Consider the following 54,497-nt stretch of genomic DNA (forward strand, 5'->3'; position numbering starts at 1 on the left):
GCCGGCGCCCTCGCGGCGCAGGCCCTCCAGCAGGGCCCGGTCCTCCGATGCGTCGTACGGGGCCAGGGGCGGGGCCTGGTTGGTGACGTCGTGGGTGGCGTACTGCGACTGCGGCTGCGCGGATATCGAGACCATGGAGTCATGTTGCACTCTCCGTGCGGCTGTAGCAATGATGCAACAAGAAGTCTCCGTACAGTGTGTGCCCATGCGCATGAACGTGTCAGCCGAGCCGGGCGGAGCCGCGTTGCGGCCGCTGTCCGCGCGGTCGGTCGTGCTGAGCCTGCTCCTGGGCGCGCACCCGCCCGAGATGCCGGTGAAGGACCTGGTCGGACTGGTGGAACCGTTCGGCGTGGGCGGCTCCACCCTGCGGGCCGCGCTCAGCCGGATGGTGGCGGCGGGCGACCTAAGGCGCACGGACGCCGTCTACCGGCTCAGCGACCGGCTGCTGGCCCGCCAGCGCCGCCAAGACGAGGCGCTGCGCCCCGGCACGCGCGCGTGGCACGGCGACTGGGAGATGCTGGTGATCACGGCGACGGGCCGCGGTCCCGCTGAGCGGGCCGAGCTGCGCACCCGCCTGACCGACCTGCGCCTGGCCGAGCTCCGCGAGGGCGTGTGGCTGCGCCCCGCCAACCTCGGCAGGCCGCTGCCCGTGGGCCTCACGCGCGTGACGCTGTCGTACACCGCGCGCCCCGACGGCGACCCGCACGACCTGGCCGCCCGGCTGTGGCCGCTGGATGTGTGGGCCGCCACCGCGCGCACCCTGCTCGCCCACGCGGCCGCGGCCCGCCGGCCGGCCGACCGCCTCACCGCCTTCGCGGCGGCCGTGCGCCACCTGCTCACCGATCCCGTCCTGCCGGCCGGCCTGCTGCCCGCCGACTGGCCGGGGGAGGCCCTGCGCACCGCTTACGCGGACTACCAGGAAGAGCTGTCCGCCTCTCTGGGGCCGCGGGGTCGCGTGCGATAGTTCCGCTTCCGCAGGTGCGGGGGCCGCCGCCCCGGCGGGACGGCGGCCCTTCACGCCCGTCGGGCGCTCACTTGTAGGTGATGTCCGAGGACGAGTACTTGCAGTACGTGCCGTCGGCGCCCGAGCCGTTCGTCGACGGCTCCTTGCCCGTGTTGTTGCCGATGTACTTCTGGCACGGGACGATCTTCTTGCTGCTGTCGCCGACGATGGTGATGTTCCTCAGGGTCGCGCTGTCGCCGTAGTTGGTGTTGATGCCGACGAGCTTGCCGCCCTTGTACGTCGCCTCGACGGAATCGAGGTTGATCGTGCGCTTGTACTGCGTCTTGCAGTTGCCGCACGAGCGGGCGAAGGTGCCGAAGTTCCGCACGGCGAAGTTCGAGACGTTCAGCGTCCCGGCGCCGTTGAACTGGAACACCTTGTCGCCGGCCTCCTTCGCCCCGCCGCCGCTGACGGAGTAGACGTTGGAGGACGACGAGCCGAGGAACGTGGCCGCGTCCTCGCCGACGTCCTCCCACCAGACGTTCTGCAGGGTGCAACTGCCCAGGCAGTGGATGCCGTCCGCGGCGGGTGAGCCGATGATGACGTTCTTGACCACCGCGCCGGGAGCGAGTTCCAGGATGGGCCCCTGGTCCTCGTCCTGGCTGCCGGTACCCAGGTCCCCGGAGCCGTACAGGCGCTTCATCCCGTAGTCCTTGGTCCCGGAGACCGAGATGGTGGACGTCACCGCCTGACTGCCGTTGGCCGAGGGCCAGGTCGCGGCGTCCGCGGTCCCCCCATTGGTCATGATCATGCCAATCGAGAGGCCGAGGGCGGCGAGTCCGCCCAGTGGTGCGCGGCCCGATCCCGCTCGCGTGAGTGCCGTTGAGGTCATGTTTCGAATGCCTTCCTCCGAGTGGGGGGTCAGATCTTTCCGGCGCCGGCGCCGGCCGTCACCGAGGCGACGACACCGGACGCGGGCTCGGCGGTGTAGCCGTACGGCGGGCTGGTGAAGGTGCCGGTCCGGGAGATCTCGGTCGCGGCTCCGCCGAGGTCGTTGCCGCGCAGGTTGGCGTAACCGTCCACGTCGCTGTCCCGGCTGGTGGTGACGGCGACCCCGGTGTCGCGGAAGACGTTGTTCTCGACCAGCATCTGTGCGCCCATCCGCGAGTGCACGGCGGTCTCGGCGCCGACGACGTAGTTGTCATAGAAGTGCCCGGTGCCGAAACGCAGGCTCGGAATGCGGGAGTTGACGTTGTCGAACCAGTTGTGGTGGTACGTCACCCGCAGGTGCCCGGTGTCCTCGCTCGCGTTGCTGTCACTGTGGCCGACGAGCGAGCCCTTGTAGTGGTCCTTGAAGGTGTTCCAGGAGACGGTCACGTAGTCGGACCCGTGGGTGATGTCGACGAGGCCGTCGTAGTAGTCCTTGCCGTGGTCACGGTCCGAGGAGAGGGTGTTGTGGTCGATCCACACCTTCGTCGAGGCCTGCACCGTGATCGCGTCGGTCTTGACGGCCTTGCTGAGGCTGAGGTTGCGGACGACGACGTTGGTGACCTTCTTCAGGCGCAGTCCGCCGCCGGTGAATCCGGAGGACGAACCGACGCCCAGGACCGTGGTGTTGGAGCCGATGTCGATCTGACCGCTCAGCGAGATCAGGCCGTTCACCTTCACCACCTTCGCCGAACCGCCGGCGACGGCCGCCTTGAAGGCGTCGGACGTGGAGACGGTCACCGCCGAGGCGGCGCCGCCGCCCGTGGTGCCGGCGCCGAATCCGACGGCGGCGGTGTCGGCGGCGCCGGCCGCCTGGGGCAGTGCGAGCACGGTCGCGGCCGTGAGGGCCACGGTGGCCGCCGTTCCGGGGAGGTGTCGCTTTCGCATGCGGGTGCGTCCCTTCGAGTGGGGGTCGGGTTGTGTACGTGAATGACGTACGCGATGTGGAACGCGCATGGGAGATTTCATGGCCTCCTGACCCCAGCCGGGGGTCAGTGGGTCACGTTGATGAACGGGAACGTAAGGGGTAAGCGCTTTCTGGTCAACGCCTCCCGCGATCGGTTTTCGGTCACCCCGAATCGACACCACGCTGCGGCAGACCGTCCACGTCACCATCGGCGGCCGGCACCTGCGGCTGCGGTTCTCCAACGCCCACGGCGACACCCCGCTGCCGCTGACCGCGGTGACCGTGGCGCCGCCCGAGGGCGGCCGGGCCGGGGCCCGCGCGATCGAACCCGGCAGCCTGCGCCGGGTGACCTTCGCCGGACGGGACACCGCGACGGTCCCGGCTGGTGCCCAACTGGTCTCGGACCCGGTCGACTTCGTCCTGTGCCCCGGATCCGACCTGACCGTGACGGCGTACACCGCCCAGGGCCAGCCGTCGCTCGCGCTGACCTCGCACCCGGGGTCGCGCACCACCTCGTACCTCCAGCACGGCGACCACACCCGGGACCAGGACCTGCCGGACGCTACCGCGGTGAACCACTGGTACCTGCTGAGCGATGTCGAGGTGCTGTCACCCGGCCGGGCGGCGGTGGCCGTGGTGGGCGACTCGCTCACCGACGGCCGCGGTTCCACGACCAACGGCAACGACCGCCGGCCGGACCGGCTCGCCGACCGGCTGCGCGCCCGCACCGCCACCGCCGAAGTCGCCGTGCTGAACCAGGCCGCCGGGGGCAACCGCGTGCTCGCCGACGGACTCGGCCCCAACGTGCTCGCCCGGCTGGACCGGGACGTCCTGTCCCGCAGCGGGGTCTCCTGGTTGATCCTCTTCGAGGGCGTGAACGACATCGGAACCGCCGACGCCGCCCCCGAAGCCCAGCGCGCCGTCACCGACGACCTGATCGCCGGGTGCGAGCGGATCGTGGTCCGCGCCCACGCCCAGGGCATCCGCGTCTACGGCGCGACCCTGACGCCGTTCGGCGGCAACACGCTCTACGACGACACGGTGGGCGAACGCGAGGCGTCCCGGCAGCGCGTCAACGCCTGGATCCGCACGCCGGGCCACTTCGACTCGGTGATCGACTTCGACCGCGCGGTACGGGACCCGGCCCGCCCGGCGCTGCTGCTCCCGGCCCTCCACGACGGAGACTGGCTGCATCTCAACCCGACGGGGTACGGGGTGCTGGCGGAAGCGGTGCCCACGGGGCTGTTCCACGGGAAGTGACCCGGGCGGTGGCCCAGAGGGTGCCGCCGACCGGGTCACCGGCTCACCCCGCACCGGGGGCCTTTCGCCCGGCTCCCTCCTCGCCGCCTCCGGCCCGCAGTGCCCCGGCACCGGCCCCGTCCTCGGTCGTTCCGGCCGCCGAACCGGCCCGATCAGGAAGGTGGTTGAACAGGAGGTTCAGGACGATCGCCGTCAGGCAGCCCGCACTGATGCCGCTGTTCATCACCGTCTGGAACCAGTCGGGGAACTTCGCGTAGACCGTGGGCACACCCACCGGCAGCATGCCGACCGCCACCGACACCGCCACCACCGTCAGGTTGTCATTGCCCCTGAAGTCGACCCGGGCCAGCGTCCGCAGGCCGCTCGCCGCGACGCTGCCGAACATCACCAGGCCCGCCCCGCCGAGCACCGGCGCGGGAATCGCCGCGACCACCGCTCCCAGCTTGGGCAGCAGACCGAGCAGCACGAGGATGCCGCCGGCCGCCGCGACCACCCACCGGCTGCGCACCCGGGTCATCCCGACCAGCCCCACGTTCTGCGCGTACGCCGTGTACGGAAAGGTGTTGAACACACCACCGAGGACGGTCGACAGACCGTCCGCGCGCAGTCCGTCGGCCAGGGAGCGCGGCTCCACCCGTCGCTCCGTCAGCTCACCGACCGCGATCAGGTCACCGGTCGTCTCCGTCATCGTCACCAGCGCCACCACCAGCATGGACACGATCGCCGACGCCCTGAACTCCGGTGCCCCGAAGTGGAACGGGGTGCTGATGCCCACCCAGTCCGCGTCGCCGACGCCGCCGAAGTCGGTGAACCCGAGGGGCACGGCCACCGCCAGGCCCACGACGATGCCGGTGAGGACGGCGATCCGGCTGAGGAACGCGGGCGCGAACCGCTGCACGGCCAGCACCACCGCGAGCACGAAGGCGGCCAGCGCCAGGTTCCTTGGTTCGCCGAAGTCCTTCGCGCCGGCGCCGCCGGCGGCCCAGTTGCCCGCGACCGGGAGCAGCGACAGGCCGATGATCAGGATCACCGTCCCGGTGACCAGCGGCGGGAAGAAACGCAGCAGCCGCCCGAAGACCGGCGCGAGCAGCATGATCGCCAGACCCGCGACGATCACCGAGCCGTAGATGGCGGGCAGTCCGCCGCCCGTCGTCCCGATGAGCACCATCGGCGACACGGCCGCGAACGTACAGCCCTGCATGATCGGCAGCCGCACCCCGAACCGCCAGCAGCCGACGCACTGGATCAGTGTGGCGATGCCGCACACCAGCAGGTCGGCGGTGATCAGATAGGCCAGGTCGGCGGGTGACAGCTTCATCGCGCCACCCACGATCAGCGGTACCGCGACGGCACCCGCGTACATCGCGAGCACATGCTGCAGGCCGAAGGCAGCGAGCTGCCGCGCCGGTGGTATCTCGTCGACGGGGTGTATGTCTGCGGTCGTGGACATGGGGACTCCAGAGCGGCGGGTGGGGGAGTGGCATCCGGACAGCACGAGACCGTAAAGGCCTTGAACAGTTTGTTGATTTCTGTGGTGTTGCCGGTGTGTGTCATGCCCGCCTGGGCGCCGTCGACTCCGCTACGCGCCGCGGGCCGCCGTCAGCAGGGCGTCCCAGTCGGCCAGTTTGACCACGCCCCGCCCCAGCCGCGCGCCCAGCTCCGCCTCGGCGCGCTCGATGGCCAGCCAGCCGGCCCATGGCACCGGCTCGATCCCGGCCGCCCGCAGCGCCGGGAGCGGGTCGTCGGGCGTCCGGTCTCGTACGAGTGCGGGCGCGTCGGTGAGCAGGGAGGTGACCGTCTCCTTGGCGCACGGCCGGTTGGTGCCGATGACCCCCGTCGGACCGCGTTTGATCCATCCGGCGACGTACTCGCCCGGTGAGGTGGCGCCCTCGCGCAGCACCCGGCCCTGCCGGTGCGGCACGGTGCCGCTCGCCGCGTCGAACGGCAGCCCCTCCAGCGGCACTCCGCGGTAGCCGACCGACCGCAGCACCAACTGGGCCACCACGGTCTCGAACCTGCCCGTGCCCGTCACGCCGCCGTGGCCGTCGGGCGCGGTCCGTTCGAAGCGCACGGCACCCACCCGGCCGTCCCGCTCCAGCAGTTCAACCGGCCGCAGGAAGAACCGCAGCCGGATCCGGCGGACGGCCCGGCCGGACCGGTCCGCCGCCCACCCGCGCAGCGCCTCCACGTTGCGGCGCTGTACGGCCGGCAGGGCCGCCGGGTCGGCGCACCCGGGGTCCAGTGCCAGCTCGTCCGCGTCCACCGACACCTCGGTGCCGGGCAGGCCGCCCAGCTCGCGCAGCTCCTTGGTGGTGAAACGGGCCTGCGAGGGGCCGCGCCGGCCGACCATGTGGACCTCGGTGACCCCGCTCGCCGTCAGCGCGTCCAGCGCCCCCTGCGGCATGTCCGTCGGACGCAGCTCGCCGGGGCCCCGCGCCAGCATCCGGGTCACGTCCACGGCCACGTTGCCCACCCCGATGACCACGGCCGACCGCACCCCGCGCACGAACCCGGCGTCGGCCGCGTCCGGATGGGCGCTGTACCAGGACACGAACTCGGTCGCCGACCAGCTCCCCGGCAGCTCCTCGCCGGGGATGCCCAGCCGGCGGTCCGCCGCGGCGCCCACGCAGTACACCACCGCGTCGTACAGCTCCCGCAGCCGCTCCACGGGCAGTCCGCGCGGGCCGCCCACCCGGACCCCGCCGACGAACCGGACCCGGTCGTGCTCCAGCACCGCGCGCAGGCTGCCCTGCAAAGACTTGATCTTCTCGTGGTCGGGGGCGACGCCGTATCGCACCAGGCCGAAGGGGCACGGCAGCCGGTCCAGCACGTCCACGTGGACCTCGGGATCGAGCTGGACCAGGTTCTGGGCGGTGTAGCACCCGCTCGGCCCGGAACCGACGACGGCGACACGCAGCACGGCGGTACTCCTTGCCCGGAAGGAGATGAGTGTGCGGACGGCTCCAGCATGGCACCGCCCGGGCCGGGGCGGCAGGGGCCGGGAGGGTGACCCGGTCGCGGGTCCGCACCCCGCACAGGCTCCGGGGGCGCGCCCGCTCGGCCGGCTTCCCGGGGTGACCGCCCGCGCGACCGGCTTCCCGGGGTGCCGCCTACTCGGCCGGCTTCCCGGGGTGGCGCCTACTCGGCCGGCTTCCCGGGTGCCGTGTGCTCGGCCCGTTCCCCGGTCGAGAAGAAGCGCGACAGGTCCTGGCAAGGGGCCGCCGCGGCGTCCGTGCCGCTGCCCGGGGGTGTGCCCAGCTCCCAGTCGAGCCGGTACCGCCTGAACAGCTCTGCCCGCAGTGCCGGGACCGGCATCGGCACCCCGGGCACCAGGGCCGCGAACACCGCGCCCATCAGCGTGGCCCGCAGCATCGGGTAGTCGGCCGTCACGTCCGCCGAGCCGTACCGGGCGACCGTGTCGCTCAGCAGTTCGGACAGTCGCCGCTGCTCGGGGCACTGCACGAAGCCCTCGGCCTGGAGCAGTCCCGCCATGTGCTGCCGCATGAGCACCGGTCGGTCGTGTGCGAGGCCCAGGATCGCGTCGACGGCCCGGGCGAGGCGTTCGCGGCCGTCCTCGGTCCGCGGCTCCCGCTCCAGCGCCTCCTCCAGCGTGCGGTGCATCAGCCGGTGCACGGCCGACTGCACGAGCTGGCGCTTGCCGGGGAAGTAGTACGACACCAGTCCGCGCGCCGAACCCGCCCGGTCCGCGATGTCGGCCAGCGTGGTGGCCTCGAACCCGTGCTCGTCGACCAGTTCGACCGCGGCCTGCAGCAGTCGCTCGCGGGAACGCCGCCGCAACTCTTCATTGACCGAGGCGCTGCGCGGGGACATCCTGTAACTCCTGCGTTGACTGGCTGCCAGCCAACTATACTCGGACGCAGGGGCTCCGCCGTGCGCGGAGTCTGTTCGGAGCTGCCGTCCGTCTGGGGCGACGCGGGGGATCGTCTCAGACGGACGGCGTGAACACGCCGTCACGGGCGGCGCCGGGATCCGGGGCCCGGTCAGCCGACCAGGTCAAGGACCCGCAGCAGCGCGTCCGGGCGCTGTTCCACCGGCAGGTGGTCCACGAAGTGCACCCGGCAGCCCAGCGCCGCCGCGCCACCGTCCGCCGTTCTGTTGTCCCCGACCATCAGTACCTGACGCGGATCGGCGTCCAGTTCCTCGCAGGCCGCCGAGAAGAGCCGCGGGTCCGGCTTCTGCACGCCGTGTTCGTACGACAGCACATAGGCGTCCACGTACGCGTCGAGGCCGTGCTCGCGGAAGACCGGGCGCAGGTCCCAGCCGATGTTGCTGACCACGCCCACGCCGACCCCGCGTTCGCGCAGCGTGCGCAGCACGTCGGCGGCGTCCCTGTACGGCGCCCAGGCGGCGGGGGACATGTGCCGCTCGTACAGCGCGTCGTGCAGCTCGGGGCCGGGCAGCGGCACGAGCCGGGACAGCCCGGTGTAGGCGGCCCGGTGCTGCTCGGCACTCCGGTCCCGGACGGCCCACAGCCCCGCCAGTTCCTCCGGCACCTCGACCGGGTCCGCCCCGCCCGGCAGCGCGCCCGCCGCCTCCAACGCGGCGGCGGCCTCTGCGATTTCGGATCCGGTGAGCGCGAGTCCGGCCTCGTTCAGCGCGGCACGCAGCCAGGACTCGGTGGACTCGATACGGAACAGGGTCCCGGAGAAATCGAAGAGCACGGCAGCCATGCGCCGGACCCTACCTGGGAGTCGGGCCCCTGTGGCCGCCCCTCGGCCACTCGTACACCGCCACGGCGACCGCCACCACCAGCGCTCCCAGCAGCCAGCCGCCCAGCACGTCGGAGGGCCAGTGGACGCCCAGCCACACCCGGGTCAGACCCACACCGGCCACCGAGACGACGGCCACGGCGACGGCCGTGCGCCACAGGGCCCGGCCGGCGCCGCGGCGGTGCAGCAGCCACAGCAGGAGTCCGCAGACGACGGTGGCCGTCATGGCGTGGCCGGAGGGGAAGGCCGCGTAGTGCGCGCGGTCGACGGGGTCGGGCCAGGCCGGCCGGGGCCGGCCGACGGCCGTCTTCACTCCCTGCTGCAGGATCGTGGCCAGCGCCACGGCGACCGCCAGCCACAGCGCCGTCCACCGGGCCGCGCGGCGCCACACGAGCCACACCGCCGCGGCGGCGCACACCAGGCGCATGGTCAGCGGATCCCAGACCCAGTCCGTGAGGACGCGGAAGGCGTGCGTGAGACCGTGATCGCTCACCGCCCAGCGGTGGGTGGCGACGGAGATGTCGCCGTCCAGGACGAGCAGCGGACGCCACCGCAGCACGACGACCGCCAGCAGCAGCGCGCAGCAGACGGCGAGGACGGCGGCCGCGCGGGCCGCGGTGCGGTGGGGCGGTGTGCGGGGCGGGGAACCGATCGGCTGTCGGCGCATGCTGCGATCTTCGTCGACGAGGCGGCCCGATGGTCCTAGCCCAGTGCTCGCAGGCCCGGTACGAATGCCACCAGGACCGGGATCACCGGCACCAGGGCCGCCGCCGCGGTCAGGCGCAGCCGGTGCAGGGCCGGGAGGCGTTCCCGGGGGGTGAGCAGCCGGTGCACACGCTGCGGCACGTGCGCCTGCGGAGTCGGGCAGGGCCCGAACACGCCCCGGTCCTCGTTGAGGCCGACCAGGGCCAGCGCTGTCGTCAGCCGGCCGAAGCGTCGGGAGGCCATGTCGTCGGCCGCCAACTCGACCAGCCGGTGCATCTCGTCGCGGAACGCGGCGAAGACCGGCACCTGCGGGAAACCGTCCGCCAGCGCCGTCGAGCAGTGCAGCAGCCAGTCGTGCCTGGCCTGGGCGTGCCCCTCCTCATGGGCGAGGAGGGCGTCCAGCTGACGCCCCTTCAGCCGGGTGAGAGCGGCCGTGGTGACCACGAGCCGGGGCGCCGTGCCGGACAGCCACCAGGCGTCGGGCCGCTCGCCCTCGAGCATCACCAGCCGGCCGCCCGCCGGCTCCTCGCCGGGCAACAGCGGGGCCCGCAGGAGAAGTTCCCTCCGGCGCACACGCCGCCGCGAGCGGACCCGTACGACCTGGCGCACGAGCATCGCCAGGCTCCACAGTCCGCCGCAGGCCAGCGTCACCGCGATCGGCGCCGCCCAGGGGCCGGCCGTGCCGAGGGCGTACGCGTCCACCACCGCGCGCGGTGCCGTACCGAACACATGGCCGCGTACCGCCTGCCAGGCCCCGGCCGCGCTGAGCGTCATCGACAGCGCGCAGCACAGCAGTACGGCCGCCACCACGCACTGCCACGCCCACAGGGCGACCACCGGCTCCCGGTCCGGCCAGTCCGCCCGGGCGAGCAGCCGCGGGCCGACGACGGCGGTCAGAGCGCCGAGCAGCAACAGGGCCACGGGGACCATCATGGTCAGCACCCTATGAGCGCGCGGCCGCCCACGGCCGGTCCTCGGAGCCGAAGTGACGCAGTCGACGCTCCCGTCCTCGATGCCGCCGAGCGGCTCGGGCCGTCACGCCCTCCGTGCCGCCGGGCGGCTCACATCGCCAGCAGCATGGCGACCATGCCGATGCCCATCGACAGCCGGCACGCCCGCGCCAGCTCCGGACGGTCGCCCCAGCGCACCCCCGCCCGGGCGCCCGCCGGGACGGCCGCGGGCACCAGACGGGCGCCCGCCAGCAGCACGTAGCCGGTGAAGTAGAGCAGGAGCGCGCCCGTCACCAGCGGCATTCCGGCACCGGTGCGCGCGTGGTGGTGCGAGGCGGGGGAGACCGCCATCGCCAGGGACATGTAGACCATCGCCGCCGTCCCCACCAGATGGTGCAGATGGTGCGGTCCGGTGCGCGCGGCCCACAGGGCCCGCAGCGCGGCCGCCGCGAACACGGCCGCGTACATCGGCCAGGCCCACCCCGGCGGGGTGAACACCGTGGCGGGCACGGCCATCGCGGCCATGCCGAACCCCATCAGCGCCTCGCCGCCCGCGGCCCGGCGCTGCTCCTCGACACCGCTGCGCATCCGCAGCAGGCAGTAGGCGCCGGTGGCCGCGCACAGCGCGACCAGCAGCCAGGCCGGCGAACCCGGTCCGTGCACGCGTACCCCCCCGCTCGACGGTCGGTCGATGGATGCGATGCCCACGGCACGCGGCGCGCACGCAAGCGCAAGGGTGTACGCGGGGAGCGTTCGCCGGAGCACAGCAGGTGAGCGCGCGGAGGAGGCGGATGTTTTACTGATAAAACACATGCTAAATTAATAGGTATGAGCAGTGCGACCCGATTCCGTCTCCCTCTCGCCGGCGTGCTCCGCCTCGGGCGGCCCTCCGACATCTGGTTCAAGCCCGCGCTCAGCGTGGTCGTCGCCACCGCTCCGCCCAATCTGATCCTGCTGGCCCTCGGCCGCCTCGATCTGGCGGTGTACTCGATGGCCGGCTCGCTCTGCGCGCTCTACGGCCACAACCGGCCCTACGCCGCCCGGGCCCGGGTCCTCGCCTGGGTGGTGCTCGGCATGGTCGGCGGCCTCGCCCTCGCCCTGGTCGCGGCCTCGCTCACCACCAGCGCGGTCGTCCTGGTCGCCGTGGGCGCCCTCATGGCGGCCGCGCAGAAGGCGGTCTGCGACGTCACCCGCATCGGGCCGCCGGGAAACGTGATCCTCACCTTCATCAGCTCCGCCTCCCTCTTTGTGCCGCAGAGCCTCGGCCAGGTGCCGGGACACGTCGGACTGGCCCTGCTCGCGGGCGTCTGGGCCTGGCTGGTCGGCATGGCGCCCGGGCTGCTGCGCCCGCACGGCCCCGAGCGCCGGGCCACCGCGCAGGCCCTGACCGCGGCCGCCGCGTACGCCGAGACGGGCGGCACCGCCGAGGGCCATGTCGGGGCCCGCGCCGCCACCGCCGCGGCCGTGCACACCGCCTGGCAGTCCCTGCTGGCCGGCGGCACCCGGCCCGACCGCACCCGGCGAGCTCTCGAACGGCTCCTCGTGCGTGCCGAGGTCGCGCTCGCCGCCCCCGCCGACACCGACCCCGGGCGACTGCGTGTCTGGGCCCGCGAACTGCGGGGCACCGGCCGGATCCCCCGGGTGGAGTTCCCGAGCGAGTCGGCCGACGAACTGCTCGGTGTGGACGCCGAACTCGCCGCCCCGCGCCGCCCGCTGCGGCACCGGCTCGCCCCGCTCGCACCCATCGCCGCGCGCACCGCCATCGGCTGCGCCCTCGCCGGGTACGCCTCCCTGGCCCTCGGAGTCGGCCGCCCCTACTGGGCGCTGGTCACCGCGGCCTCCCTCTACCAGGCCAACGTCACCCTCACCTGGAACCGGAGCATCCAGCGCGTCGTCGGCAACCTCCTCGGCGTCCTCGTCTTCGCCGCGGTGGCACCCCTGGCGCACCTCCACCCGGCGGCCCTGGTGCTGAGCTGCCTCGCCTTCAACTTCGGCGCCGAGGCACTGATCAGCCGCAACTACTGGCTCGGCACCGTGTGCGTCACGCCGATGGCACTGCTCATCACCGAGTTCGCCCGTGCCCAGGACCCCGGACGGCTCATCGGCGAGCGGGTCGCGGACACCCTCGTCGGCGCACTGGTCGGCTTCCTCGCGGCCGTGGCCGTCACCAACCGGCGCGCCGGCGACCGCCTGGACCACGCGCTGACCGCCGCGGAACGCGCACGCGAGAACGCCGCGCGGCTGCTCGCCGAGCCGCACCCGGCGCCCCGCGCCCTGGAGACCACCCGGCGCGCCCTGGCCGCCGCCCTGGTCGACCTGCGCGCCACGGCCGACGCGGCATCCGGCGAGTGGTGGCAGCGCGCCCTGCCCGAGGAGCGGGTCGTGCTGGCCGAGCAGTCCGGACACCGTACGCTCGCCGCGACGGTACGACGCCAGGGGCTCGCCCCGCTGGCGCGGGACACGGGCACGACGACGGAGGACGCACGGTCATGACCCCGAGGAACGGACGGCCCGCGGCCGCGCCCACTCCGTCCGGCACACCGACAGGGGCCGGGTCCCCAGCGGCGGGCGGCCGGACCGAGCCGGGTGGCGCCGGTACGGCCGGGCCCGGCCCAATGGGCGCGACCGCCTCCGCGGAGACCGGTCGGCCGGGTTCCGGAGGCGGCGGGAGCGAGCCGCTGCCGGCGGCCGGGGCTCCGGGGGCGCGGGCCAGATCGGCCGCGGGCGCCGGGACGGGCGGAGCGCCCGATGCCGGGCAGGACGCTGCCGCGCAGCGATCGACGGCCGCAGCCCGGGCGGCAGGCCGCCCGCCGAGCGAGGATGAGCCGGGCGGGGGCGAGGCGAGCCGGGGCGAGGCCGACAGGGAACGCCGGGCCGACACGGAGGGGACCGGGCGCGAGCGCCGGACCGCCGCGAGCGAGGCGGGCCAGCGACACCGGAGTCGGGCCGCCGTCGGCGGAGGCGGACAGGAGCCTCCCGCCGCGAGCGAAGCCGGGCATGCTCCCGGGGACCGGCGGGAGGGCGACGCCGGGCCGAGACCGCGGGACGCCGGAGGCGGCGAGGGTGACACGGTCGCCTCCGTCGTCCGGCAGTGGCGGGCCGTGCACCCCGAACTGAACACCGGGCCCATGCAGGTCATCGGCCGGATCAACCGCTGCGCCGCCCTCCTCCAGCAGGCAGAGGACGCCCCGCTGCGCCGTGCGGGACTCAGCCGCCCCGAGTTCGACCTGCTCGGTGCGCTGCGCCGCACCGGTCACGAACTGACCCCGAGCGAGCTGGCCCGGGAGACCTTCTCCTCGGGAGCCGCCGTCACCAAGCGGCTCAAGCAGCTCACCGAGCGCGGACTGATCGAGCGGCGCGGCGACACCCGCGACCGCCGTGTCGCCCACCTCCGCCTGACCGACGCGGGACGCGACCTCGTGGACGGCGTCCTCCCTGAGCAACTCGCCTACGAGACGGCCGTGCTGTCCGTCCTCGCCCCCGAGGGCCAGGACGAACTGGCCGCGCTCCTGGGCGACCTGCTCAGCCGCCTGGAGGGCCGGATGGGCCCCCCGCGCGCCTGAGCGCGCCGAACCCGCCGCTCAGCCCTCCTCGCCGGCCCGGTGCACGCCGAACGCCGCGCCCTGGGGGTCCCGCAGTACGGCGATGCGCGGGCCGTCCGGCACCGACGCGGGCGCCACGAGGACGTCGCCACCGGCCTCCCGCGCGACCTCGGCCGTCGCGTCCACGTCGGCCACCGCGAAGTACGGCATCCAGTGGGCCGGAACCTCCGGCGGGAACCGGTCGCCCATGTCGGCCATCCCGCCGAAGTCCTCCCCGCCGAGGCCCCACTGCGTGTACCACCGCGAGGCGTTGACGCTCCAGCCGAAGACCGTGGTGTAGAAGTCCCGCGCCCGGTCGGGCTCGCGGGTCGCCAGCTCCACCCAGCCGAGCGTGCCGGGCGCGTTGAACAGCCCCGCGCCCTGGAAGCTCCGCGCCTGCCAGAGCTGGAACGCCGCACCCGTCGGATCCAGGGCCACCGCGAAGCGGCCCACGTCGAAGACGTCCATCGGGCCGAGGACCACCGTCCCGCCCGCCTCCGCCACCCGCCGTGCCGCGTCGTCCGCGTCCGCCACCGCGAACGAGACGTTCCAGGCGACCGGCTGGGTCTCCTGGTACACCGGGCTGAGCGCGGCCACCGCGGCGTCCCCCAGGTGCGCCACGGTGTACCCGCCCGCCTCCTGCCGCGGGTCCGTCTCCGGCCGCCAGCCGAACAACTCCGTGTAGAACCGCTTGGCGCCCTCCAGATCGCTGGTCCCCAGTTCGGTCCAGCAGGGGCCGCCGATCACCGGCTTGTCGAACTTCATGGCGGTTCCTTCCCCGTACCCGCTCCCGGCCCGCCCGCGGGCCCTGCCACGGGGCCGCGGACGGGATCTCCTCTCGAAGCTAGTCCCCACCACTGACAGCGGCCATCGGAGCGGGCCCCGGAGGACCCACGGCGCGCGAACCGCTCGTCCCCGCCCGAGCCCGGCGGCGGTGCAATTCGCTTGCCGCCCCCGACGGCGGTCGGCCAGGGCGGGGGCATGGACGCGCCCGGGACGGCCGGATGCGGCCCGTCGCCGGGGCGAAGTCGCTGTTCACCACGGCCTACTTCCACCAACCCGCGGACGTGCCCGCCGAGTTCACCGCCGCGGGCCTCACCGCGCACGGCCAGTACGGCGTGGAGGGCGCCGCCTGGCTGATGGCGACATCTCCGGGCGGCTCGACGACCCCCGGGACCGGGAACTGCTGCTGCGCGCGCTGCGGCGGACCGAGTCCGTGCCCTCGCTGCTCGGGGTCGGCGGCCATCTGCTCACAGCGGGCGGGAAGGCCTGGATCTCAGATCCCCGGCCGGTACCGCAGCGGATGGTCCGCGGGGATCTCCACCAGCACGATCGGGGTGCCGTCCGGGTCGGCGATCCACATCTCGACCAGGCCCCACGGCTCCTTCACCGGGGGCCGCACGATCTCGACGCCCTTGGCCAGCAGTTCCCCGTGCGCCGCGGCCACGTCCGCCACCTGCATCCACAGCCGCACCTCCGGCGGAGCCGGGGTCCCGGAGCGCCCCGAGACCTCCAGGAATCCGCCGCCGAGGAAGTACACGGTCCCGCGCTCGGGGCCCGTGCCGAACTCGCGGTAGACGGCCAGACCGAGTTGCTCCCCGTAGAAGGCGCGGGATCGTTCGGGGTCGGCGGGGCGCAGAAGTGTCCGGCTGCTGAGTACATGCACCATGCATCCGGAGCTTAGTGGCAGGGTTACCCTCGTCCCTGCTTCAGCAGCGCCCGAGATCGGAGACCGCCCCATGGAAACCGCCGCCACCGCACTGACGTTCCGCGACGCCGGTGACGCCGACGTCGACGCACTGGTCGCGCTGATCGAGTCGGCGTACCGGGGCGACGACAGCCGGGCCGGATGGACCACCGAGGCGGACATCCTCCAGGGGCAGCGGACCGATCCCGAGGGCGTGCTGGAGGTCATCAAGGCGCCCGACAGCCGGCTGCTGACCGTCGAGCAGGGCGGCCGGATCGTCGCCTGCTGCCAGCTCGAGCACCGCGGCGACGCCGCCTACTTCGGCATGTTCGCGGTCAGCCCCACCCTCCAGGGCGCGGGCCTCGGCAAGGCCGTCATCGCCGAGGCGGAGCGCCAGGCGCACGCGACCTGGGGAGTCACCGAGATGCACATGACGGTGATCTCGGTCCGCGAGGACCTGATCGCCTGGTACGAGCGCCGCGGCTACCGCCGTACGGGAAAGACGACCCCGTTCCCGTACGGCGACGAGCGCTTCGGCATCCCGCAGCGCGACGACCTGCGGTTCGAGCTGCTGGTCAAGCCGCTGGTGTGACGTCCACCGGGGAGTCGGCGCGCAGGATCACGCGGTGAAGCGGCCGGTGCGCTTGATCTCCGGGTAGTCGGTGGTCGCCCCGTCGAGCCCGAGCGCCCGGACGAGCCGCAGATGGTCCTGCGTGTTGACCACCCAGCCGATGATGTTCAGGTCGGCCGCCCGCGCCTTCTCCACGACCTCCAGGCTCAGCCGCCGGATGTTGAGGCAGACGGTCGCGGCCCCCGCCGTCCTGGCGCGGTCCACCACATCGGTGCCGTAGCGGCTGGCGATGAGCGCGGTGCGCACTCCCGGCACCAGCCGGGCGATCTCGGCGATGGCCTCGTCGTGGAACGAGGACACCTCGACCCGTGAGACCAGGTCCCGCCGGTGCATGACCTCCGCCAGCGCCCGGGCCGCCGCCACGTCCTTGATCTCCGCCTGCAACGGCGTCCGCACGGCGTCCAGGACCTCCTCGAAGACCGGCACGCGCTCCCCGCGGCCCGCGTCCAGGGCACGCAGCTCCGCGAGGGTCATCTCGGCGATGGGCCCCGTGCCGTCGGTCGTGCGGTCCACCTCGGCGTCGTGCATGACGACCAGGGCGCCGTCCTTGCTCAGGTGCAGATCGAGTTCGATCAGGTCGAGGCCGGCCTGTTGCGCGGCGACGAAGGAACGAAGGGTGTTCTCGGGCTCCACACCCATGACCCCGCGGTGACCGATGGTAAGGAAGTTCAAGGTTCAACTCGCTTCCGTCGACGGCGGCTCGGCGCGCCCGTGGACCCGAAGGGCCTCGCTGTCCACGCGGCAGAGTCGCAGCCTAACGGCCGGGTCCCGCGATGAACCCGCGCCTGCGCCGGGGATCGGAGTGGGGGGCGTGCGGCGACTGGCTCGTATCTGCCCCCGCCGTCACCCGGGCGTGGGCGCGTCCTCCGGGAGTTGACCGTCCGGATCCGAGCGGTGGACGCGGGTCGCACGATGCCGCAGCCCTCAACGAAAGTGACCGCCGTCACGGTTTCGAACAGGAAAAACAGCGGTGACCATGGTGTTGCGCAGAATAATTTCCCGAGCTGCCTCTTGCTGGGAGAAACGGGGTATGCGTACGGTGTGCACACGCGAGGTTCTCCCGTGGAGGATGGGATATGACGGAAATTCTTGTGCAGGCGGCTACGGAGGGGCAGGTTCCTTCGCTGACCAGGGTGGTTGAGCACCCGGCCTGGCCCGTGCTCAAGGATGCCGTGGAGCAGATCCGGCCATGGCAGTCCAAGGACGGATCGATCGACTTCGAGGCTGAGGCCGCCCCGGAGCGTGCAGACGCCGAGACCGCAGTGCGCCGTGTCGTCGAGTCGGTCGAGCAGCTCTCCCCGCTGCTCCCGCACGACGCGGCCTACCACGAGGCGCTCGTCAAGGACCTGCGCCGCTGGGCGGAGGAAGGCTTCCCGGTACCGGACTTCCTGGACTCCCTGCTGGCGTTCCAGCCCGCGGCGGGCCGGGCGGACGGCCTGCAGCACCTGGTCGTCTTCCCGATGTACACCCAGAACGGCAACCCCGACCGCAACCTCGAGGCGGTCGTGCTGCGCATGGTCTGGCCGGACTGGCTGGCCGAACTGGAGCGCACCCGGTACGACAACCCGCTCTTCTGCGGCATCAAGTTCGAGGACTTCACGGCCGGCTACGACACCAACTCCGCCGTTCTCTTCCCGGAGACCATCGCAGTGCGCGAGGCGCCGGAACGATTCTCCTGGGGCGGCATCTTCTGCGACCGCGAGGCCGCGCGCTTCCGCCGGGTGACCGACGCCTCCGTCGACATCCTGGGCCTGAAGCTGCCCGAGGACATCGCCGCGATGGTCCACGACCAGAAGCGCTGCGAAGAGGCCTTCGTGCTCTGGGACATGGTCCACGACCGCACCCACAGCCACGGCGACCTGCCGTTCGACCCGTTCATGATCAAGCAGCGCCAGCCGTTCTGGATGTACGGCCTGGAGGAGCTGCGCTGCGACCTCACCGCCTTCAAGGAGGCCGTGAAGCTCGAGGCGGACGGCGTCCCGCAGGCCCGTGACGTGCAGTACGCGGTGCTCTTCGACCGGATGTTCCGCTTCCCGGTCACCGGCGACCGCAACCGCAACTACGACGGCCTCGGCGGCCAGCTCCTCTTCGCCTACCTGCACAAGCACGACGTCCTCCGCTGGACCGACAACAAGCTCTCCATCGACTGGGAGCGCGCCCCGCAGGTCACCAACCAGCTCTGCGCCGAGATCGAGAAGCTGTACAAGGACGGCATCGACCGCCCCAAGCTGGTGCACTGGTTCGCCGGCTACGAGCTGGTCTCCACCTACCTGGCCCCGCACCCGGGCTCCAAGTGGGCCAAGGGCCCGGACGCCCTGGACCTGACCCAGCCGCCGCGCAAGCTCGTCGACGACGTGCTTCCGGACGAGTTTCCGCTGAGCATGTTCTATGAGGCCCTGTCCAAGAAGCTGAAGCACGTGATCGCCTCCACCAAGGGCATCACCGCGGACGGCGCCGAGCGGGCCGCCGCGTGAGCGACCGCCCGAACGACACTGCTCATAAGGGGAAGAACATGGTGGGGAACGGGTCTCTCAGTGGTGCGGTGATCGCGGTGGCCGGTGCGGGCGGACCCGCCGGGCACGCCGCGCTGGTCCGGCTCGCCGAGGCGGGCGCGATCGTCGTCGGCGCCGACAACAATCCCGAGCGCCTGGCGGAGGCCGTGGACGCGGCCCGCTACGCGGGCGGCGGCGCCACGGTCACGGGTGAGACGGTCGACCTGCTCGACCTGGACTCCACCAGCGCCTGGGCCGACCGCACCGAGAAGGAGTTCGGCCGCATCGACGGCCTGGTCCACCTCGTCGGCGGCTGGCGCGGCAGCGCCACCTTCGCCGAGACCGACCTCGCCGACTGGGACCTGCTGGAGAAGCTGCTGGTCCGCACGGTCCAGAACACCTCCCTGGCGTTCTACGACGTCCTGCAGCGCAGCGACCGCGGCCGCTACCTGCTGATCAGCGCCGCCGGCGCGTCGAAGCCCACCGCCGGCAACGCGGCGTACTCCGCCGCCAAGGCGGCGGCGGAGGCCTGGACGCTCGCCATGGCGGACGGCTTCCGCAAGGCGGGGGGCGAGGCGGGGCCGCGCTCGGCTGCTGCCATCCTGGTCGTGAAGGCGCTGGTGCACGACGCGATGCGCGCCGAACGCCCCAACGCGAAGTTCGCGGGCTTCACGGACGTCAAGGACCTGGCCGAGGCCATCGAGGGCGTCTGGAGCAAGTCCGCCGCCGAAGTGAACGGAAACCGTCTGTGGCTGACCGAGAAGCCGTGAACCCTCCCAGGACCGACGCGCGTCGTCATCACGACCCCGAGGTCCGCGGTTTCGCCAGTGACAACTACGCCGGAGTCCACCCGGAGGTGCTCGCCGCCGTCGCTCTGGCCAACGGCGGCCACCAGGTGGCGTACGGCGAGGACGACTACACCGAGAACCTCCAGCGGATCGTCCGCGGCCACTTCGGCCCCACGGCGGAGGCCTTCCCGGTCTTCAACGGCACCGGCGCGAACGTCGTCGCGCTCCAGGCGGTCACCGACCGCTGGGGCGCGGTGATCTGCGCCGAGAGCGCGCACATCAACGTCGACGAGGGCGGCGCCCCCGAGCGCATGGGCGGTCTGAAGCTGCTCACCGTGCCCACGCCCGACGGCAAGCTCACGCCCGAGCTGATCGACCGGCAGGCCTTCGGCTGGGAGGACGAGCACCGTGCCATGCCGCAGGTCGTGTCGATCACCCAGAGCACGGAGCTGGGCACGCTCTACACCCCGGGCGAGATCCGCGCGATCTGCGAGCACGCCCACGCGCACGGCATGAAGGTGCACCTGGACGGTTCCCGGATAGCCAACGCCGCCGCGTCCCTCGACGTGCCGATGCGGACCTTCACCAACGCGGTCGGCGTGGACATCCTCTCGCTGGGCGGCACGAAGAACGGCGCCCTGTTCGGCGAGGCGGTCGTGGTCATCAACCAGGACGCGGTCTCGCACATGAAGCACATCCGGAAGATGAGCATGCAGCTCGCCTCCAAGATGCGCTTCGTGTCGGTGCAGCTCGAGGCGCTGCTCGCCAAGGACCTGTGGCTGCGCAACGCCCGCCACGCCAACGAGATGGCCCAGCGGCTGGCCGAGGGCGTCCGGGCAGTCCACGGAGTGGAGATCCTCTACCCGGTGCAGGCCAACGGCGTCTTCGCCAGGCTGCCGCACGAGGTGAGCGTGCGCCTGCAGAAGCGGTTCCGCTTCTACTTCTGGGACGAGGCCGCCGGCGATGTGCGCTGGATGTGCTCCTTCGACACCACGGAGGAGGACGTCGACCTCTTCGTGGCCGCGCTCAAGGAGGAGATGGCGCGCTAGCCTCCATTTATGCATAGGTATGCGGTCACCTGAAAAGTCATTGACTGTCGGGTGATCGCATACCTATGCTCTGCGGGCATGGAGCTGATCCAGGACACCCCCGACCTCTCCGCCTACCTGGCTGCTGACGAGGTCATCGACCATCACCATCCGGTCGTGCGGGCGACGGCCGCCCGTATCGCCGAGGATGTCGCGGACTCGTATGCCTATGCACAGGTCGCGTATGAGTTCGTACGCGACACCGTCCCGCACTCCGCCGACGCGGACGACCCGCGCGTGACCTGGCGCGCCTCCGACGTGCTGGCGCTGCGCACGGGCATCTGCCACGCCAAGGCACACGCCCTCGCGGCCCTGCTGCGCGCCGAGGACATTCCGACGGCGCTGTGCTACCAGCGGCTGACGCACGACGACGGCGGCGGCCATGTCCTGCACGGCCTGGTGGCCGTGCGCTTCCACGGCGCCTGGCACCGGCAGGACCCGCGCGGCAACAAGCCCGGTGTGGACGCCCGGTTCTCCCTGAACGGCGAGCGGCTGGCCTGGATCCCGGACCCCGCGTCCCACGAGATGGACTACCCGGTCCTGTACGCCGAACCCCATCCGGCCGTCGTCGCCGCGCTGAAGGCGGCCACGGACCGGCCGCACCTGTGGCGCACACTGCCCGACAGCCTTCAGGACGACACGGCCCGTAGTGAACTCTTCTGAGTGCCGCGGACGTTCGGGCCGCGACGGGTCAGAGTGCCTCGGCCGCCCGCAGCTGCTCCAGCGTCGGCGCCGAACCGCCCAGGTGGGCCGGCATCCACCAGGAGTCCTCGGAGCCCTTGGGGCGCGCGGGGTAGGCGCGCTGGGCGGCTTCCAGCAGCTCCTGCACGCGCTCGCGCAGACGGCGGGTGATGGCGCCCGCGTACTGGTCGCGCGGAGCCTCGACCGGCTCGCCGACCCGGATGGTGATCGGGGTGTGGCTGCGCCGGAAGTTGCGCGGCTGCCCCTTGGTCCACAGCCGCTGGGTGCCCCACACCGCCATCGGGACGAGCGGCACGCCCGCTTCCTGGGCGAGGCGGGCGGCGCCCGACTTGAAGCTCTTCAGCGTGAACGACTGCGAGATCGTGGCCTCCGGGAACACCCCGATGACCTCTCCCGAGCGCAGCGAGTCCAGGGCGTGCTCGTACGCCGCCTCACCCTGCCCGCGGTCCACCGGGATGTGCTTCATCCCGCGCATCAGCGGGCCGGACACCTTGTGCCGGAACACGGACTCCTTCGCCATGAAACGCACCAGGCGCTTCTGCGGCAGGGCGGCCAGGCCGTTGAAGATGAAGTCCAGGTAGCTGATGTGATTGCTCACCAGCACCGCACCGCCCGAGCGCGGGATGTTCTCCGACCCCTGGCAGTCGATCTTCAGGTCCCAGGCCTTGAACAGCGTCTTGGCGAAACCGATGACGGGACGGTAGACCAGCTCTGCCATGGGCGGGGTGGGCCCTTTCTGCTCTGCTCGGGAAAGGGGCTCCCGGCGGGAAAGTTACGCAGCCGTAGGTTTACGGCGTCTCGCAGATCGTGCCCGAAGAACGGACGGACAGCCAGTCCTGGTGCCCGGACACGGCGAGATCCTCGTCACTACGGACGTACCGTCACCCTCTTCAGCAGCAGGTACATCTCGCACCCCAGGCAGTGGCCGAACGCGGCGTTGAGGAAGGCCGCCGCGAGCGCCGCCCCGGTCGCCCCGAGCCCCAGCCAGGCGGGGCCCACCGTGAGGCCCACCAGACCGAGCCCCGCGAAGACCAGCCCCACGGCCTGTGCGAACCGCGGCGGTTCGGGCGCCTCGAACTCCGCCGGCGGCCCGAGCCGCGGCCGCACCAGCGTCCGGAACAGCACGCCGTACGGCGACCGTCCGACCCCGGCGGCCGCCCCGAGCGTGAACGCCACGGTCTGCCAGGCCAGTATCCAGGGGCTTCGCGTGATCAGCGCCACGGCCAGCACCACGGTCGTCACGGCCGCACCGAAGCGCGGACCTCTCGCGTCGATGTCCATGAACGAAGCATTCCGCAACGGCGGTCCCACCGGGAGGCGGGAATCTTTGCGGTCTCGTGAACGCTTGTGCCGATGATGACCGGACTGATGGTGTGCGTGGCGGTGCTCGTCGTGGCGAGCGCCTACGGAGTGCTGCACAGGCGGCGGAGCGGGAGAGTACGGGTGCGCGGGCGGGACGACGGCAGACGGCTCGGTGCGGCTGAACTGGGCGGCGAACTCGGCGCGCGGGCAACGCTGGTGCAGTTCTCCAGCGCCTTCTGCGCCCCCTGTCGGGCGACCCGGCGCGTCCTCGGCGAGGTCGCGGAGATGGTGCCGGGCGTCACCCACGTCGAGATCGACGCCGAGGCCCGCCTGGACCTCGTACGGGCGCTGGACATCCTCAAGACGCCAACCGTCCTGGTGCTGGACGCCGAGGGGCGAGTGGTCCGGCGCGCCGCCGGGCAGCCGCGCAGGGCCGATGTGATCGCGGCACTCGGGGAGGCGGTGTGAGGCGCCCTGAGGCCGGGTGAGCCTTCTCCCGGATCGCGGACCGAACTTGACTGTGTGTGCCATCTGTCGTCAGCCTGACCCTGTGCCGACCGAACCCCTTCTCTTCGGGCGGGTCCACATCGACCTGGCCCGCACCGCGAGCGCGCGCTGTCCGGGCTGTTGACCAGCCCAGGCCCTGCCCGAACCCCCTCGCAGAAGGACGACTCCGTGACGGCCACTCCTGAACTCGGCGCCTATCAGCTCGCCTCTCCCGATCTGCTGCGCTCCACCTTCCGCAGGCACGCCGCCGGTGTGGCGGTGATCACCGCGCGTGGTGCCGCGGGACCGGTCGGCTTCACCGCCACCTCCCTCACCTCCGTCTCCGCCGAGCCGCCGCTCGTCTCCTTCGGCATCGGCACCGGCGCCTCGAGCTGGCCCGCCGTGGCGACGTCCGAGCACGTCGGCATCCACATACTCGGTGAGCACCAGAGCGACCTGGCGGCCACCTTCGCCCGCAGCGGGGCCGACCGGTTCGGCGCGCCCACGGCCTGGCGCGAGGGCCCGGAGGGCGTACCCGTGCTCGACGACGTGCTCGCCTGGCTGGTCTGCCGCGTGGTCGGCCGGGTCCCGGCCGGCGACCACCGGATCGTGCTGGCCGAGGTGGTCCTCGGTGACTCCACGGGCGCCGGCCGCCCGCTCCTCTACCACCAGGGCCGCTTCAACGGTTTGCGGGATTGAGCACACCGCCGCGGTCCTGCGGCGACGTCGAATTCCGGTTACGCTGCGTTGCGAAGGTCACAGTTCAAAGCGCTTGCTTAGCGGGCAGGAACTGGGTGTACTGACGAGTAATATTTCGGTCGGAGCGCGCGGACGCCCCGACCGGAATCGGCCGCTTGAGGCGCCTATGCTGCCTCCAAGAGGCAGCCCGGAAATGACGATGCAGTAGGAGAGCCGGCGTGAGCTTGAGGATCGTTGTCACTGTGAAGTACGTGCCCGACGCCACTGGCGACCGGCACTTCGCCGATGACCTGACCGTCGACCGCGACGACGTTGACGGTCTGCTCTCCGAGCTGGACGAGTACGCGGTCGAGCAGGCGCTGCAGATCGCGGAGGACGCGGACGACGCCGAGGTCACCGTGCTGACCATCGGCCCCGAGGACGCCAAGGACGCGCTCCGCAAGGCCCTGTCGATGGGTGCCGACAAGGCCATCCACGTCGAGGACGACGACCTGCACGGCACCGACGCCATCGGCACCTCGCTGGTGCTGGCCAAGGCCATCGAGAAGGCCGGTTACGACCTGGTGATCTCCGGCATGGCCTCCACCGACGGCACCATGGGTGTCGTACCGGCGCTGGTCGCCGAGCGTCTCGGCGTCCCGCAGGTCACCCTGCTCTCCGAGGTCTCGGTCGAGGACGGCACGGTCAAGGGCCGCCGCGACGGCGACGCCGCCAGCGAGCAGCTCGAGGCCTCCCTGCCGGCCGTCGTGTCCGTCACCGACCAGTCGGGCGAGGCGCGCTACCCGTCCTTCAAGGGCATCATGGCGGCCAAGAAGAAGCCGGTGGAGTCCTGGGACCTGTCCGACCTGGACATCGAGGCCGAGGAAGTCGGTCTGGAGGGTGCCTGGACCAAGGTCGAGGCCGTGGCCGAGCGTCCGGCCCGCACGGCCGGCACCATCGTCAAGGACGAGGGCGAGGGCGGCAAGCAGCTCGCCGAGTTCCTCGCGAGCCAGAAGTTCATCTAAGGGCTCGCGCCCCGCTGACCGCCCCTCAACTTCGTTACGCAGGAGAGCAATCCCATGGCTGAAGTCCTCGTCTACGTCGACCACGTGGACGGTGCCGTCCGCAAGCCGACCCTCGAGCTGCTGACCCTGGCCCGCCGTATCGGCGAGCCCGTCGCCGTCGCGCTGGGCAACGGGGCCGCCGACACCGCCGCCACGCTCGCCGAGCACGGCGCGGTGAAGGTCCTCACCCACGACGCGTCCGAGTACGCCGACTACCTGGTCGTGCCGAAGGTGGACGCCCTGCAGGCCGCCCACGAGGCCGTCTCCCCGGCCGCCGTGCTGGTCCCGTCCTCCGCCGAGGGCAAGGAGATCGCCGCCCGTCTGGCGCTGCGCATCGGCTCCGGCATCATCACCGACGCCGTCGACCTCGAGGCCGGCGACGAGGGCCCGGTGGCCACCCAGTCGGTGTTCGCCGCGTCCTTCACCACCAGGTCCCGTGTCAGCAAGGGCACCCCGGTCATCACGGTCAAGCCGAACTCGGCCGCCGTGGAGGCCGCCCCGGCCGCCGGCGCGGTCGAGGCCCTGAGCGTGTCCTTCTCCGAGAAGGCCACCGGCACCAAGGTCACCGGCCGTACGCCGCGTGAGTCGACGGGCCGCCCGGAGCTGACCGAGGCCGCGATCGTGGTCTCCGGTGGGCGTGGCGTCAACGGCGCCGAGAACTTCTCGATCATCGAGGCGCTCGCCGACTCCCTCGGTGCGGCCGTCGGCGCCTCGCGCGCCGCGGTGGACGCGGGCTGGTACCCGCACACCAACCAGGTCGGCCAGACCGGCAAGTCGGTCTCGCCGCAGCTCTACATCGCCAACGGCATCTCCGGTGCGATCCAGCACCGCGCCGGCATGCAGACCTCGAAGACGATCGTGGCCGTCAACAAGGACGCCGAGGCCCCGATCTTCGACCTGGTCGACTACGGCGTGGTCGGCGACCTCTTCGACGTCGTCCCGCAGCTGACCGACGAGGTCAAGGCCCGCAAGGGCTGAGTTCCCCCTCGCTCCACGAGGCCCCCGTGACCGCGCCGGTCACGGGGGCCTCGGCGCATGCTGGACACAGCCGGACCGGTGCCGGCCGGCCTCGCGGGGGTGTTGACCGGCGGGAAGCACCCCGGATAACTTCGTTCAACGGATTGTTGATTCCGTAGAGCGGAAAATTGGAGGGTGTGGGATGGGTCAGCAGGAGAAGGTGGCCACGAGCCTCGCGGGTGCCGTCAGCGAGGAGATCAGCGCCTCCCTCGCGCCGGTCGACGCGGAGCTGGCGCGCCGCTACCCGGGCGACCCCGGCACCCGGCAGCCCGTCCACACGGTGTACGTACCCGGTGACGTCTTCGACGGCGGCACCATCCGCTCGTGGGGCGCGAGGGCCCTCGCGGCGCTCGACGAACACGCCCCCGACGCCGCCTCCTTCGCCGCGGTGCTGGGCCTGTCCGACGACCTCGCCGAGCCGGTGTACTCCCGCGTCCGCGCCAAGCTGGAGCGCGAGCCGGTGGAGGACCTGCGCGTCGACTTCGAGGACGGCTACGGCCCCCGCCCGGACGCCGAGGAGGACGGGGCCGCCGCGCGCGCGGCCCGTCTGATCGCCGAGGCGTACCGCGACGGCACGGCGGCCCCGTACATGGGCATCCGCATGAAGTGCATGGAGGCCGCGGTGCGCGACCGGGGCATCCGCACCCTCGACGTCTTCCTCACCGGGCTGATGGAGGCCGGCGGACTTCCCGGCGGCCTCGTGCTGACCCTGCCGAAGGTGACGTACGCCGAGCAGGTCGGCGCGTTCGCACGGCTGCTGGAGGCCTTCGAGAAGGCCCACGGACTGGCGGCCGGCCGGCTCGGCTTCGAGATCCAGATCGAGACCAGCCAGGCCATCCTCGGCGCCGACGGCACCGCCACCGTCGCCCGGATGATCCAGGCCGCCGGGGGCCGCGCCACCGGACTGCACTACGGCACCTTCGACTACAGCGCCTGCCTCGGAGTCTCCGCCGCCCACCAGGCGAGCGACCACCCCGCCGCCGACCACGCCAAGGCGGTGATGCAGGTCGCGGCCGCGGGCACCGGCGTGCGTGTCTCGGACGGCTCCACCAACGTCCTCCCGGTCGGCCCGGCCGAGAAGGTCCACGACGCCTGGCGCCTGCACTACGGCCTCACCCGCCGCGCCCTGGCCCGCGCCTACTACCAGGGCTGGGACATGCACCCCGGCCACATCCCGACCCGTTACGCCGCCGTCTTCGCGTTCTACCGCGAGGGCTTCGAGCAGGCCGCGGGCCGCCTCGCTCGCTACGCCAACCGGGCCGGCGGCGACGTCATGGACGAGCCGGCCACCGCCAAGGCCCTCAGCGGCTATCTGCTGCGCGGCCTGGACTGCGGGGCCCTCGACATCGCCGAGGTGGCCCGGCTGAGCGGACTGACCCGCGCCGACCTGGAGGGCTTCGCGGCACCCCGCCGCGGCGACCTGACGGCCTCCGCCACATGACGGGAGCCGCATGACGGGGCCCCGCGCCGGCCGAGCCGCGCGTGCGGCTCAGCCGGCGGGCGGCAGCTCGCCCGAGCCGCGGGTGATCAGCCGGGTCGGCAGCTCGATGCGCTCCGGCGCGACGAGGGTGCCGTCCAGCTGGCGGAAGAGGCGCTCGGCGGCGGTCCGGCCGAGCGCGGCCGCGTCCTGGGCGACGACCGTGACGCCCGGCTGGAGCAGGTCGGCCAGTTCGATGTCGTCGAAGCCGACGAGGGCGACCGGACGGGGCCGGCCGGCGAGGACCCGGATCACGGTGACCGTCACGCGGTTGTTGCCGGTGAAGATCGCGGTGACGGGGGAGGGGCCGGAGAGCATCTCCTCGGCCGCCCGGCGCACCCGCTCCGGATCCGTCGCGCCGAGGGACATCCAGGCGTCCTCGACCGGTATCCCGGCGTCCTCCATGGCGGCCCGGTAGCCGCGCAGCCGCTCCGCCGCGGTGTGGATGCGGGGCATGTCGCCGATGAAGCCGATCCGGCGGTGGCCGTGCGCGATCAGATGGGCCACGCCGTCACGGGCGCCCCCGTGGTTGTCGGACAGGACGACGTCGGCGTCGATCTTCCCGGCGGGCCGGTCCACGAACACGGTGGCCACGCCCGCCCGCAGCTCCGGCTCCAGATAGCGGTGGTCGTCGCCGGCCGGAATGATCACCAGGCCGTCCACCCGCCGCGCGCACAGCGCCAGCGCCAATTCCTGCTCACGCTCCGGGTCCTCCGCGCTGGAGCCGTTGATCAGCAGGGCGCCGTGGGCGCGGGCCACCTCCTCGACCGCGCGGCTGAGGGGGCCGTAGAAGGGGTCCGCGAGATCCTCCAGGATCAGGCCGATGCTGGCGGTCCGGCCCTTGCGCAGCACCCGCGCGCTGTCGTTGCGGCGGAAGCCGAGTGCCTCGATCGCCTCCTGCACCCGGCGTTCGGTGTCCGGGGTGACCCCGGGCTCGCCGTTGACCACCCGGGACACCGTCTTCAGGCCCACCCCGGCCCGGGCCGCCACGTCCTTCATCGTCGGGCGGTTGCCGTAACGGTTCCCGGTGAGGCGGTCTGCGCGGCGGGTGGTCTCGGGCACGATGCGGTGTCCTGTTCCTGTGTCCGTGGATTTCCGGGAAGGGCGTCTGCGGCGTTCGAAGATTCGTATGAGGATGTGGCGTCGAGCATAGAGCCTGGACAACGTTGTCAGATGCACGAGAGACTGTTCATCGCTGTCTCCGGCCTGCGCCCCCACCGCCTGACCGGCCGCGTCTGTTTGGTTTTCGAGCATCAACGGGGAGATCTGACTCTGATGTACACCGACCTCGTGGCGGCCCTCGACATCGGCGGCACCAAGATCGCCGGCGCGCTGGTGGACGGTCACGGACGGATCCAGGCCCGTGCCCAGCGCGCGACCCCCGCCCGGCAGGACGGAGAAACGGTCATGCGGGCCGTCGAGGGAGTGCTCGGCGATCTCACCGGCTCACCTCTGTGGGGACGGGCCGGCTCGGTCGGCATCGGCAGCGCGGGTCCGGTGGACGCCTCGGCGGGCACCGTGAGCCCGGTGAACGTTCCGGGCTGGCGTGACTTCCCGCTGGTCGATCGGGTGCGCGCGGCCACCGGCGGGCTGCCGGTGGAGCTGATCGGCGACGGGGTGGCCATCACCGCGGCGGAGCACTGGCAGGGGGCCGCCCGCGGCCACGACAACGCGCTGTGCATGGTGGTCTCGACGGGCGTCGGCGGCGGCCTGGTGCTGGGCGGCCGGCTGCATCCGGGTCCGACCGGCAACGCCGGGCACATCGGGCACATCAGCGTCGACCTCGACGGCGACCCGTGCCCGTGCGGCGCCCGCGGCTGCGTCGAGCGCATCGCCAGCGGCCCCAACATCGCCCGCCGGGCCCTGGAGCGTGGCTGGCGGCCGGGCCCCGACGGGGACGCCTCCGCCGCGGCGGTGGCCGCCGCGGCCCGTGCCGGCGATCCGGTGGCCGTGGCCTCCTTCGAGCGGGCCGCGCAGGCCCTGGCCGCCGGGATCGCGGCCACCGCGACCCTGGTGGAGATCGACATCGCCGTGATCGGCGGGGGCGTCGGCAAGGCCGGTGACATCCTCTTCACGCCTCTGCGCAAGGCGCTCACCGACTACGCGACCCTCTCGTTCGTCCGGCGGCTGACGGTCAGCCCGGCCCAGATGGGCACGGACGCCGGACTGGTGGGCGCCGCCGCGGCCGCCCTGTCCCGCCGTCCGGACGCGACGGCGGCGGGGGTCTGAGCGTCCGGACGACGGCGTTCACGGCCCCGGTGCCGGGCCGCCGCCGGTCCGTCGGGGGCGAATCCGCGTCATCCGCGTGACCCTCCGGAGGGTTCGGCAGTTGATCAGGGCATGAAGAAGCGCAGCATGCTGGCCATCGCCTCCCTCGCCACCGGATTCGTCGTGGCCGCCGTCACCCCGTCCCACGCGGCGGACCAGAGGCCCGTCCGCGACCTCAAGCTCTCCAACACGCTCGGCGACGTCGACCACCTGGTCAGCGAGGCGACCCTCGCCGTGGCGGAGAACGCCCGGGGCGACAAGTAGACCCTGGTCCCCGGTGAAAGTGCCGGTGTCACCCTCACGGGCGGCACCGGCACTGGCGTATGCGCGCCCTCAACTGGACGTGGTTTCCGTGGCAGGGTGGAGCGGGCAAGCCACAGGGGGCCAACAGAAGAGGGGGAGTCCGTGACCGTCGTCTGGATCAACGGCGCGTTCGGTGCGGGGAAGACCACGACCGCACGGGAACTGATCGAACTGATCCCGAACAGCACGCTCTTCGACCCCGAGGTCATCGGCGCGGCACTCCCGCACCTGCTGCCGCCCAAACGCCTCGCCGAGGTCGGCGACTTCCAGGACCTGCCGATCTGGCGCCGGCTCGTGATCGACACGGCGGCCGCGATGCTGGCGGAGCTGGGCGGCACGCTCGTCGTTCCCATGACCCTGCTGCGCCAGGAGTACCGCGACGAGATCTTCGGCGGTCTCGCCGCCCGCCGGATCCCCGTACGGCATCTGCTGCTCACCCCGGCCGAAACGATCCTGCGGGAGCGCATCGCCGGACGCGGGTTCCCGCCGGACCCGCCGGACGGCGAGATACGGCAGCGGCAGTGGGCGTACGACCACCTAGAGCCCTACCGTGCCGCCCTCGCCTCCTGGCTCACCGCGGACGCCCACCTCGTGGACTCCAGCGGCCTCACCCCGTACGAGACCGCCGTCCGCATCGCCGACGCCGTGGGCAGCGGTGCCGCACGGCCCGTCGACATCGTGCAGACCCCGGAGCCCACCGCCGAGACCCTCGCCGCCGGTGTGCTGCTCTTCGACGAGCAGGACCGGGTGCTGCTCGTCGACCCCACCTACAAGCCCGGCTGGGAGTTCCCCGGCGGTGTGGTCGAGCGTGGTGAGGCTCCCGCCCGGGCCGGGATGCGCGAGGTGGCCGAGGAGACCGGGATAAGGCTGCGGGAGGTGCCCCGGCTGCTGGTCGTGGACTGGGAACGGCCGGCGCCGCCCGGCTACGGCGGACTGCGCCTGCTCTTCGACGGGGGCACGCTGGACTCCGCCGAGGCGGCGCGGGTGCTGCTGCCCGGACCGGAGCTGCGCGGCTGGCGCTTCGCGACCGAGCAGGAGGCCGCGGGCATGCTGCCGCCGGTGCGCTACGAGCGGCTGCGCTGGGCACTCAGGGCCCGGGAGCGGGGCGCCGCCCTGTATCTGGAGGCCGGCGTACCGGTCGTGGGCCGGGCGGCCTGACGGCTCCTCGCCGCCCTGCCGCCCTTGCCGTCAGCCGGTGGACGGCCCGCCGTCGGCCGCTCTCCTCAGGGCGGCCGACGCATCGCCCTGCACCGGTTCACCGTGCCCGAAGCAGGCCAGTTCGGCATCGAGCGCGGCCAACCGGTGCAGGGACCGCATCAGCTGAGGGCGGTCGAGGTTGAACACGCCCGGCATGACCGATCCGTCGACCGGCGAGGCGGCCACCGTGTCGCCCGTGAACAGCACACCCTCGTCGGGGACGAACAGGGCGATGCTGCCGTCCGTGTGCCCGGGGACATGGAGCACCCGCGCGCCGCCGCCGAAGCCGAGCACCGCGCCGTCGGACAACGGCGTGACGTGCCGGGGCCGCTCCGGCTCGCCCTCCGGCAGGTGCCGTGCCGCCTCCGCGTGGACGGGCAGCTCCCAGTCCTCGAACCGCGGGGGCGGACCCGGGCGTTCACCGAGCACGAACGGCGCGTCCAGCTCGTGCGCGAGCACCTCGGCACCGCTCAGCGCGGCGAACTCACCCGCCCCGCCCGCGTGGTCCGGGTGGAAGTGGGTCAGCACGATCCGCCGCACGTCCCCGGGGGTGCGGCCCAGCGCCGTGATGGCAGCGGCGATCGCGCGGCCCGAACCGATCACCCCCGCGTCGATCAGCGACAGCTCGTCGCCGTCGCGCCAGAGATAGGCCTGGCCGACCGGGAAGCGCAGCAGATGCAGGCGGGGGAGCAGTTCGAGCACGTCCATCCGCCGAACGTAGGCGGCGCCCCCGCCCGGTGGCGAGGGCGCTCTGCTCCGGGCAGAAGGGTTCAGCCCGCCGCGTAGTTGGTCAGGAACAGTGCCTCGGCGACCGACAGCCGCTCCAGCTCCTCGGGGGACACGCTCTCGTTGACGGCGTGGATCTGGGCCTCGGGCTCGCTCAGGCCGATCAGCAGGATCTCCGCCTGCGGGTAGAGGCCGGCGAGGGTGTTGCACAGCGGGATGGAGCCGCCCTGGCCGGCGTAGCTCATCGTCTCGCCCGGGTAGGCGACGGCCATCGCGTCGGCCATCGCCTGGTAGGCCGGGCTGGAGGTGTCGGCGCGGAAGGCCTGGCCCTGGCCGATCTGCTCGGTGCTGACCCGGGCGCCCCACGGGGTGTGCGCCTCGATGTGCGCCTGCAGCAGCTTGGTCGCCTCGGCCGCGTCCACGCCCGGCGGCACCCGCAGGCTGATCAGCGCCCGGGCGCCGGCCTGCACCGACGGGGTGGCGCCCACGACCGGCGGGCAGTCGATGCCGAGGACGGTGACCGCGGGGCGGGCCCAGATGCGGTCAGCCACCGAGCCGTCACCGATCAGGCCGACGCCGTCCAGCACCCTGGCGTCCTTGCGGAACTGCTCCTCGGTGTACTCGAGGCCGTCCCACCGAGCGCCGGAGTCGAGCCCGTCGACCGTGGTCGAGCCGTCCTCGGCACGCAGCGAGTCCAGGACCCGGATCAGGGCGCCGAGCGCGTCCGGGGCGGCACCGCCGAACTGGCCCGAGTGCAGGTTGCCGGCGAGGGTGTCGACCTGGACCCGGAGCAGGGTCATGCCCCGCAGGGTGGTGGTGACCGTGGGCAGGCCGACCCGGAAGTTGCCGGCGTCGCCGATCACGATCGTGTCCGCGCGCAGCAGTTCGGGGTGCTGCTCGGCGTACCGCTCCAGGCCGCCCGTGCCCTGCTCCTCCGAACCCTCGACGATCACCTTGACGTTCACCGGGACGCCGCCGTTGGCCTTGAGCGCGCGCAGCGCGAGCAGGTGCATGATCACACCGCCCTTGCAGTCGGCGCTGCCACGGCCGTACCAGCGGCCGTCCCGCTCGGTCAGCTCGAACGGCGGGGTGGTCCAGCCGGCCTCGTCCAGCGGCGGCTGGACGTCGTAGTGGGCGTAGAGCAGAACCGTTTTTGCACCCTTCGGGCCCGGCAGGAAGCCGTACACCGACTGGGTCCCGTCCGGGGTGTCCAGCAGCGCCACGTCCACGAATCCCTCGGCGCGCAGCGCGTCCGCGACCCAGTTCGCGGCGCCCTCGCTCTCACTCCTCGGGAACTGCGCGAAGTCGGCCACCGACTTGAAGGCGACCAGTTCGGCCAGCTCCGCCTTGGCCCTGGGCAGCAGCGAGGCGACGGTCTCGGCGACCGGATTCGACGACATGGGCACGCTCCTCGTGGGTGCGACGTTGTACCGGGTGAGTACACCGATCCTCCCACAGCGGTCCGTCGTGATCGTCGCCGTAGGATGCGGGGGACAGGTGCGGCAGCGGCTTGATCGGAGCAGTAGACCATCGTGAGCGGCGAGAACTCTTCGGCGGACGACGTGCAGCGGGTATGGGACGTCGTCGTGGTGGGCGCGGGACCCGCGGGGGCCTCGGCGGCCTACGCGGCGGCGGTCGCGGGGCGGCGCGTGCTGTTGCTGGAGAAAGCCGAGCTGCCGCGCTACAAGACGTGCGGCGGCGGCATCATCGGCCCGTCCCGGGACGCGCTGCCGCCCGGCTTCGAGCTGCCGTTCAAGGACCGCGTGCACGCGGTGACCTTCTCCCACAACGGCCGCTTCACCCGCACCCGCCGCTCCCGGCAGATGCTGTTCGGGCTGATCAACCGGCCCGAGTTCGACGCGCAACTGGTCGAGCACGCGCAGAAGGCGGGCGCCGAGCTGCGCACCGGCGTCGCCGTCCAGCGGGTCGAGCAGCACGGCTCGACCGTGCCCGACCGGCGCACCGTCGCCGTGGTGCTGCAGGGCGGGGAGACCGTGCTGGCCCGCGCGGTCGTCGGCGCCGACGGCAGCGCCAGCCGCATAGGCGCGCACGTCGGCGTGAAGCTGGACCAGGTCGACCTCGGCCTGGAGGCGGAGATCCCGGTCCCGGAGACGGTCGCCGAGGACTGGAAGGGCCGGGTGCTCATCGACTGGGGCCCCATGCCGGGCAGTTACGGCTGGGTCTTCCCCAAGGGCGACACGCTGACGGTCGGTGTGATCTCGGCGCGCGGCGAGGGCGCCGCCACCAAGCGGTACCTGGAGGACTTCATCGCCCGGCTCGGGCTGGCCGGCTTCGAACCGAGCATCTCCTCCGGGCACCTCACGCGCTGCCGCGCCGACGACTCGCCGCTGTCCCGCGGCCGGGTGCTGGTCTGTGGTGACGCGGCGGGGCTGCTGGAGCCGTGGACCCGGGAGGGCATCTCCTTCGCGCTGCGCTCGGGCCGGCTGGCCGGGGAGTGGGCGGTCCGGATCGCCGAGGCGCACGACGCCGTGGACACCCGTCGCCAGGCGCTGAACTACGCGTTCGCGATCAAGGCGGGGCTCGGCATCGAGATGAGCGTGGGCAAGCGGATGCTGGCCGCGTTCGAGCGCCGTCCCGGCGTCTTCCACGCGGTCCTCACCGGCTTCCGTCCCGCGTGGAAGGCGTTCAAGGAGATCACGCAGGGCTCGACGTCCCTGGGTGAGCTGGTTCGCTCCCATCCGCTCGCCCAGCGCGCCCTGACCGCGTTCGACCGGAGCCGGGGCACGGCCGCCGCCGTGGCCGAGGAGGACACCGTCACCCCGTGACGGTGATCCGGAAGACGGGGTGGTCGCCGGCCGCCGCGAGGATCTCCTCGTCGGAGGACTCGGCGGTCACCCCCTGGAAGTACTGGTTGACCTCCCAGCCCCACTTCTCCAGGTAGGTCCGCAGGATCGGGAGCTTCTCGTCGTCGGGGAGCTCCACCGCGGTGAACGCGCGCACCTTGCGGCCCACCCGCAGCTCACCGCCGCCGGCGACCCGCATGTTGCGCACCCACTGGGAGTGGCCGCGCGCCGAGACGAGGTACCGCGCGCCCTCGTAGCTGTGCGGGTTGACCGGGATGCGCTGCATCTGGCCGCTCTTGCGGCCGCGCACGGACATCTCGGCGCTCCCGGCGAGGCTGACCCCGTGCCGTGCGAGCCAGCCGATGATCCCGTTGAGCCGGACGTTCAGCGGGCTGCCCTTGAGGTAGTACGGCGAAGAAGACGACGACATGGTGACCCCCACGGTTCGGGAGAGCGGTGCTCTCGGTCGACTCCAGTGTGGAGCAGACGGGTGCTCCACAGCAAGAGCAGTGCTCTCTTTTTTGTTCGGCGATCTCGTTTGTGTGCACTGCTCCGCCTTCGTGGCACACTGCTGCCATGAGCACCGCACAGGGCGCCCGAGCGCGAGCCAGGATCGAAGTGACCGCGGCCATCAAGGACGCGGCGCGCAGACAGCTCGCGGAAGAGGGAGCGGCCAGGCTCTCGCTGCGGGCCGTCGCCCGCGAACTGGGGATGGTGTCCTCCGCGCTGTACCGGTACTTCCCCAGCCGGGACGACCTGCTGACCGCGCTGATCATCGACGCCTACGACTCCCTCGGCGAGGCGGCCGAGGCCGCACACGCGGCGGTGCCCGGCGCTGACCCCGTGCGGCGCTGGACGGCGGTGTGCGAGGCGGTGCGCGGGTGGGCCCTCGCCCGTCCGCACGAGTACGCGCTGATCTACGGCTCGCCGGTGCCCGGGTACTCGGCCCCGCAGACCACTGTTCCGGCCGCCGCGCGCGTCGGGCTGCTCCTCATCGGCATCGTCCGCGACGCGCACGACACCAGCGGCCTCACCGGGCTGCCCCTGACCGCCGAACTGCGCCCCGAGGCCGAGCGGCTGGCGGCCGACCTCGCGCCCGGCCTGCCCGCCGAGGCGGCGGCTGCCCTGGTGGCGGCCTGGGCCGAACTCTTCGGTCTGGTCGGCTTCGAGGTGTTCGGGCAGTTCAACCGGGTGGTCGAGGACCGCGAAGCCTTCTTCCGCCACGCGGTGACGCGACTCGCCGCAAGCGTGGGCCTGACCGTCGGTCCTTGATAGGCGCAGGCGCACCGGCGGCCTCGCGGGCTGCGCCCCGTCCGGCGCGGGCGTGCGGTGGCGCGGCTCGCGAGGGCTTCCGACTCGTTCGTGCGGGCCGCCGGGTCGAGCCCGGCGGCCCGCAGGGCTGCCCCCCGGGCGCCCGGTCGGCGGTCAGGCGTACTCCCGGGGGAGTACGCCTGACCGCCACGTCCGGCTGACGGCTTCGGGCGTGATGGGCGTCTAGCGTGGCGGGCATGGAAGAGCAGCGCGGACCCGGTCCCTCGCACTGGTGGCGGTACGGGCCCGCGTGGTGGGGCCGGTCCGGGGATCCGGAGCCGCACCGGGCCCGCCTGCCGTGGCGCTCGACCGCCCTGATCACCGTCTTCGTCCTCGTCGGCACGAACTTCGGCGCGCACGGACAGCCGCAGCGCGTACCGCTGGACGGGTACGCGCGCGTGCTGCTGCTCGTGGCCTCGGTCCTGCTGCTGTGGCGGCAGCGCCGTCCGGTGGCCGTCGCCTTCGGCACGGCCGCGGCGGTCCTGCTCTACACCGGCGCCGGCTACCCCTACGGCCCCATTCTCCTGACCGTCGTGGTCGGCTGTTTCAGCGCCGTCGCCGCCGGGCACCGGCGGGCCGCCTGGGCGGCCCTCGGCCTGCTGTGGGCGGGGCACGCGCTGATCACGCTCTGGCTCTACCGCCGGCTGCCGCCCGCGGGCGACGGTGTGGGGGGCGTGGGCCAGGAGATCGTCGTCGCCACCTGGGTGCTGGCCGTCGCCGCGGTGTGCGAACTGGCGCGGGTGCGGCGCGAGCAGTGGGCACGCGAACGCGCGGAGCGCGCCCAGGCCGTCCAGCGGCGCGCGGACGCGGAGCGGCTGCGGATCGCCCGCGAACTGCACGACGTGCTCGCGCACAGCATCTCCGTCATCAACGTCCAGGCCGGGGCCGGCCTCGCGCTGCTGGACAGTGATCCCGAGCAGGCCCGCGCCGCGCTCACCACCATCAAGGCGGCCAGCAAGGAGGCGCTCGGCGAGGTGCGCCAGGTCCTCGACACCCTGAGGGCCCCGGGCGCCGCCCCGCGCGCCCCCGCCCCGGGTCTCGACCGGCTTCCGGAACTGGCCGAACAGGCGGCGGCCGCGGGCCTGAGCGTCGAGATCGAGGGCGAGCCGCCGCGACTGCCGCCCGGTGCCGACCTCGCGGCCTTCCGTATCGTGCAGGAGGCCCTGACCAACGTCGTACGGCACTCCGGCTCCCGGCGGGCCCGGGTGCGGTTCGAGCACGACGGCGGCGCACTGCGGCTGTGGGTCGACGACGACGGGCCGCCGACCGGAGCCGACGCCGGCGGCAGCGGCAACGGGCTGGCCGGCATGCGGGAGAGGGCGGCCGCGCTCGGTGGCACCATCGAGGCGGGCACCCGCCCCGACGGCGGATTCCGGGTGCTCGCCGTACTGCCGTCGCACACCGGGGAGGACCAGTGATCCGGGTAGTGCTCGCCGACGACCAGTCGCTCGTGCGGGCCGGTTTCAGGGCGCTGCTCGACGCACAACCGGACATCGAGGTGGCCGGCGAGGCGGCGGACGGCGAGGAGACCCTGCACCGGGTGCGCGAACTGCGGCCCGACGTCGTGCTGATGGACATCCGCATGCCCCTCCTGGACGGGCTCGCCGCGACCCGGCGCATCACCGGGGACACGGACCTGACCGAGGTGAAGGTGGTCATGCTCACCACCTTCGAACTGGACGAGTACGTCTTCGAGGCGATCCGCTCGGGCGCCTCCGGGTTCCTGGTGAAGGACACCGAGCCGGACGAACTGCTGCGCGCGGTGCGGGCGGTGGTCGAGGGCGACGCGCTGCTCTCCCCGGGTGTCACCCGCCGTCTCATCGCCGAGTTCGCGGCCCGCTCCAAGGAGCCCGCGGCCGCCGACGGCCTCGCCCGGCTCACCGAACGGGAACGGGAGGTGATGGCGCTGGTCGGCATCGGCCTGTCCAACGACGAGATCGCCCGCCGGCTGGTGGTCAGCCCGCTCACGGCCAAGACCCATGTGAGCCGCACCATGGTGAAACTGGGCGCCCGTGACCGCGCCCAACTCGTCGTCCTCGCCTATGAGTCGGGGCTGGTCCGGCCGGGCTGGCTGGGCTGAGGGCCCAGCCCCCGGAACACAGGCGGCGTGCGCCCGGCGGGAGACGACTCCCGCCGGGCGCACGCCTGGAGGCGTTCCCCCCGGGTCTTTCGGTCGGATCATGCCGGGCTGATCCGGCCTGATCCGAACGAGAGACCCTAGTCGCGGACCGCTACGCGTTCCGCTCGCGCCTCCTCCACGGTGGACCGGGCGACGACGATCGACGGCAGGCTCCGGCGGCCGCGCACTCCGGTGAGCGTCATCAGCAGCCCGGCCAGGGCGATGCCGGTGACCACCACGAAGCCCGGCCGGTAGCTGTCCAGGACGCCCTGCGGGGTGGCGGCGGCGGGCGCGGCCGCGGTCACCACGGCCGTCACGACCGCCAGGAAGATCGCGCCGCCCACCTGCACCGAGGTGTTCAGCAGCCCGGAGACCATGCCCTGTTCGTGGTCCTCGACCCCGTTGGTGGCCTGGATGTTGAGCGAGGGGAAGACCAGCGCGCAGGCCGCGCCGATCAGCAGCATCGACGGCAGGATCACGGCCGCGTACACCGGGTCCAGGTCGACGCGCAGGAACAGCGCGTACCCGGCCACCATCAGGGCGAAGCCGGTCGCGATCAGCCGCTGCGTGCCGAACCTGTCGACGATCGCGCCGACCTTCGTCGAGGAGATCGCCACCAGCGCGCCCGCCGGCAGGAAGGCGAGCGCGGTGTGCAGCGCCGACCAGCCGAGCAGTGACTGCATGTAGAGGGTCGTCAGGAACTGGAATCCCACGTAGGAGCCGAAGAAGGCCACCGCGCCGAGCTGGGCCCGGATCTGGCTGCCCGAGCGCAGCACACCGAGCCGGATCAGCGGGCTCGGCGAGCGCCGCTCGACGAGCACGAACGCGGACAGCAGGACGGCGACCGCCAGGAAGGACAGCAGCGTTCGGGCCGAGGCCCAGCCGGCCTCCGGTGCCTGGACCACGGTGAAGACCAGCAGCAGCATCGACGCGGTGCCGAGGACGGCGCCCGGGATGTCGTAGCCGCCGTGGTTCTCCTCGCGGGCGCTGCGGGGCAGCAGGCGGAGGCCGGCGAGGAGGGCGACCACCGCGACCGGCGCGGGCAGCAGCATGGTGAGGCGCCAACTGGCCTCGGTGAGCAGACCGGAGAGGACCAGGCCCATGGAGAACCCGGTGGCGGCGCAGGTGGTGTAGATGGAGAGCGCGCGGTTGCGCAGCGGCCCCTCGGGGAAGGTCGTGGTGATGATCGACAGGCCCGCCGGGGCCGTGAACGCCGCGCTCAGCCCCTTGACGAAGCGGCTGGCGATCAGCAGCGGGCCGGAGTCCACGAGGCCGCCGAGCAGCGAGGCCAGCGCGAAGACGCCGAGGGCCACCAGGAACACCCGGCGCCGGCCCAGCAGGTCGGCGGTGCGGCCGCCGAGCAGGAGCAGCCCGCCGTACCCCAGGATGTAGCCGCTGACGATCCATTGCAGCGTCGACGTGGACAGATGGAGATCGGCGCCGATGGACGGCAGTGCGACGCCGACCATGGACACGTCGAGCGCGTCCAGGAACATCGCGGCGCACAGCACCAGCAGGGTGCCCCACAGCCGGGGAGTCCAGCGTCCCTCGGTGGCGGGGGTGGTGAGCGGAGAGGTCATGCGGCGAGACTACATGCACGCGCATCGAATGCAAGCGCATTTAATTACGATGCAACAATCGCGATTCTCTGCTACGGTGCGCCCATGACGGGGAAGAACGCCGAGCACGCGCTCGTGGAGCAGTGGCGGGACATCCTGTCCCTGCATGCGCGCACCCAGTGCGAGCTGGACCGGGCCCTGCACGGACACGGCCTGTGCGCCAGTGACTTCGAGGTGCTCGACGTGCTCGCCGAGGGCGCGGCGGTGGACGGCGGCTGCGCCTACCGCGTGCAGGAGATCTCCGAGCGGGTCCATCTCAGCCAGAGCGCGCTGTCCCGCCTGATAGGCCGCCTGGAGAAGGACGGCCTGGTGTGCCGGGCCATGTGCGAGGAGGACCGGCGCGGGGTCCGCGTGGCCCTCACCGCGAAGGGGCGCGCGCTGCACGACGAGGTGCGGCCGGTGCAGCGCGCGGTGCTCGGCCGCATGCTGGCCGAGTCCGGCTGACGAGACGTCAGATCCCGGAGGTCTCCCGCCACAGCGCCGCGAGCGCGCGGTCGCCCGTCACGTCCGGCGCCGGCGCCCGGTTCCACAGCGCCAGGTACAACTGCTCGGCCGTTCCGGTCAGCTCGGCGTCCGCCTCTCCGTCCGCGTCCCGTGAGGTGACCGGCGGCTGGCCGGACAGCCGTACGGTCCACACGGCGTCCGTGCCCGCGTCCACCGCGCGCACCCGCAGCACACGCGGCCGCTCGGTGCGGACCCGGCTCCGCGCCCGGGCGTGGAAGCCGCGCAGCAGCTCGTCGACACCGTCCGCGGCGAATCCGGCGGCCACCTGGGACGCCGGCCCGCCGCGCGCCGCCTCCGCGTCGTAGCGGTGGACGGCCGTCTCGTGGGCCTGCCGGCGGGTCCAGAACGTCAGCGGCGACGGGCAGGGCGCCGGGTGGAAGGTCCAGCAGTCCAGGCCGGCCGGGGCGCCGGCCAGCGTCTCGACCAGCCGGCGGTGGCTGTCCCGGTACCAGGCCACCAGCTCGGCCCCGTCCAGGTCCGGGCCGTCGGGCAGCGGACGCGGGGTGGTGTGCCCCTCGGCGACGATCGCGGCGGCCCACCGGTGCACGGCCCCCGTGTGCCGCAGCAGGTCCCGCACCTGCCACCGCGGGCACGTCGGCACCTTGGCGTCCGTGCCCGCCAGCTCGGCGGCCGCGGCCAGCAGCCGGCCTTCCCGGTCCAGCGCATGAAGGAACTCGGCAGTCTCCATGGCGGCGAGTCTGCCCGATGGAGCGCGCTCGAGGAGACCGGTTTTCCCGGCCCGCGTGCCCGGCGCCCGCCCGGCGCCGCCGGTCTCAGCCGCTCGGCCTGCGCCGTGTCGCCGCCCCGATGACCGCGGCGACGGCGGCCAGGGCGGCCACGCTGGTGAGCGCGGTGGGCAGGGAGAACCAGTCGGCCATGAAACCGATCGCGGGCGGCCCGAGGAGCATGCCGCCGTAGCCCAGGGTGGAGGCGACGGCGACACCGGACGGCCCGGCCAGCGCGCCGGCCCGTTCCACCGCGACCGGGAAGAGGTTGGCGAGGCCGAGTCCGGTGACGGCGAAGCCGACCAGTGCCGCCCACACGGAGGGCGCGAGCGAGCCGACCAGCATGCCGGCGGCCGCGGTGGTGCCACCGGCGACCACGGTGCGGCCCCGCCCGAGGCGTTCCAGCAGGGCCGTCCCGGTCAGGCGCCCGATGGTCATGGCGAGCGCGAAGAGCGAGTAGCCGGCGGCAGCCGTACCGGCGGAGGCCGCGAGGTCCTGCTGGAGGTGCAGGGCGCCCCAGTCGGCCATGGCGCCCTCGCCGTAGGCGGTGCACAGGGCGATCAGGCCGAAGACGACGACCAGGACGCGGGTCCTGCCGTCCGGTCGCCGCGCACCGCTCCCGGGCTCCGGGTTCCCGCGCTCCGGCGGAACGGGTGCCTCGTGCCGCAGCAGGGTGCGTCCGGCGACCGCGGTGACCAGCAGTCCGAGCAGAGTGATGCCGAGCAGGTGCCGGGTGGGGGAGAGGGCGCCGGCCACCAGTCCGCCGAGGCCCGCGCCGACCATCCCGCCGAGGCTGAAGGCCGCGTGGAAACTGGGCATGACCGGTCTGCGCAGAGCGGCCACCAGGTCGACGGCGGCGCTGTTGAAAGCCACGTTGACCCCGCCGTAGGCCGCCCCGAAGAGCAGCAGGACGGCGCCCAGCGCCGGCGCCGAGTGGGTGAGCGGCGGCAGCGCGACGCTCAGGGCGAGGACGGTCATGCACACGAGGGTCACCGGGTGGCTGCCGTGGCGCCGGCACAGTCGGCCGGTCATGGTCATGGTGAGGACGGCGCCCGCGGAGACCCCGAGCAGGGCGAGCCCGAGGGTGCTGGCGGAGGCGTGCGTCTGTTCCTTGATGTCGGGGATGCGGACGACCCACCCGGCGAAGATGAAGCCGTCCAGGGCGAAGAAGGCCGTGATCGCGGCGCGGAGACGCGTGAGCCCGTGACCCGGCACGACGCTGTGCGTTCGGGTTTTGTTTATTTGCGGCACAAAGTCAGGCTAAAGGCGTCCGCCCGGCCGATGCAAGAGCCGACGGTTGCCTCGGGCATGTGCCGGGCGGGGCCGGTGGCGGCCTTGGCCGTGGTCCCGGACCGGCGATGCCGCCCCTGGCGTGGTGCGCGCGCCCTCGCGCCCGGCGTGGGCCGGAGGCCGCACGGCCCGGTGGGCCGGGCGGCTCCCGCGAAGTCCCCCTGAAGAGCGCGGACTTGCGGAAATGGGTGCATCTCGCCCGGGCGCTGGGGGCCGAGTTGAGGGGCATCACACGTCCGCACGGGCATCCGGGTCCCGGAAACCGGAGCGGATACAGGTGGGTTAATGCTTGCGCACCGGCTGGTTGCCGAGGGGTGAGCAAGTCATGATGGCCTCATGACGTTGGCCTCGCGCGCGCTCGCGCAACTGGCGACCTGGCCGGACCTGAGACGAGCCGTCCCGAGCTGTGGCACGGGAGAGGCGGTCGACTCGGCCGAGGGTGAGATCGTCCACTTCCACTCCGACCGGGACGTCGACCTGCGGCTGACCGACCGGGCCATCCGGCGGTTCGCCAAGGATCTGAAGGCCTCGGGCGCGGTCCGCATCGTGCCGGGCTCCCCGTGGGTCACCCTCCGGCTCGACGCGGCCAGCGACGTCGATCTGCTGCTGACCCTGGTGAGCGTGGCGCTGCAGGCCCGGCAGTCCTGGCCGGATCCGGAGGGGCGGGCGGTGTCCGGCTGCAACGACCAGCGTGGCGCCGGATTCGTGAAGGCCGACCGCAGCGGCTACTGAGCCCAGGCCGCCGGCCGGACCGCGCCGGCGACGCAGGATCCGGCGATCGGTCCGGCGCGCCCCGCGCCGGGCGTCACACCGCCAGGACCCGGATTCCCGCCTCCTCGAAGCGGTGCACGGTGTCCTGGGCGACCGCCGTGTCCGTCACGAGCGTGTCCACCTGCTCCGCCGCGCAGATCCGGGCGAAGGCGCGTCGGCCCAGCTTGCTGGAGTCGGCGGCCACGACCACCCGCTCGGCGCGTTCGCACAGCAGCCGGTTGATCGCCGCCTCCGCCTCGTCGTGCGCCGCCGCGCCGTGCGTGACGTCGAACGCGACCACGCCGAGCACCGCCACGTCCAGCGTGATCTGGCCCAGCACCCCGTCCGCGAGCGGGCCGATGAGCTCGTACGACTGCGGACGCGCGACCCCGCCGGTGACCACGATCTTGAACTGGGGCCGCACCGCCAGCTCGTTAGCGATGTTCAGCGCGTTGGTGACGACGGTCAGGGCGGGTGAGCCGGTGCCCAGGTCGCCGCGCACCGCGAGCGCGCGGGCCACTTCGGTGGTGGTCGTGCCGCCGGTCAGCCCCACCGCCTCGCCCGGCGCCACGAGCTCCGCCACCGCCTTGGCGATCCGCTGTTTCTCGGAGGCGCGGCGGGCCGTCTTGTAGCGCAACGGCAGCTCGTACGACACCCCGTGCACCACCGCCCCGCCCCGGGTGCGCACCAGCATCTGCTGCTCGGCGAGCTGGTCGAGGTCCCGGCGGATCGTGGCCGCCGACACCTCCAGCTCGGCCGCCGCCTCCTCGACCTCCAGACGGCCGCGCTCCACGAGCAGTTCCAGCAGCGCCTTCCAGCGGGCGTCCCGGGACATCCGCGGCCTCCGTTCTCCGTATCCCCGGCGACCCTAGCGCACCTGGCCCCGCGTCCAAATGCTTGATTGTGCTCGAAAGCCCGCTATATCTTGCAAGAACAATCAGCAAGGGGAGGGTGTGGCATGAGCCATGTCGAGGACGAGCTGAACAGTCAGCCCGAGTGCTGGATACGCGCGGCCGAGGAGGCGGGGCGGCACGCCGGGGCGCTGCCGGCGCCGGGCGAGCGGGTCGCGATCGTCGGATGCGGTACCTCGTACTTCATGGCGCAGGCGGTGGCCGCCCTGCGCGAGACCGCCGGGCAGGGCGAGACGGACGCCTTCGCCGCCTCCGAGTTCCCGCCGGGACGCTCCTACGACCGGGTCGTCGCCCTCACCCGCTCCGGCACCACCACCGAAGTACTGGAGCTGCTCGCACGGGTGAGGGGCGGCACCAGGACGACCGCGATCACCGCCGACCCCGCCACCCCGGTGATGTCGGCCGCCGACGACCTCGTCGTGCTGGACTTCGCCGACGAACGCTCCGTCGTCCAGACCCGGTTCGCCACCACCGCGCTCACCCTGCTGCGCGCCCGCCTCGGTCTGCACTCCGCGGCCGTCGTCACCGACGCACGCACGGCCCTCGCGACCCCGCTGCCCGAAGGCCTGGTCGAGAGCACGCAGTTCACGTTCCTGGGACGCGGCTGGACCGTGGGTCTCGCGAACGAGGCCGGCCTGAAGATGCGAGAGGCCTCGCTGTCCTGGACCGAGGCCTACCCGGCGATGGAGTACCGGCACGGGCCGATCAGCGTCACCACCGAGGGCACCGCCACCTGGATGCTCGGCGAGGCACCCGCCGGCCTCGCCGAGCAGGTGCGCGGCACGGGCGGGTCGTGGATCGCGGGCACGCTCGACCCGCTCGCCGAACTGGTCCGCGTCCAGCGCCTCGCGGTCGCCGTCGCCGCCCGCCGGGGCCTCGACCCCGACCGCCCGCGCCACCTCACCCGCTCGGTGATCCTCGCCTCCTGACCCGTGCTCCGGAAAGGAGACGAGCCGTGCCCCTCGCGACCACCGGTGAACTGGTCACCCGCGCCGCCGAAACCCGCTCCGCCGTCGCCGCGTTCAACATCATCACCCTGGAACACGTCGAGGCCGTCATCGCCGGCGCCGAGTCCACCGGCGCCCCCGTGATCCTGCAAGTCAGCGAGAACGCCGTGAAGTTCCGCTACGGGCGTCTCCTGCCGCTGGCCCGCGCGGCCGTCGCCGCCGCCGAACGCGCCGACGTCCCCGTCGCACTGCACCTCGACCACGTCCAGAGCGACGACCTGTTGCGCCAGGCGCCCGGCGCCGGGTTCGGCTCGGTGATGTACGACGCCGCCCACCTGCCCTACGCCGACAACCTCGCCGCGACCCGGGCGGCCGCCGACTGGGCGCACTCCCAGCACCTGTGGATCGAGGCCGAGCTGGGACAGATCGGCGGCAAGGACGGCCGGCCCCCGCTGGACGCCCACGCGCCCGGGGCGCGCACCGACCCCGCCCAGGCGGGCGACTTCGTCACCGGCACCGGGGTCGACGCGCTCGCCGTGGCCATCGGCAGCGCCCACGCGATGACCACCCGCACCGCGGCCCTGGACCACGCCCTGCTCGGGAGGCTGTCCACCGCGCTGTCCGTACCCCTGGTCCTGCACGGCTCCTCCGGCGTGCCGGACCACGGCCTGGTGGCCGCGGTCGCGGGCGGCATCGCCAAGGTCAACGTCGGCACCGCCCTGAATGCGGCCATGACCGGCGCGATCAGGGACTTCCTGGCCGCCCACCCGGAAGCCGTCGACTCCCGCAAGTACCTGCACGTGGGCAGGGACGCGATGGCCCGGGAGGTGGCCCGGATCATCGGGATCCTGGCCGGCGGCCGGGCCGCACCCCCCGCGGATCAGGCGGTCAGCCCCGCTTGACCGCCTTCAGCACCACGAACTTCGGGTCGCTCGCCACCAGCCGGCTGTTGCCGAACAGCCGCTTCAGCTTGACGTGGTAGCCCAGATGCCGGTTGCCGATCACCCACAGCTCGCCGCCGGGGCGAAGCGCCCGCTTCGCCCCGGTGAACATCCGCCAGGCCGTCGCGTCGGTGGTCGCCTGGTGGGAGTGGAACGGCGGGTTGTTCAGCACGAGGTCGACACTGCCCGGCGCCACCCCGGCCAGCCCGTCCCCGACCCGGAACTCCGCGTGCCCGGGGACCCCGTTGGCCTTGTACGTCGCCTCGGCGGAGGCCACGGCCTGGAACGACTCGTCCACGAACAGCACTTCCGCCTCCGGATCGGCCAGCGCCATCGCCGTACCGACCACACCGTTGCCGCAGCCGAGGTCCGCCACCCGCCCGGCGCCCCGCCCGGCCGGCAGGTGCCGCAGGAAGAACCGGGTGCCGATGTCGAGCCGGTCGGCGCAGAAGACCCCCGCGTGGTTCACGACCGGACGCCCGGAGACCGCACCGACATCGTCGGGAAGGTCGTAGCCGTACGGCCACGGGCTGGCGGGCCGCTCCAGTGCGGGGTCCGGGGAGCAGAGGATCAGCCGGGCCTTCTGCCGGGCCAGTGAGGTCCGGGTCGGCCCGAGGATGCGCTCGAACAGACCCAGCGTGGAGGTGTGGATCTCCTTCACCATCCCGGTGCCGACCACGACCGTGCCCGCGTGCACGGCGGGCGCGAGCCGCAGCAGCTGGTCCTCCAGCAGGGCCAGGCTCTTCGGCACCCGCACGAGCAGCACGTCCACCCGCTCCGGCGGCGGGTCCTGGGTGGTGAGCAGCCGCACGGCACCGGGTTCGACGCCCGCCCGGGCCAGGTTCGCCCGGGTCGCCTCCTGGCTGAGGAACGAGTCGGTGATCTGCGTCGGCTGGTGCCGGGCGAGCGCCGTGACCAGCGCGCCCCAGCGGTCGCCGACCACCACGACCGTGCCCGTCAGCGGCACCCCCTCCTCGGCCAGGTGCCGCAGCAGGTACGCGTCGGAGGCGTCCCAGGCGCGCAGCGGGTCGCGGGGGTCCGCGGGGAAGCGGGACAGGTCGAACTCGCCCCATGGCGTCGTCATACGGTCGTTCATCGCGCTCCAGGCTAGCCGAGCCGCAGCTCACGACCGTTCGTGCAGGATGGAGGGCATGGATGGCATGGATGCCGAGCTGTTCGCCAGGGAGCCGACGCGGGTCGCGCCGGGCGCCGTGCACGTCCCCGGCTGGCTGGCCGCCGAGCGGCAGCGCGCGCTGCTCACCGCCTGCCGCGAGTGGGCCCGGCCCCCGGCCGGCCTGCGCACCGTCCGCACTCCCGGGGGCGGCACGATGAGCGCCCGGCAGGTCTGCCTGGGCCGGCACTGGTACCCGTACGGCTACGCGCCCACCGCCGTCGACGGCGACGGCGCACCCGTGAAGCCGTTCCCGGCCTGGCTGGACGAGCTGGCCCGGGACGCCGTGACCGACGCGCTCGGCACACGGGCGCTCCCGGCGGAGCCGTACGACATCGCCCTGATCAACTTCTACGACGGCGACGCCCGCATGGGCATGCACCGCGACAGCGACGAGCGGTCGGACGCGCCGGTGGTGTCGCTCAGTCTCGGCGACACCTGTGTCTTCCGGTTCGGCAACACCGAGACCCGCACCAGGCCGTACACGGACGTCGAACTGCGCAGCGGCGACCTGTTCGTGTTCGGCGGGCCGTCCCGCCTCGCCTTCCACGGGGTGCCGCGCGTGCGTCCGGGCACGGCGCCGCCGGAACTGGGGCTGTCCGGGAGGCTGAACATCACCCTGCGGGTCGGCGGTCAGTAGATCCGGGGCAGGCACCGACGGCTGCGGATCATGGGAGACTCCCCTCATGACCGGCAAGGCGGACCCCCGTAAGGCGGGGGAAGGGACCACCTCGAGGGCGCGGCTGGACCGGGGGCGCGGTGCGCTCGGACCCGCGCTGGAGCTCGTGCACACGGGGCGGGCGCCGACCCGGGCCGTGCTCACCGCCGAACTCGGGGTCACCCGCGCGACCGCCGGGGCGGTGGCGGCCGAACTGGAGGCGCTCGGGCTGATCCGGGTGGACGCCCGGCCGGGCGCGGCTGCCGGTTCCCAGGGGCGCCCCTCGCACCGTCTCGAGGTCGCCGAGGACGGCCCGGTGGTACTCGCCGCGCAGGTCCACGCCGACGGCTTCCGCGCGGCGCTGGTGGGCCTCGGCGGGCGGATCGTGGCGACGGCGCCCGGCTGCGAGACCGTCGACGCGGATCCCGCGAAGGTACTCGGCTCGGTCGTCGAGGCGGGCGCCGAACTCCTGCGCACCACCGGCCGCCGCTGCGTGGGCGCCGGACTCGCCGTGCCCTCCGCCGTCGCCGAACCCGACGGCCTGGCCCTCAACCCGCTCCACCTGGCCTGGCCGGTGGGCGCACCGGTCCGCCGGATCTTCGCCGAGTGCGTGCGCGCCGCCGGCATCACCGGCCCCGCCTTCGCGGCCAACGACGTCAACCTAGCCGCGCTCGCCGAGCACCGGCACGGCGCCGGCCGGGGCGCCCGGGACCTGCTGTGCGTGGCCACCGGGCACCGGGGCGTGGGCGGCGCCCTGGTCCTCGACGGCCGCCTGCACACCGGCAGTTCGGGGCTCGCCCTGGAGGTCGGGCACCTCACCGTCAACCCGGAGGGCCGCCCCTGCCACTGCGGCAGCCGCGGCTGCCTCGACGTCGAGACGGACCCGCTGGCCCTGCTCGTCGAGGCGGGCCGCGAGCCCGGCCCGGAGGTCTCCCTGCTCCAGCAGGCCAACGACATGCTGCGTGACCAGTACACCGACCCGGCCGTGCGCACCGCCGGCGAGGCCCTGATCGACCGCCTCGGACTGGGCCTGGCCGGCCTGGTCAACATCCTCAACCCCGACCGCATCATCCTCGGCGGCCTGCACCGCACCCTGCTCGACGCCGACCCCGGACGCCTGCGCGCGGTGGTCGCCGACCGCAGTCTGTGGGGGCAGAGCGGCGGCGTCCCCGTCCTGGCCTGCACCCTGGACCACAACAGCCTGGTCGGCGCGGCCGAGCTGGCCTGGCAGCCGGTGCTGGACGATCCGCTGGCGGCGCTGTGACGGGGGCCGGCGGGGTGGAGTTGATGGACGCCCCGCGCATCCGGCTCGTAGAGACCACCGCGCCCGAGCTGTCACCGGAGCACCGGTCGGCCATGGACCGCCGGTGGGAGCAGGCGGTTCGGGCCAATCCGGCGCTCTTCGACGGTCCGGTCGCCGCGCTGACGGGCCTGGAGCGGGACGGGCGGGACGGTCTGGTGCTGTCGTGGGCCCGGGCCACCTACCGGTACCGCGCGCTGCGCGGAGTACCGGACGCGCCGGTGTGCTCCTCCCTCTTCGTCTCCGTGGTGCAGCCGTCCGGCGAAGGGCGCCTGATGGTGGGGCGGATGGCCGCCTCGACCGCGGCGCCGGGCCGCTGGCAGCTCCCCGACGGGACCGTCGAACCACCGGACGAGGGAGCCGAGCTGGACGTCGACGGGCTGCGCCGGCACGCGGCCCGCGAGCTGTCCGAGGAGACCGGCTCCGACACCTCGGCCGAGGCCCTGACCCTGTGGCTGACCACCCGGGGCGCGGGAGGCGGCGTCGGCGTCATGTTCCTCGCCCCCCGTGCCCCGGCCGGGAACTGCGTGAGCGGTACGCGCGGCTGGTGCGCACGGAGACGGGCGAGGGCCGCGAGCCCGAGTTCGACCGGATCGAACTGATCCGCCCGCCGGCCGGTCTGGACGGGCTGGAAGGACCGCACGTCGACTACCTGGAACCGGTCCTCAGCCGTTACGCGGACGCCGCGGCCTGAGCCGCGGGAACCGGCTCGGCGGCAGCGCCCCGGCCGCCGTGGGTGACAGGCCCTGGGTGCCGGCTGGCGTCCGGGGCCGGGGCCTGGCGGTGAGTTCCACGCCGCGGTCGGGGCGGACCTGCCCCGGGCCTCGCCGCACGGCACGCGGTACGTGCAGTCGTACGAGCAGAAGCGGGCCGGGCCGGCCGCCGCAAGCGCGGCGGTCCCGCGGCGGTCGCGCGTCTGAAGTGCCATGGGCGTCTCGTCTCCTCGGGTCGCGGACCGGCGGTGTCGCGCCTCCCGTCCTCCGGGCGGGCCCCCGCAGGACCGCCTGCGGGGGACGGAGATCCGCACGATCGGGCCGCGGCGGCGCCCGGTGGGGCGTACGGCGTCTCCTTCGCGTACTCCCGTGGAGGTACACGCACTGCCGCCGGCCGCACGACGACCCGGACCCCCCTCCGGAGGGAGTCTCCTGACATCACCCGATGACCCGAGACGACGACGGAGACGAACGAGATGCAGACCCTGGCGAACTGGGACGGCGGGCCCGGCCCGTGGATCCTCTTCCTCCCCCTGATCTGGGCGGCCGCCGTGATCGGTGCCCTCACCTTCCTGCGACGCACCGGCCGGTGGGGGAGGGGACCGTGGCGGCCGGTGGACGGTGGCCGCCCGGCGGCCGACGCGCCGCTCGCGGTACTCGGCCGCCGCTTCGCCTCCGGCGAGATCGACGAGGACGAGTACTGGCGCCGGTTGTCCGTCCTTGAGGAGCACTTCGGCCGCAGGGACGGTGCGGCGTGACGACCACGACGGCGGCGGTGCGCCCCGCCACGCGCGGCCTCTACGGTACGGACGGCGGCTTTCCCGCCGGCCGGGACGTGCTCGGCGCGCTCGCCGCGAAGTGAGGGGCCGGGCGGTGCGCGGCGGGACCGGGAACCCGCTTCGGGTCCCGTCGCGGCGTCCCGTCATGGCACACGGGCGGGCGGTCGTCGCGGCCCGCCCCGTCCGTACGTCGTCGTGGCGTCACCGCCCGGTCAGCCGGGAACGGCCGACCGGGCGGGAGCGGATGCCACGGCCGAGGCATGCGCCACGGCAGGGGCGGGAGCCGCGGCGACCGGTGTGGGCGCGGCGGTGACCGGCGTGGTCGCCACCGGGGCCGGCCGCGCCTCGGTGAGCCTGGGCGCGGGCCGCCGCCCGGACGCGGGTCGCGGCGAGGGAGCCGGCTGCCGGACCGCCGTCGACGGCGCGGGCAGGGTGAACCACACGACCTTGCCGTCGTCGCCCTCGGGGCGCGCCCCCCAGCTCTCGCTCATCGCCGCCACCATCGCGAGCCCACGCCCGCAGGTGGCCAGCGGGAGGAGGTCCGGCGCCTCGACGGCGTCGGCGACCACGGGGAGGCGTGGATCGTGGTCGCGCACCGAGACCGTGAGCCGTTCGGCCAGCAGTTCAAGCTCGACGGTGCACGACTTGTCGGGCCGGGCGTGCCGGTGGACGTTGCTGAGCAGCTCGGTCACACCGAGCGCGGCCCGGTCGATCAACGGGTCCATATGCCAGTAGCGCAACTGCGCAGATACGATTCTGCGGACCTGGCCGATCCGCGACGGCAGGGCTTGGAGCTCCACCGTGCAGTGCCTGCTTGAGTGACTGATCACGGCTGCGACTCCCCGATGTGAGGTCCGGAGGAACCGGAGGAAACACGGAGAACAAACGGATCCAGCAGGGTGCTTGCGTCCAAACGTCCGCCTGCTGTGAGGGCCGGCGGGCTGGTTCGCAGCGTTATCGCCGGTAAACCCAGAGTGACGTGAGAACAGCGTGACGCAGCGGATGCGCTCCCGCAACTCGCCACCGTCGGTTGCCGGTCAGCCACCGCGCCCGGCCGCGCGGCGCACCGCTTCGATGAACCGCCGTGCCGCGGGCGGCCCCGGCTCGCCCGGAGCGGGGTCGTGCTCCCCCAGCGTCAGCGAGTAGCGCTGGCCGTTGAGGTCCGCGTGTGCCCGGTCCTCCGGGGCGAACCACGGCCTGGAGGCGCGCACCGCCTGCACCGGCGCGCTGTCGATCTCGCTGCCGTAGCTGGTGAGCAACTCGACCCGGCCGTCGCTGATCCGGACCTGCCCGGCCCGGGTGAGCGAACGCAGCCGTTTGCCGATCCGCACGCCCTTGGCCGTGAACTCCGGCTCCGCCATGTCCTGCCGCCCCCTTGTGCGCGTCCTTCGCCGCGATGCCGGACCGCGTGGGTCCGGACCCGGCCCGTGTCCGGTCGTACCGGTCCGGGTCGACGCGGTGCCGTGATCCAGTGTGCGCCGCTGTCCGGGACGATCGTCCCGTCCGGTGCAGTCTGCCCCGGCGGGGTCGGGAGCACCAGTGCGCAAGGGGCGCGCGCGAGGGGCGCCCGGAGTACTCGCGCCAATGCGCCCCGGGGCGCCTCGCACTGCTGTGCCCCAGCGTCCCTTTGAGAGGCCCAAAGATGCGTTTATGCAGGTGAGAATAGGTGTGGAAGGTGCCTATGATGCGAAGTGCCGGCCGCTCGAGGTGCCGTCGGCGCTCAGCGTAAGGAGCCCCGCCGTGAGCACCACCCCACAGATCCGGACCGGCGCCACCCTCGACGTCGACCGCAGCGACACCGCCTATCGCGACTGGCTGAAAGACGCCGTCCGCAAGGTCCAGGCCGACGCCAACCGCTCCGCGGACACGCACCTGCTGCGCTTCCCGCTGCCCGAGCGGTGGGGCATCGACCTGTATCTGAAGGACGAGTCGACGCACATCACCGGCAGCCTCAAGCACCGGCTCGCCCGCTCCCTGTTCCTCTACGGCCTGTGCAATGGCTGGATCCGGCCGGGCCGCCCGGTGATCGAGGCGTCCAGCGGCTCCACGGCTGTCTCCGAGGCGTACTTCGCCAAGCTGATCGGCGTGCCCTTCATCGCGGTCATGCCACGCACGACGAGCGCCGAGAAGTGCCGTCTGATCGAGTTCCACGGCGGACAGTGCCACTTCGTGGACGACTCCCGGAAGATGTACGAGGAGTCCGCCCGCCTCGCGGTGGAGACCGGCGGCCACTACATGGACCAGTTCACCTACGCCGAGCGGGCCACGGACTGGCGCGGCAACAACAACATCGCCGAATCCATCTTCCGCCAGCTGGAGTTGGAGCGTTTCCCGGAGCCCGCCTGGATCGTCGCCACGGCAGGCACCGGCGGTACCTCGGCGACCCTCGCGCGCTACGTGCACTACATGCAGTACGACACGCGCATCTGTGTCGCCGACCCGGACAACTCCTGTTTCTTCGAGGGCTGGACCACCGGCGATCCGGACGTCACCTGTGACTGCGGCTCCCGGATCGAGGGCATCGGCCGGCCGCGCATGGAGCCGAGCTTCGTGCCCGGCGCGATCGACCGGATGATGAAGGTCCCGGACGCGGCCAGCGTGGCCTCCGTACGCGCCCTCGAACGCGCCATCGGCCGCAAGGCGGGCGGCTCGACGGGGACCGGCCTGTGGAGCGCGCTGAAGATCGTCTCCGAGATGGTGGCCGAGGGCCGCACCGGCAGCGTCGTCACCCTGCTGTGCGACCCCGGGGACCGCTACCTGGACAAGTACTACTCCGACTCCTGGCTCGAGGAGCAGGGCCTGGACATCGCCCCGTACACGGCCGCCATCGAGTCGCTGCTGGCCACGGGCGTGTGGCCGGGCTGAGGGCCCGCCGACGCACCGTCAGCCGTCAGATGTCCTCGTCGTCCTCGGTCTCGCCCGCCACCACCAGCCGGTGCAGATGCTCGGCGATCTCCGTACGTGCCTCGGCGGGCAGACCCGCGTCGGTGACCAGCGTGTCCACCTGCGCCAGCCCGGCGAACGAACTCAGGCCCACCGTCCCCCACTTGGTGTGGTCGGCCACCACCACGACCCGGCGCGCCGACTGCACGAGCCGGCGGTTCGTCTCGGCCTCGGCGAGGTTCGGCGTGGACAGTCCGGCCTCCACCGATATCCCGTGCACACCGAGGAAGAGCAGATCGAAGTGGAGCGCGGCGATCGCCTGGTCGGCCACCGGGCCCACCAGCGAGTCGGACGGGGTGCGCACCCCGCCGGTCAGCACCACCGTCGCCGCGCCCTGCCGCTGCCCCGACGTGCGCTGCGCCGCGTGGAAGACGTCGGCGACCCGCACCGAGTTCGTCACCACGGTCAGGTCGGGCACCTCCAGCAGGTGCTGCGCGAGCGCGTAGGTCGTCGTCCCGCCGGACAGGGCGATCGCCGTGCCCGGAGCGACCAGCCGGGCGGCGGACCGCGCGATGTCCTCCTTGGCGGTCAGCTCCAGAGCCGACTTGGCCTCGAAACCGGGCTCGTGCGTGCTCGCCTCGACCACCGGGACCGCGCCGCCGTGCACCTTCTCCAGCATGCCCTGGCGGGCCAGCGCGTCCAGATCGCGCCGCACGGTCATGTCGGACACACCGAGCTTGCGGGTCAGTTCGTTGACCCGGACGCCGCCCCGGCGCCGGACCTCGTCCAGGATCAGGGCGCGGCGCTGCTCCGCGAGGAGGTTCTGATTCTCACTCACGTACGCTCCGGTCCCTTCGCCGCGATCCGTCGTCCGACCCGCCCGCCGCACCGGCTCCGACCTGGAGGTCCAGCGGTCCCCGGTGTACGGGCGTTCCATCTTTTCACGGGACGGCGGCGGACGCGCCACCGCCTTTCCCGACGCGCACATGCCATTACGGCCGAGAACCGGCGCCGGGGAGCCGGGCCGCTGTCACACGGATCGGGGAGATTGCGTGACGAGAGGTGTACGCGGGCCCGGAAACGGAGAACCTGAAGCCGGCGTG

Annotated in this window: 57 protein-coding genes and 1 pseudogene (1 of these 58 only partly in view); 31 read left to right on the forward strand and 27 right to left on the reverse strand. The window is 73.1% G+C overall.

The genetic code is table 11. The features are described 5' to 3' along the window. Window positions 1-135: the beginning of a DNA alkylation response protein gene (locus ACZ6B1_RS14040; protein WP_468778001.1), read on the reverse strand. Its footprint begins 1,527 nt before the window's first position; the window shows 135 of its 1,662 coding nt (coding positions 1-135); its start codon is at window positions 133-135; its stop codon lies beyond the left edge, outside the window. Window positions 136-205: 70 nt separating this feature from the next. Here ACZ6B1_RS14040 and ACZ6B1_RS14045 point away from each other — a divergent pair, with 70 nt between their 5' ends. After that, on the forward strand, window positions 206-964 hold the full coding sequence (locus ACZ6B1_RS14045; RefSeq protein ID WP_468778002.1) for a PaaX family transcriptional regulator C-terminal domain-containing protein: 759 nt from the start codon (window positions 206-208) through the stop codon (window positions 962-964). A gap of 67 nt (window positions 965-1,031) precedes the next feature. On the opposite strand, the gene ACZ6B1_RS14050 is transcribed toward ACZ6B1_RS14045, so the two are convergent. Further along, entirely contained in the window at window positions 1,032-1,835 is an 804-nt protein-coding gene (locus ACZ6B1_RS14050) for a pectate lyase (protein ID WP_468778003.1), read from the reverse strand. 29 nt (window positions 1,836-1,864) lie between these two features. Then, window positions 1,865-2,818 carry a pectate lyase family protein gene (locus ACZ6B1_RS14055; protein ID WP_468778004.1) on the reverse strand — a complete coding sequence of 318 codons (954 nt, stop codon included), beginning with the start codon at window positions 2,816-2,818 and terminating at the stop codon, window positions 1,865-1,867. Between the two features lie 163 nt (window positions 2,819-2,981). Here ACZ6B1_RS14055 and ACZ6B1_RS14060 point away from each other — a divergent pair. Continuing rightward, window positions 2,982-4,097: pseudogene (locus ACZ6B1_RS14060) on the forward strand (SGNH/GDSL hydrolase family protein); the annotation flags it as partial. A 43-nt stretch (window positions 4,098-4,140) separates the two neighbouring features. Here the strand turns inward: ACZ6B1_RS14060 and ACZ6B1_RS14065 are convergent. From ACZ6B1_RS14065 to ACZ6B1_RS14095, 7 genes are all read right to left on the reverse strand, one after another. Further along, a complete protein-coding gene (locus ACZ6B1_RS14065; RefSeq protein ID WP_468778005.1) occupies window positions 4,141-5,547 on the reverse strand; it encodes a nucleobase:cation symporter-2 family protein in 1,407 nt (468 codons plus the stop codon). Window positions 5,548-5,676: 129 nt separating this feature from the next. After that, window positions 5,677-7,017 carry an FAD-dependent oxidoreductase gene (locus ACZ6B1_RS14070; protein ID WP_468778006.1) on the reverse strand — a complete coding sequence of 447 codons (1,341 nt, stop codon included), beginning with the start codon at window positions 7,015-7,017 and terminating at the stop codon, window positions 5,677-5,679. 218 nt (window positions 7,018-7,235) lie between these two features. Then, complete coding sequence (locus ACZ6B1_RS14075; RefSeq protein WP_468778007.1) at window positions 7,236-7,928, reverse strand: TetR/AcrR family transcriptional regulator; 693 nt, start codon at window positions 7,926-7,928, stop codon at window positions 7,236-7,238. A gap of 170 nt (window positions 7,929-8,098) precedes the next feature. After that, window positions 8,099-8,788 carry an HAD family hydrolase gene (locus ACZ6B1_RS14080; RefSeq protein WP_468778008.1) on the reverse strand — a complete coding sequence of 230 codons (690 nt, stop codon included), beginning with the start codon at window positions 8,786-8,788 and terminating at the stop codon, window positions 8,099-8,101. Window positions 8,789-8,798: 10 nt separating this feature from the next. Beyond that, window positions 8,799-9,494, reverse strand: a complete 696-nt coding sequence (locus ACZ6B1_RS14085) for a phosphatase PAP2 family protein (RefSeq protein WP_468778009.1) — start codon at window positions 9,492-9,494, stop codon at window positions 8,799-8,801. Between the two features lie 35 nt (window positions 9,495-9,529). Next, the gene (locus tag ACZ6B1_RS14090) at window positions 9,530-10,465 is read right to left on the reverse strand and encodes a M56 family metallopeptidase (protein ID WP_468778010.1); all 936 of its coding nucleotides are present in this window, start codon (window positions 10,463-10,465) and stop codon (window positions 9,530-9,532) included. A gap of 128 nt (window positions 10,466-10,593) precedes the next feature. Further along, window positions 10,594-11,145 (reverse strand): DUF5134 domain-containing protein, encoded by a 552-nt coding sequence (locus ACZ6B1_RS14095; protein ID WP_468778011.1) that lies wholly within the window; start codon window positions 11,143-11,145, stop codon window positions 10,594-10,596. Window positions 11,146-11,310: 165 nt separating this feature from the next. Between ACZ6B1_RS14095 and ACZ6B1_RS14100 the strand changes: the two genes are divergently transcribed. After that, complete coding sequence (locus ACZ6B1_RS14100) at window positions 11,311-12,975, forward strand: FUSC family protein (RefSeq protein ID WP_468778012.1); 1,665 nt, start codon at window positions 11,311-11,313, stop codon at window positions 12,973-12,975. Between the two features lie 608 nt (window positions 12,976-13,583). Next, on the forward strand, window positions 13,584-14,045 hold the full coding sequence (locus ACZ6B1_RS14105; protein ID WP_468778013.1) for a MarR family winged helix-turn-helix transcriptional regulator: 462 nt from the start codon (window positions 13,584-13,586) through the stop codon (window positions 14,043-14,045). Between the two features lie 18 nt (window positions 14,046-14,063). Here ACZ6B1_RS14105 and ACZ6B1_RS14110 read toward each other — a convergent pair whose 3' ends face one another. Together ACZ6B1_RS14110 and ACZ6B1_RS14115 are read right to left on the reverse strand one after the other, a co-directional pair. Next, entirely contained in the window at window positions 14,064-14,828 is a 765-nt protein-coding gene (locus ACZ6B1_RS14110; RefSeq protein ID WP_468778014.1) for a VOC family protein, read from the reverse strand. Window positions 14,829-15,339: 511 nt separating this feature from the next. Then, entirely contained in the window at window positions 15,340-15,732 is a 393-nt protein-coding gene (locus ACZ6B1_RS14115; protein WP_468778015.1) for a VOC family protein, read from the reverse strand. A 70-nt stretch (window positions 15,733-15,802) separates the two neighbouring features. On the opposite strand from ACZ6B1_RS14115, the gene ACZ6B1_RS14120 reads away from it, so the two are divergent. Beyond that, on the forward strand, window positions 15,803-16,342 hold the full coding sequence (locus ACZ6B1_RS14120) for a GNAT family N-acetyltransferase (RefSeq protein ID WP_468778016.1): 540 nt from the start codon (window positions 15,803-15,805) through the stop codon (window positions 16,340-16,342). Window positions 16,343-16,369: 27 nt separating this feature from the next. On the opposite strand, the gene ACZ6B1_RS14125 is transcribed toward ACZ6B1_RS14120, so the two are convergent. After that, window positions 16,370-17,053: a glycerophosphodiester phosphodiesterase gene (locus ACZ6B1_RS14125; RefSeq protein WP_468778017.1), complete on the reverse strand. Its 684-nt coding sequence runs from the start codon at window positions 17,051-17,053 to the stop codon at window positions 16,370-16,372. 404 nt (window positions 17,054-17,457) lie between these two features. Here ACZ6B1_RS14125 and ACZ6B1_RS14130 point away from each other — a divergent pair, with 404 nt between their 5' ends. From ACZ6B1_RS14130 to ACZ6B1_RS14145, 4 genes are all read left to right on the forward strand, one after another. Then, the gene (locus ACZ6B1_RS14130) at window positions 17,458-18,855 is read left to right on the forward strand and encodes a DUF6421 family protein (protein WP_468778018.1); all 1,398 of its coding nucleotides are present in this window, start codon (window positions 17,458-17,460) and stop codon (window positions 18,853-18,855) included. Between the two features lie 38 nt (window positions 18,856-18,893). Continuing rightward, a complete protein-coding gene (locus ACZ6B1_RS14135) occupies window positions 18,894-19,643 on the forward strand; it encodes an SDR family NAD(P)-dependent oxidoreductase (RefSeq protein WP_468778019.1) in 750 nt (249 codons plus the stop codon). Then, on the forward strand, window positions 19,640-20,710 hold the full coding sequence (locus ACZ6B1_RS14140) for a threonine aldolase family protein (RefSeq protein ID WP_468778020.1): 1,071 nt from the start codon (window positions 19,640-19,642) through the stop codon (window positions 20,708-20,710). Before ACZ6B1_RS14135 ends, ACZ6B1_RS14140 begins: the two co-directional genes overlap by 4 nt. 78 nt (window positions 20,711-20,788) lie before the next feature. Next, window positions 20,789-21,412: a transglutaminase domain-containing protein gene (locus tag ACZ6B1_RS14145; protein WP_468778021.1), complete on the forward strand. Its 624-nt coding sequence runs from the start codon at window positions 20,789-20,791 to the stop codon at window positions 21,410-21,412. 28 nt (window positions 21,413-21,440) lie between these two features. Here the strand turns inward: ACZ6B1_RS14145 and ACZ6B1_RS14150 are convergent, their stop codons facing one another. Together ACZ6B1_RS14150 and ACZ6B1_RS14155 are read right to left on the reverse strand one after the other, a co-directional pair. Then, window positions 21,441-22,169 carry a lysophospholipid acyltransferase family protein gene (locus ACZ6B1_RS14150; protein ID WP_468778022.1) on the reverse strand — a complete coding sequence of 243 codons (729 nt, stop codon included), beginning with the start codon at window positions 22,167-22,169 and terminating at the stop codon, window positions 21,441-21,443. A 149-nt stretch (window positions 22,170-22,318) separates the two neighbouring features. Beyond that, window positions 22,319-22,732, reverse strand: a complete 414-nt coding sequence (locus ACZ6B1_RS14155; protein WP_468778023.1) for a DUF4395 domain-containing protein — start codon at window positions 22,730-22,732, stop codon at window positions 22,319-22,321. Window positions 22,733-22,807: 75 nt separating this feature from the next. On the opposite strand from ACZ6B1_RS14155, the gene ACZ6B1_RS14160 reads away from it, so the two are divergent. The 5 genes from ACZ6B1_RS14160 to ACZ6B1_RS14180 all read left to right on the forward strand — a co-directional run bounded on the left by ACZ6B1_RS14160 (window position 22,808) and on the right by ACZ6B1_RS14180 (window position 27,439). Next, on the forward strand, window positions 22,808-23,221 hold the full coding sequence (locus ACZ6B1_RS14160) for a TlpA family protein disulfide reductase (protein WP_468778558.1): 414 nt from the start codon (window positions 22,808-22,810) through the stop codon (window positions 23,219-23,221). A 207-nt stretch (window positions 23,222-23,428) separates the two neighbouring features. Then, on the forward strand, window positions 23,429-23,938 hold the full coding sequence (locus tag ACZ6B1_RS14165) for a flavin reductase family protein (RefSeq protein ID WP_468778024.1): 510 nt from the start codon (window positions 23,429-23,431) through the stop codon (window positions 23,936-23,938). A gap of 218 nt (window positions 23,939-24,156) precedes the next feature. Further along, a complete protein-coding gene (locus tag ACZ6B1_RS14170) occupies window positions 24,157-24,942 on the forward strand; it encodes an electron transfer flavoprotein subunit beta/FixA family protein (RefSeq protein ID WP_468778025.1) in 786 nt (261 codons plus the stop codon). A 54-nt stretch (window positions 24,943-24,996) separates the two neighbouring features. Next, window positions 24,997-25,959, forward strand: coding sequence for an electron transfer flavoprotein subunit alpha/FixB family protein (locus ACZ6B1_RS14175; RefSeq protein ID WP_468778026.1), 963 nt, complete (start codon window positions 24,997-24,999; stop codon window positions 25,957-25,959). A gap of 181 nt (window positions 25,960-26,140) precedes the next feature. Further along, window positions 26,141-27,439 (forward strand): DUF6986 family protein, encoded by a 1,299-nt coding sequence (locus ACZ6B1_RS14180; protein ID WP_468778027.1) that lies wholly within the window; start codon window positions 26,141-26,143, stop codon window positions 27,437-27,439. Between the two features lie 48 nt (window positions 27,440-27,487). On the opposite strand, the gene ACZ6B1_RS14185 is transcribed toward ACZ6B1_RS14180, so the two are convergent. Next, complete coding sequence (locus ACZ6B1_RS14185; RefSeq protein ID WP_468778028.1) at window positions 27,488-28,537, reverse strand: LacI family DNA-binding transcriptional regulator; 1,050 nt, start codon at window positions 28,535-28,537, stop codon at window positions 27,488-27,490. A 213-nt stretch (window positions 28,538-28,750) separates the two neighbouring features. Between ACZ6B1_RS14185 and ACZ6B1_RS14190 the strand changes: the two genes are divergently transcribed. The 3 genes from ACZ6B1_RS14190 (at window position 28,751) to ACZ6B1_RS14200 (ending at window position 31,204) form a co-directional block, all read left to right on the forward strand. Continuing rightward, entirely contained in the window at window positions 28,751-29,704 is a 954-nt protein-coding gene (locus ACZ6B1_RS14190) for an ROK family protein (RefSeq protein ID WP_468778030.1), read from the forward strand. A 111-nt stretch (window positions 29,705-29,815) separates the two neighbouring features. Next, window positions 29,816-30,007 (forward strand): hypothetical protein, encoded by a 192-nt coding sequence (locus ACZ6B1_RS14195; RefSeq protein ID WP_468778031.1) that lies wholly within the window; start codon window positions 29,816-29,818, stop codon window positions 30,005-30,007. Between the two features lie 141 nt (window positions 30,008-30,148). Continuing rightward, complete coding sequence (locus tag ACZ6B1_RS14200) at window positions 30,149-31,204, forward strand: NUDIX hydrolase (RefSeq protein WP_468778033.1); 1,056 nt, start codon at window positions 30,149-30,151, stop codon at window positions 31,202-31,204. Between the two features lie 30 nt (window positions 31,205-31,234). Here the strand turns inward: ACZ6B1_RS14200 and ACZ6B1_RS14205 are convergent, their stop codons facing one another. Together ACZ6B1_RS14205 and ACZ6B1_RS14210 are read right to left on the reverse strand one after the other, a co-directional pair. Beyond that, window positions 31,235-31,951 (reverse strand): MBL fold metallo-hydrolase, encoded by a 717-nt coding sequence (locus tag ACZ6B1_RS14205; RefSeq protein WP_468778035.1) that lies wholly within the window; start codon window positions 31,949-31,951, stop codon window positions 31,235-31,237. 62 nt (window positions 31,952-32,013) lie between these two features. After that, entirely contained in the window at window positions 32,014-33,369 is a 1,356-nt protein-coding gene (locus ACZ6B1_RS14210; protein ID WP_468778037.1) for a M20/M25/M40 family metallo-hydrolase, read from the reverse strand. A gap of 132 nt (window positions 33,370-33,501) precedes the next feature. Between ACZ6B1_RS14210 and ACZ6B1_RS14215 the strand changes: the two genes are divergently transcribed. Beyond that, window positions 33,502-34,755 (forward strand): geranylgeranyl reductase family protein, encoded by a 1,254-nt coding sequence (locus ACZ6B1_RS14215; protein WP_468778040.1) that lies wholly within the window; start codon window positions 33,502-33,504, stop codon window positions 34,753-34,755. Here ACZ6B1_RS14215 and ACZ6B1_RS14220 read toward each other — a convergent pair. Next, a complete protein-coding gene (locus tag ACZ6B1_RS14220) occupies window positions 34,745-35,203 on the reverse strand; it encodes a nitroreductase/quinone reductase family protein (protein ID WP_468778042.1) in 459 nt (152 codons plus the stop codon). The genes ACZ6B1_RS14215 and ACZ6B1_RS14220 overlap by 11 nt on opposite strands. Before the next feature lie 146 nt (window positions 35,204-35,349). Here ACZ6B1_RS14220 and ACZ6B1_RS14225 point away from each other — a divergent pair, with 146 nt between their 5' ends. The 3 genes from ACZ6B1_RS14225 (at window position 35,350) to ACZ6B1_RS14235 (ending at window position 38,164) form a co-directional block, all read left to right on the forward strand. Next, window positions 35,350-36,045, forward strand: coding sequence for a TetR/AcrR family transcriptional regulator (locus tag ACZ6B1_RS14225; RefSeq protein WP_468778043.1), 696 nt, complete (start codon window positions 35,350-35,352; stop codon window positions 36,043-36,045). Between the two features lie 236 nt (window positions 36,046-36,281). Further along, window positions 36,282-37,502 carry a sensor histidine kinase gene (locus ACZ6B1_RS14230; protein WP_468778045.1) on the forward strand — a complete coding sequence of 407 codons (1,221 nt, stop codon included), beginning with the start codon at window positions 36,282-36,284 and terminating at the stop codon, window positions 37,500-37,502. Then, window positions 37,499-38,164: a response regulator transcription factor gene (locus ACZ6B1_RS14235; protein ID WP_468778047.1), complete on the forward strand. Its 666-nt coding sequence runs from the start codon at window positions 37,499-37,501 to the stop codon at window positions 38,162-38,164. Before ACZ6B1_RS14230 ends, ACZ6B1_RS14235 begins: the two co-directional genes overlap by 4 nt. A 137-nt stretch (window positions 38,165-38,301) precedes the next feature. On the opposite strand, the gene ACZ6B1_RS14240 is transcribed toward ACZ6B1_RS14235, so the two are convergent. Then, complete coding sequence (locus tag ACZ6B1_RS14240) at window positions 38,302-39,783, reverse strand: MFS transporter (RefSeq protein ID WP_468778049.1); 1,482 nt, start codon at window positions 39,781-39,783, stop codon at window positions 38,302-38,304. An 84-nt stretch (window positions 39,784-39,867) separates the two neighbouring features. Between ACZ6B1_RS14240 and ACZ6B1_RS14245 the strand changes: the two genes are divergently transcribed. Then, window positions 39,868-40,266 carry a MarR family winged helix-turn-helix transcriptional regulator gene (locus ACZ6B1_RS14245; protein WP_468778051.1) on the forward strand — a complete coding sequence of 133 codons (399 nt, stop codon included), beginning with the start codon at window positions 39,868-39,870 and terminating at the stop codon, window positions 40,264-40,266. A gap of 7 nt (window positions 40,267-40,273) precedes the next feature. On the opposite strand, the gene ACZ6B1_RS14250 is transcribed toward ACZ6B1_RS14245, so the two are convergent. Then, window positions 40,274-41,014 (reverse strand): maleylpyruvate isomerase family mycothiol-dependent enzyme, encoded by a 741-nt coding sequence (locus ACZ6B1_RS14250; RefSeq protein WP_468778053.1) that lies wholly within the window; start codon window positions 41,012-41,014, stop codon window positions 40,274-40,276. An 85-nt stretch (window positions 41,015-41,099) separates the two neighbouring features. Continuing rightward, window positions 41,100-42,266 (reverse strand): MFS transporter, encoded by a 1,167-nt coding sequence (locus tag ACZ6B1_RS14255; protein WP_468778056.1) that lies wholly within the window; start codon window positions 42,264-42,266, stop codon window positions 41,100-41,102. A 411-nt stretch (window positions 42,267-42,677) separates the two neighbouring features. On the opposite strand from ACZ6B1_RS14255, the gene ACZ6B1_RS14260 reads away from it, so the two are divergent. After that, window positions 42,678-43,073 carry a luciferase domain-containing protein gene (locus ACZ6B1_RS14260; RefSeq protein WP_468778058.1) on the forward strand — a complete coding sequence of 132 codons (396 nt, stop codon included), beginning with the start codon at window positions 42,678-42,680 and terminating at the stop codon, window positions 43,071-43,073. A 73-nt stretch (window positions 43,074-43,146) separates the two neighbouring features. Here ACZ6B1_RS14260 and ACZ6B1_RS14265 read toward each other — a convergent pair whose 3' ends face one another. Further along, complete coding sequence (locus tag ACZ6B1_RS14265; RefSeq protein ID WP_468778060.1) at window positions 43,147-43,926, reverse strand: DeoR/GlpR family DNA-binding transcription regulator; 780 nt, start codon at window positions 43,924-43,926, stop codon at window positions 43,147-43,149. Between the two features lie 123 nt (window positions 43,927-44,049). Here ACZ6B1_RS14265 and ACZ6B1_RS14270 point away from each other — a divergent pair, with 123 nt between their 5' ends. Together ACZ6B1_RS14270 and ACZ6B1_RS14275 are read left to right on the forward strand one after the other, a co-directional pair. After that, window positions 44,050-44,931 (forward strand): SIS domain-containing protein, encoded by an 882-nt coding sequence (locus ACZ6B1_RS14270; protein ID WP_468778062.1) that lies wholly within the window; start codon window positions 44,050-44,052, stop codon window positions 44,929-44,931. A gap of 26 nt (window positions 44,932-44,957) precedes the next feature. After that, a complete protein-coding gene (locus tag ACZ6B1_RS14275) occupies window positions 44,958-45,851 on the forward strand; it encodes a class II fructose-bisphosphate aldolase (RefSeq protein WP_468778066.1) in 894 nt (297 codons plus the stop codon). On the opposite strand, the gene ACZ6B1_RS14280 is transcribed toward ACZ6B1_RS14275, so the two are convergent. Beyond that, window positions 45,838-46,974 carry a methyltransferase gene (locus ACZ6B1_RS14280; protein ID WP_468778560.1) on the reverse strand — a complete coding sequence of 379 codons (1,137 nt, stop codon included), beginning with the start codon at window positions 46,972-46,974 and terminating at the stop codon, window positions 45,838-45,840. The genes ACZ6B1_RS14275 and ACZ6B1_RS14280 overlap by 14 nt on opposite strands. 76 nt (window positions 46,975-47,050) lie before the next feature. Between ACZ6B1_RS14280 and ACZ6B1_RS14285 the strand changes: the two genes are divergently transcribed. From ACZ6B1_RS14285 to ACZ6B1_RS14305, 5 genes are all read left to right on the forward strand, one after another. Next, the gene (locus tag ACZ6B1_RS14285; protein WP_468778562.1) at window positions 47,051-47,701 is read left to right on the forward strand and encodes an alpha-ketoglutarate-dependent dioxygenase AlkB family protein; all 651 of its coding nucleotides are present in this window, start codon (window positions 47,051-47,053) and stop codon (window positions 47,699-47,701) included. Between the two features lie 46 nt (window positions 47,702-47,747). Then, window positions 47,748-48,983, forward strand: coding sequence for an ROK family protein (locus ACZ6B1_RS14290; protein WP_468778068.1), 1,236 nt, complete (start codon window positions 47,748-47,750; stop codon window positions 48,981-48,983). A 23-nt stretch (window positions 48,984-49,006) separates the two neighbouring features. Beyond that, window positions 49,007-49,621 (forward strand): NUDIX hydrolase, encoded by a 615-nt coding sequence (locus ACZ6B1_RS14295; RefSeq protein ID WP_468778071.1) that lies wholly within the window; start codon window positions 49,007-49,009, stop codon window positions 49,619-49,621. Further along, window positions 49,567-49,713: a hypothetical protein gene (locus ACZ6B1_RS14300; RefSeq protein WP_468778073.1), complete on the forward strand. Its 147-nt coding sequence runs from the start codon at window positions 49,567-49,569 to the stop codon at window positions 49,711-49,713. The genes ACZ6B1_RS14295 and ACZ6B1_RS14300 overlap by 55 nt, the downstream gene beginning before the upstream one ends. A 495-nt stretch (window positions 49,714-50,208) precedes the next feature. Next, window positions 50,209-50,490 (forward strand): SHOCT domain-containing protein, encoded by a 282-nt coding sequence (locus tag ACZ6B1_RS14305; RefSeq protein ID WP_468778075.1) that lies wholly within the window; start codon window positions 50,209-50,211, stop codon window positions 50,488-50,490. Between the two features lie 233 nt (window positions 50,491-50,723). Here the strand turns inward: ACZ6B1_RS14305 and ACZ6B1_RS14310 are convergent, their stop codons facing one another. Next, the gene (locus tag ACZ6B1_RS14310) at window positions 50,724-51,341 is read right to left on the reverse strand and encodes an ATP-binding protein (protein WP_468778078.1); all 618 of its coding nucleotides are present in this window, start codon (window positions 51,339-51,341) and stop codon (window positions 50,724-50,726) included. Window positions 51,342-51,548: 207 nt separating this feature from the next. Next, the gene (locus ACZ6B1_RS14315) at window positions 51,549-51,872 is read right to left on the reverse strand and encodes a hypothetical protein (protein ID WP_468778080.1); all 324 of its coding nucleotides are present in this window, start codon (window positions 51,870-51,872) and stop codon (window positions 51,549-51,551) included. A 379-nt stretch (window positions 51,873-52,251) separates the two neighbouring features. On the opposite strand from ACZ6B1_RS14315, the gene ACZ6B1_RS14320 reads away from it, so the two are divergent. Then, a complete protein-coding gene (locus ACZ6B1_RS14320; RefSeq protein ID WP_468778081.1) occupies window positions 52,252-53,376 on the forward strand; it encodes a PLP-dependent cysteine synthase family protein in 1,125 nt (374 codons plus the stop codon). A 25-nt stretch (window positions 53,377-53,401) separates the two neighbouring features. Here ACZ6B1_RS14320 and ACZ6B1_RS14325 read toward each other — a convergent pair whose 3' ends face one another. Further along, a complete protein-coding gene (locus ACZ6B1_RS14325) occupies window positions 53,402-54,232 on the reverse strand; it encodes a DeoR/GlpR family DNA-binding transcription regulator (protein ID WP_468778083.1) in 831 nt (276 codons plus the stop codon). Window positions 54,233-54,497: the final 265 nt, after the last annotated feature.

This window comes from Streptomyces sp. NPDC041129, assembly GCF_055592265.1.

Bases quoted from the DNA above. Each gene is read 5' to 3' on its own strand.
- ACZ6B1_RS14115 (WP_468778015.1), bottom strand. From the start codon at position 15,732: ATGGTGCATGTACTCAGCAGCCGGACACTTCTGCGCCCCGCCGACCCC.
- ACZ6B1_RS14205 (WP_468778035.1), bottom strand. From the start codon at position 31,951: ATGGACGTGCTCGAACTGCTCCCCCGCCTGCATCTGCTGCGCTTCCCG.
- ACZ6B1_RS14135 (WP_468778019.1), top strand. From the start codon at position 18,894: ATGGTGGGGAACGGGTCTCTCAGTGGTGCGGTGATCGCGGTGGCCGGT.
- ACZ6B1_RS14065 (WP_468778005.1), bottom strand. From the start codon at position 5,547: ATGTCCACGACCGCAGACATACACCCCGTCGACGAGATACCACCGGCG.
- ACZ6B1_RS14195 (WP_468778031.1), top strand. From the start codon at position 29,816: ATGAAGAAGCGCAGCATGCTGGCCATCGCCTCCCTCGCCACCGGATTC.
- ACZ6B1_RS14155 (WP_468778023.1), bottom strand. From the start codon at position 22,732: ATGGACATCGACGCGAGAGGTCCGCGCTTCGGTGCGGCCGTGACGACC.
- ACZ6B1_RS14285 (WP_468778562.1), top strand. From the start codon at position 47,051: ATGGATGCCGAGCTGTTCGCCAGGGAGCCGACGCGGGTCGCGCCGGGC.
- ACZ6B1_RS14075 (WP_468778007.1), bottom strand. From the start codon at position 7,928: ATGTCCCCGCGCAGCGCCTCGGTCAATGAAGAGTTGCGGCGGCGTTCC.
- ACZ6B1_RS14180 (WP_468778027.1), top strand. From the start codon at position 26,141: ATGGGTCAGCAGGAGAAGGTGGCCACGAGCCTCGCGGGTGCCGTCAGC.
- ACZ6B1_RS14260 (WP_468778058.1), top strand. From the start codon at position 42,678: ATGACGTTGGCCTCGCGCGCGCTCGCGCAACTGGCGACCTGGCCGGAC.
- ACZ6B1_RS14290 (WP_468778068.1), top strand. From the start codon at position 47,748: ATGACCGGCAAGGCGGACCCCCGTAAGGCGGGGGAAGGGACCACCTCG.
- ACZ6B1_RS14145 (WP_468778021.1), top strand. From the start codon at position 20,789: ATGGAGCTGATCCAGGACACCCCCGACCTCTCCGCCTACCTGGCTGCT.
- ACZ6B1_RS14085 (WP_468778009.1), bottom strand. From the start codon at position 9,494: ATGCGCCGACAGCCGATCGGTTCCCCGCCCCGCACACCGCCCCACCGC.
- ACZ6B1_RS14190 (WP_468778030.1), top strand. From the start codon at position 28,751: ATGTACACCGACCTCGTGGCGGCCCTCGACATCGGCGGCACCAAGATC.
- ACZ6B1_RS14250 (WP_468778053.1), bottom strand. From the start codon at position 41,014: ATGGAGACTGCCGAGTTCCTTCATGCGCTGGACCGGGAAGGCCGGCTG.
- ACZ6B1_RS14230 (WP_468778045.1), top strand. From the start codon at position 36,282: ATGGAAGAGCAGCGCGGACCCGGTCCCTCGCACTGGTGGCGGTACGGG.
- ACZ6B1_RS14220 (WP_468778042.1), bottom strand. From the start codon at position 35,203: ATGTCGTCGTCTTCTTCGCCGTACTACCTCAAGGGCAGCCCGCTGAAC.
- ACZ6B1_RS14270 (WP_468778062.1), top strand. From the start codon at position 44,050: ATGAGCCATGTCGAGGACGAGCTGAACAGTCAGCCCGAGTGCTGGATA.
- ACZ6B1_RS14150 (WP_468778022.1), bottom strand. From the start codon at position 22,169: ATGGCAGAGCTGGTCTACCGTCCCGTCATCGGTTTCGCCAAGACGCTG.
- ACZ6B1_RS14100 (WP_468778012.1), top strand. From the start codon at position 11,311: ATGAGCAGTGCGACCCGATTCCGTCTCCCTCTCGCCGGCGTGCTCCGC.
- ACZ6B1_RS14315 (WP_468778080.1), bottom strand. From the start codon at position 51,872: ATGGCGGAGCCGGAGTTCACGGCCAAGGGCGTGCGGATCGGCAAACGG.
- ACZ6B1_RS14210 (WP_468778037.1), bottom strand. From the start codon at position 33,369: ATGTCGTCGAATCCGGTCGCCGAGACCGTCGCCTCGCTGCTGCCCAGG.
- ACZ6B1_RS14280 (WP_468778560.1), bottom strand. From the start codon at position 46,974: ATGACGACGCCATGGGGCGAGTTCGACCTGTCCCGCTTCCCCGCGGAC.
- ACZ6B1_RS14160 (WP_468778558.1), top strand. From the start codon at position 22,808: ATGACCGGACTGATGGTGTGCGTGGCGGTGCTCGTCGTGGCGAGCGCC.
- ACZ6B1_RS14050 (WP_468778003.1), bottom strand. From the start codon at position 1,835: ATGACCTCAACGGCACTCACGCGAGCGGGATCGGGCCGCGCACCACTG.
- ACZ6B1_RS14130 (WP_468778018.1), top strand. From the start codon at position 17,458: ATGACGGAAATTCTTGTGCAGGCGGCTACGGAGGGGCAGGTTCCTTCG.
- ACZ6B1_RS14245 (WP_468778051.1), top strand. From the start codon at position 39,868: ATGACGGGGAAGAACGCCGAGCACGCGCTCGTGGAGCAGTGGCGGGAC.
- ACZ6B1_RS14295 (WP_468778071.1), top strand. From the start codon at position 49,007: ATGGACGCCCCGCGCATCCGGCTCGTAGAGACCACCGCGCCCGAGCTG.
- ACZ6B1_RS14225 (WP_468778043.1), top strand. From the start codon at position 35,350: ATGAGCACCGCACAGGGCGCCCGAGCGCGAGCCAGGATCGAAGTGACC.
- ACZ6B1_RS14110 (WP_468778014.1), bottom strand. From the start codon at position 14,828: ATGAAGTTCGACAAGCCGGTGATCGGCGGCCCCTGCTGGACCGAACTG.
- ACZ6B1_RS14055 (WP_468778004.1), bottom strand. From the start codon at position 2,818: ATGCGAAAGCGACACCTCCCCGGAACGGCGGCCACCGTGGCCCTCACG.
- ACZ6B1_RS14305 (WP_468778075.1), top strand. From the start codon at position 50,209: ATGCAGACCCTGGCGAACTGGGACGGCGGGCCCGGCCCGTGGATCCTC.
- ACZ6B1_RS14120 (WP_468778016.1), top strand. From the start codon at position 15,803: ATGGAAACCGCCGCCACCGCACTGACGTTCCGCGACGCCGGTGACGCC.
- ACZ6B1_RS14045 (WP_468778002.1), top strand. From the start codon at position 206: ATGCGCATGAACGTGTCAGCCGAGCCGGGCGGAGCCGCGTTGCGGCCG.
- ACZ6B1_RS14175 (WP_468778026.1), top strand. From the start codon at position 24,997: ATGGCTGAAGTCCTCGTCTACGTCGACCACGTGGACGGTGCCGTCCGC.
- ACZ6B1_RS14240 (WP_468778049.1), bottom strand. From the start codon at position 39,783: ATGACCTCTCCGCTCACCACCCCCGCCACCGAGGGACGCTGGACTCCC.
- ACZ6B1_RS14090 (WP_468778010.1), bottom strand. From the start codon at position 10,465: ATGATGGTCCCCGTGGCCCTGTTGCTGCTCGGCGCTCTGACCGCCGTC.
- ACZ6B1_RS14265 (WP_468778060.1), bottom strand. From the start codon at position 43,926: ATGTCCCGGGACGCCCGCTGGAAGGCGCTGCTGGAACTGCTCGTGGAG.
- ACZ6B1_RS14080 (WP_468778008.1), bottom strand. From the start codon at position 8,788: ATGGCTGCCGTGCTCTTCGATTTCTCCGGGACCCTGTTCCGTATCGAG.